The sequence below is a fragment of the Nocardia sp. GCM10030253 genome (assembly GCF_042675075.1).
In the GTDB taxonomy this organism is placed as follows: domain Bacteria; phylum Actinomycetota; class Actinomycetes; order Mycobacteriales; family Mycobacteriaceae; genus Nocardia.
Genome location: NZ_JBHTDL010000001.1, coordinates 1 through 55478 on the forward strand (window position 1 = coordinate 1; position 55478 = coordinate 55478).

The window sequence follows — 55478 nt, forward strand, 5'->3', positions numbered from 1 at the left end:
GCGCCGATGGTACTGCACTCGACAGGGTGTGGGAGAGTAGGACACCGCCGGAACATCATTCACGATAGGGGACCCAGATTCTGGGTCCCCTATCGGCGTTTGGGCACCTTGCCGTGCCCATCTCGCGCCTCCGCGTCCATGCCCCACCATCGACACGTGATTCAATTTGTGGGGCCCCGACCACTCTCGCGGAACCTAGAAAGGGATCACCGTGTCGGAACAGAACGACAACCGGAAGTCCTTCCGGCGTGACACCCCCGCCTCTGGTTCCGGCCAGCGTGGTGAAGGTGGCGATCGCCCGGCGCGTGGCGGCGGCGGGGACTCGTCCTCGAACCGCCCCGACCGTGATCGCACGGGCGGTGACCGCCAAGGGTCCGCGCGCGGCTCGGACCAGCGCGGTGGTTTCAAACGCGGCGGTGATTCCGGGCAGCGCGGGGAATCCGGCGATCGTGGCGGCTTCAACCGCCGCAACGACTCCGGCGATCGCGGTGGCTCCGGTCAGCGCGGCGACTCGACAGGCGGCTTCAAGCGTCGCGAGGATTCGAGTGAGCGCGGTGGCTACAGCCGTAGCGGTGATTCCGGCCAGCGCACCGGCTCCAACGATCGCAGCGGTTTCGACCGAAGAGCTGATTCTGGTCAGCGCGGGGAATCCGGCGATCGTGGCGGCTTCAACCGTGGTGGTGGCTCGGGCGATCGCGGTGGCTCCGGCCGTGGCAGCGATTCGGGCCAACGTGGCGGCTTCAATCGCGGTAGTGATTCCGGCCCGCGTGGTGGATTCAACCGCGGCAGTGGTGATTCCGGTGACCGTGGCAGCTCCAGCCGAGGCGGCGATTCGCGCCAGGGTGGCGGCTCCGACGACCGTGGTGGTTTCAAACGCGGCGGTGATTCCGGGCAGCGTGGTGGATTCAAACGTGATTCTGGTCAGCGCGCCGGCTTCGGTCAGTCCGGTGAACGTGGCGGCTCGGACCGTGGTTCGTTCCAGCGCGGTGATGGACCGTCGCCGGATCGTCGCCGCGGTGGCGAAGGCGCGCGCGCCGGAGGCGGCGGCCAATCGCCGGATCGACGCCCGCCGCGGCCCGAAGAGCCGGATCTGCCGGACGACGTCCAGGCCGCCGATCTCGAACCCGCGGTCCGCCGTGACCTGCTGAGCCTGGACAAGACGAATGCGGAATCCGTCGCGCGCCACTTGGTGATGGCCGCTCGACTGATCGACGACGACCCCGGCCTCGCGCTGGCGCACGCCCGTGCCGCACGGCAACGCGCAGGCCGCATTGCCGTGGTTCGCGAAACCGCGGGCGTCACCGCGTATCACGCGGGCGAATGGGCCGAGGCTCTCTCCGAACTGCGCACCGCCCGCCGGATGTCCGGCGGCTCCGGTCTGCTCGCGGTCATGGCGGACTGCGAACGTGGACTCGGCCGCCCCGAGCGCGCGATCGAACTCGGCCGCAGCGACGAGGCGCGCGCACTGAGCGGTGACGAGGCGAGCGAGTTGCGTATCGTGGTCGCGGGCGCCCGCATGGACCTGGGCCAGTACGACCAGGCTGTCGTCACCCTGCAGACCTCCGATCTGGACCCGTCCCGCACGGGCTCCGCCGCGGCTCGCCTGTTCTACGCCTATGCCGACGCACTGGTCGCCGCGGGCCGGACCGACGACGGTCTCACCTGGTTCCTCAATTCCGCCTCCGCCGACCTGGACGGCGAAACCGATGCCGAGGAGCGCGCGGCGGAGCTGACCGGCGACGCCGACCTCTGAGTGAGATCGGTGTGAGGGTGGCACAGGTGGAATCTTGGTCGGCTCACAGTGATCTAGCGGCCGCGAAGGCATTGGTATACGGGCCTGGTGAGTTCGAATGTTCCATGCCGGTACCCGAACCTGAGAGCGCCGAGTATGGGGCATACGCCTTTACAGTCGATGGGCGCTCGGTGCGGTTCCGGGTAGCCAAGACGACGCCGACGAAAGTCGGTCAGTTCGTCACTGTCTGGCAGCGCTGTGTGGACGGCCCGATCCGGCCGTTCGATGTCGCCGATCGCGTCGACCTCTTCGTCGTCAGCACCCGCACCGAAAACCACCTCGGCCAGTTTGTGTTTCCCGGCACCGTGTTGGGTGCGAAAGGCATTGTCTCGGTTGATGGTTCGGGTGGCAAGCGTGGATTTCGGATCTATCCGCCATGGGCGGACGCCACGAACCGTCAGGCCAGAGCCACGCAGGCGTGGCAGCTGGACTACTTCCTGCATGTGCCCGAAGAAGGGTTCGTGGACACCGTCCGTGCCCGGCTGCTCTACGGCCGGTCGTGACCCGAGTGGCGACGAGGGCCGTACTTTTCTGTCGGGCTGTGAGCGTAGTGTGCGGTGTGCCTCCTCCGGTGGCCGCGACCGCGTGTCGACCCGCGGAGTAGACCGCCGGGCAACCGGAATATGGCGAGGAGTTCGGCAACCGCTGCCGACGGTGACATGGAGTGAGAGTGGTGTGAAGCGGCTACGAGATCGCTACGAAGCCCTGCTGCTGGATCTGGACGGCACGCTGTATCGCGGACCCGAGGTGATCGAGGGTGCCCCCGAGGCGCTGGCGAATTCCGGCGAGTCGCAACGGCTCGTGTATGTCACGAACAATGCCAGCCGTGGCCCGAATGCGGTTGCTCAGCACCTGACCGAACTCGGTTTCCCCGCGACGACAGACGATGTCGTGACCAGCGCGCAAGCGGCGGCTCGGCTGCTCGCGGAACGACTCGACGCCAATGCGACCGTGTTGATCGTCGGCACCGATGACCTCGCCGCCGAGGTCGACGCGGTGGGTCTGCGTTCGGTCCGCCGCTTCAACGGCACCGCGCCCGATGCTGTTGTACAAGGACATTCGCCCCAAACCGCGTGGCCGGATCTGGCCGAGGCGGCCTATGCGCTGAGCGCGGACGCCTTATGGGTCGCCGCCAATACCGACAAGACGCTGCCGAACGAGCGCGGACTCGCGCCAGGCAACGGCGCCATGGTCGCCGCCCTACGTGCGGCCTCCGGTCGTTCGCCGTTGGTGGCGGGCAAGCCGTACGCGCCGCTTATGGAGGATGCCTTGGTGCGGGCCGGGACACGCAGCGCCCTGGTGGTTGGCGACCGCCTGGACACCGATATCGAGGGCGCCAACCGGGTCGGCCTCGAATCGTTGCTGGTCCTGACCGGCGTAAGCACGCTCGACGAGTTGCGCGATGCCCCTGCGGACCGGATTCCGACATACGTTTCGGAATCGCTGGACGCACTGAACTACCCGCCGGCGGACAGCGAACCGGATCCTGCCGCGACCGATTTGGCCGCCGACCTGACCGAACGCTTGCGCCGCAACCCGGGACGAGCCGTGATGGTGCGCGCGTCCGCTTCGGAAATCCGATAGCGTTGACGGCACGATGACTACTCCGATGCCCCGCCCATATGGACCCGGTATGAACGGCCCCGGCGCGAACGGACCCCGCCCCGGGGTCCCGATGCCCGGCCAGCATCTGCCGGGCGCGCAAGGGCGCCCGGAACCGGCCGATCCCGCTCGGATTCGCGCCGACGTCAACAGCCTGCTCGCCGAACTCGATTCACGCGCGGGCCTGCCCGAGGGCGCCGAATCCGGCACCGACATCACGCGGCGCGCTCGCATCCTGGAGCAGGCACACGAGGTGCTGGTCCAGGCCTTGGCCACGGTGGACAAGATCTGAGGTGGCCAGGCGCGCGCGAGTGGACGCCGAACTGGTTCGCCGCGGGTTGGCGAGATCGCGGGAGCACGCGGTCGAGCTGATCGGTGCGGGCCGCGTCCTGATAGCTGGAACGGTCGCGGTGAAGCCGGCGACCGCTGTCGAAACCGGTACACCGCTGATTGTGCGCGACGAACCCGACGAGGTGTCGTGGGCGTCACGTGGCGCGCACAAGCTGCTCGGCGCGCTCGAAGCGTTCGAGCCCGAGGGTTTGACGATTGCGGGCAAACGCTGCCTGGATGCGGGCGCGTCCACCGGTGGATTCACCGACGTGCTGCTTTCCAGGGAAGCGCGCGAGGTGGTCGCCGTCGATGTCGGCTATGGCCAGTTGATCTGGCGGCTGCAGAACGACGAGCGGGTGCGGGTTTTCGATCGCACCAACGTTCGCGGCTTGACTCCCGAAACGATCGGCGGCACCGTCGAGCTCGTGGTCGGCGATCTGTCGTTCATCTCCCTCGGCCTGGTGCTGCCCGCGCTCGCCGCCTGCTCGGCGCCGGGCGCGGATCTGCTGCCCATGGTGAAGCCTCAATTCGAGGTGGGTAAGGAGCGGGTGGGTTCCGGCGGTGTGGTGCGGGATCCGGCCTTGCGTGCCGAAGTGGTGCGCGATGTCGCCGCCGCGGCCGCGGGTTTGGGGCTGCGAACCAGAGCGGTCGTGGCCAGCCCGCTGCCAGGCCCGTCGGGCAATGTCGAATACTTTCTGTGGCTGTGTAAAGACGGGCAGTTCGAGTACGACGGCGAGCAGGTCGCGGCCCTCGTCGAGCGTGCGGTTGAGGAGGGTCCACAGTGAACGCGCAGGCGCCGGCCGAGTCCGGTGGCCGGGAAATTCTGTTGGTTTCGCATCCCGGCCGTGCGGAGATCATCGAAACCGCCCATCGGGTGGCCAAGATCTTCGCGGACGCCGGGATCGGGCTGCGAGTGCTCGCCGACGAGGCGGAGGGCACCCGGTTCGATGTCGATGTCGATTGCGAGGCTCCAGGGCCTGGCTCTTCGGCAGTGGCAGCACCCGGCGGTTATCCGGTCCGGGTGGTCGAGCATTGCCCGGATGCGGCGGTGGGTTGCGAGATGGTGCTGGTCCTCGGTGGTGACGGTACTTTCCTGCGCGCCGCCGAACTGGCCAGGCCTGCTGGTGTGCCGGTGCTGGGAATCAACCTGGGCCGCATCGGGTTTCTCACCGAGGCCGAGGCGGAGCATCTGGACGAGGCGTTGGCCCATGTGGTCGGCAAGGACTACCGCATCGAGCACCGGATGACCATCGACGTCACCGTCCGGGTGGACGACGAGATCGTCGAAACCGGTTGGGCGTTGAACGAAGCAAGTATCGAGAATGCTTCGCGGATGGGTGTGCTGGAGGTCGTGCTGGAGGTCGACGGACGTCCGGTATCGCAGTTCGGCTGCGACGGTATCCTGATCTCGACCCCCACCGGTTCGACCGCGTACGCGTTTTCCGCCGGCGGTCCGGTGGTGTGGCCGGAACTCGAAGCGCTGCTGGTGATTCCGAGCAACGCTCATGCCCTGTTCGCGCGTCCGCTGGTGACCAGCCCGGAGTCCCGTATCGCGGTGGAATCCGTTGCGACGGGTCATGATGCGATAGTTTTTCTGGATGGCAGGCGCACCCTCGCACTGCCGAAGGGCGGGCGGGTCGAAGCCGTCCGCGGTGCCGAACCGGTGCGCTGGGTGCGGTTGGATTCCGCGCCTTTCGCGGACCGGATGGTGCGCAAGTTCCAATTGCCCGTGACAGGCTGGCGTGGCCGACGGCGAACGGAGAGCACACGTGCTGACAGAGATCAGGATTGATGGCCTTGGCGTTATATCGACGGCCACTGCGCAATTCCACGAGGGTCTGACGGTTCTCACCGGCGAAACCGGTGCGGGCAAGACCATGGTGGTCACCAGCCTGCATCTGCTCAGCGGCGCGCGGGCCGATGCGGGCCGGGTGCGGCTCGGTGCTGCTCGTGCAGTGGTGGAGGGGCGGTTCACCGTCGACGACGTCAATGACGCCGCTCGTGCCGAGGTCGGTCAGGTGCTGGAATCCGCTGCGGCTGAGGCGGATGACGATGGCAGCATCATCGCGATCCGGACGGTCGGCAGCGACGGACGTTCCCGCGCCCATCTCGGCGGCCGCGGTGTGCCCGCCGCGGTGCTCGCCGATTTCACCGCCCCGCTGCTGACCGTGCACGGCCAGAACGACCAACTGCGACTGCAGCGTCCGGACCAGCAGTTGTCGGCGCTGGACCAATTCGCCGCCGACACGGTAGGGCCGCTGCTGCGCAAGTATCAGGTGCAGCGAAGGTCCTGGCTCGACGCCCGCACCGAACTGATCGAACGCACCGCGCGCAGTAGGGAACTCGCGCTGGAAGCCGATCGGCTGAAGCATTCGCTGACCGAGATCGACGCCATCGCACCGGAACCCGGTGAGGACGTGCGCATCGTGGACGAGGTGCGCAGGCTGAGCGACCTGGATTCGCTGCGCGGGGCCGCCGTAACAGCGCATGACGCGCTGGCCGGTTCCCCCGATTCGCCGGAAGACGGTTCGGGTGCACTGGAATTGCTCGGCGTGGCCCGCGCCCGCGTGGAGTCGGCCGACGACCCCGCCCTGACCGCGCTCGCGCCCCGGCTGGGGGAGGCCATCGCGTTGGTAGTCGATCTGACCACCGAACTCAGCGGCTACCTCTCGGACCTGCCGTCCGATCCCGGCGCACTGGACTCACTGCTGACCAGACAGGCCGAACTCAAGACGCTCACCCGCAAGTACGCGCCGGACATCGACGGGGTGATCGCGTGGGCGGACGAGTCGCGCACCCGGCTCGGCTCGCTCGATGTTTCTGAAGAGGCCTTGACTGCGTTGGCCGCCGAGGTGGACATCGCCGCCGAGCGTGTCCGTGAGGCGGCGCGCAAGCTGACCGCCGCGCGGACCAAGTCGGCGGGCAAGCTTGCTTCCGCGGTGAGCGCCGAACTGGGCGGGCTGGCAATGGGCAAGGCTCGGCTCGAGGTCGAGGTGCGCCCGGTGCCCGCGAGCCCGCAGGATTCCGCGCCGCTGACGGTCGATGGAAAAGAGCTGCACGCGGGATCATCTGGCGTGGATGAGGTGGAGTTCCGGCTTTCCGCACACTCCGGCGCGCAGTCGCTGCCATTGAGCAAGAGTGCGTCCGGCGGTGAACTCTCGCGTGTGATGCTGGCTCTCGAGGTGGTGCTCGCCAGTTCGGACCACGGCGCGACGATGGTGTTCGACGAGGTCGACGCCGGCGTCGGTGGTCGCGCGGCGGTGGAGATCGGCCGCAGGCTTGCCCGCCTCGCCCGCACCCATCAGGTGATTGTGGTGACCCACTTGCCGCAGGTCGCGGCATTCGCCGACACACATCTGGTGGTGGACAAGTCCGACGACGGCAAGGGCAAGGTCAACAGCGGCGTCCGCGCCCTCACCAAAGATGAGCGAGTGATCGAACTGGCCCGCATGCTGGCCGGCCTCGATGACACCGAAACCGGCCGAGCCCACGCCGAGGAACTCCTCGAAACCGCCCGTTCCGAGCGCACCCCGGCCTGACAGCCGCACCCTTGTGCGGATCCGTGCCCATTCCAGGATCCGCGGTTGCTGCGGATCCCGGAAAGAGCGCGGTTGCTCAGCGGACTGCTTTTTGGGCGCCGCGGATGAACTGGCCGATGAGGTTGCGGAGGCCGAATTCGAGGATCTTGGACGGCACAGGGAGGCTCGGCTCGGATTCCATCGTGTAGGAGACCAGGGTGCCGTTGTCGGCGTCGGTGAAGGTGACGATACCGACGTGCCGCTTCACCGGGGCACCCTTGACGATCTTGTACTCCATGCGCTCACCCGGCACCAGCTTGGTGATCTCCTCGGTGACCCCGAGCGGGCCGACGCCGATCAGGTGCTGCGCGCCGACGCCTTCGCGTTCGGTCAGGCCCGGCTTCGTCAGCTTGACCTGGACCGGCAGGTAGGGGCTTATGCTCTCGCGCTCGGCGAAAAGCCGGTACACGACCTCACGCGGGGCGGCGATGACAGCGTCGACGGTGGTGCTGGCCATGAATGTCTCCTCTTCGAGATATCTGTGACCCGCAGCATACGGGTACTGTCTGGGACCCCGGGACTCCTGTACCTGGGATCACAATCGCGTCCGATTCGATTGCACCGCGAACAGAGGCGAAAGTCCTTCTGCGCGTGTGGATTATGCTGGAACTGGGCAGCATGAGGACGCCGCACTTGGTAGGATATCCAGGGCTTCGCACGGTGGAGAACGGTGTCCAATCGTATAGCGTCGCCGCAGGTTGTAGGCCACGGCGATAGGACTTGCATTCTGTGTGAAAGCGGCATCGCTCGGTTGATGAAGCAGGTCGTCGATCGGGCTGAGGGCAATCTGTACTCCTCGCTTGGTTCGACTCCGATGGTCCGCGTTACCTCAGTCGCCATACCGATCGAGCAGCCGATCATCTCGACGCAACCAACTAGCAGCTTCGGACTCAGCTTGGCCGCATCCCTGGCGCGGCTAACGGCTGAGGATCACATGGCCAAGCGGACGCCGGCGATGGTGCTTCGAGAAGGAGCTGCCGGGATCAGGCCAAGAGTAGCGCTGTTTTGTTGATCCGATCCGACCTGCTGGCGCGGAAATTGGCCCTGCTTACCGAACGTCTGAGCGATGACATTACGAGGTGGGCAGTGCCTTTGGCGCATGGCCCCAGATCCATCGGTCACGGAGCCGAGGGTGCGGCCGGAACACTTGGGAGATCCGACGCGGGGATCCGCCACGATTCCGATGCCATCGACGGGCCGTCCTCGCCTCTGCTATTGGAAACCGGGTCCGCACCGCTGGATCGTTTCTATAACGGAGCACGCCTGTGGCAGTGTGAGCAAGTATTTCCCAAGGCTTTTCGGGGAAGGGAAGCCGCAGATTCAGAAGGCTATATCCGTACAGCTTCGCACAGTAGCGCCGGGGACGTCGTATACCTGACGGACGGTGACGATATCGCCGGCGTATACGGAACGATCACGAGCTGGACAGATGTCCGTGACGGCACGATGCGGTTCCATCCGGCGGGCATGGTGCTGGGTATCGACGCCAACAGTATTCGTGTGAATCCGATGGCTGCGGACGGGCATTCGGCAAAGACCTACATCGAAGGCGTCAGCGACCGAGTATTCACCACCCCAGGCCGTGTGGACACATCCAAAATAGTCAGTGTCGAATTTCAGACCTACGAAAACATCATCAACAACCCCGACGCGACATTGGTGGCCGACGGGTTCTCCGGCTTCGAGGGTCTGAGCCAGGAGTCTTTGCGCGATCCCACGGTAGTCGCCGATCGCCTCTCGAACATCGCCGCTGCCGTGAGCAGAAACTACCCGACGATCGACGTCACAGTCGGCGTCAATCGCCTCCACAGCGACGAAGCCATCAGAACATTCTTGGCAACATGAGCGAAGATCTTTCGATCGCACCTTTCTTGCGGACGTGGAACACGCCAACCGCATTCCCCCAGCGCTGAGCCCGCCGCAGAGCGTCCGTGGTGCCGATCGAGCTCATTCAGCACGTGCAGGCCGAAGTTGCTCTGTAACTTCAGCTTTGTGCGAGATGGAATCTGCCCCAAATGCTCATCGGCCACGGTTCGGGCGTCGCGAAACGGCTTGCAACTCGGACAGGCAGGTTATGCGACATTGATGCCTGCGATCGAGCCGGGCTTCCGTGGCATCAGGCAAGGCCACAACACGCACGGGATGTGGCAGTTCATCTGCACGACCTGCGGGTACCTGGAGATGTATGTGATCGATCCCGAGGCGCTCGGATTCGTCGCCCGCACCTGGTCCCCGGTCCCGGTGGTCGGCCCGCAGGGCAATCAGCCACAGCCCTGATCCGGCCTCGATACGCCACACGGGCCCGCGGCCTGGGCAAGCTCGCTTATCGCATGGTGCCAGAAGTATCACAGTGACGAATGTGGTAGATGAGTCGGCGCGCCTCCACCAATGGTTGAGGGTTGGCGGCCATTATCGGGCCCATGAAGATGTTGGCGTTGTTGTCGAGGAACACCGAAACGCTGCCCGGGCTATCCGGCATCGCCCGGGTCGACCGCAACACCCGGCGTCTGCTCGAGCGGGTCGGGCCCGGTGATGTGGTGGTGCTGGACGAGATGGATCTGGATCGGCTCACTGCCGATCGGCTCGTCGAAGCAGGTGTGGTCGCGGTGGTGAATACCTCGCCGTCGATCTCTGGACGTTATCCGAATCTGGGCCCGGAAGTGTTGGTGGCCAACGGAATACTACTGCTGGATACGGTGAGTTCGGACGCTTTCAGCAAAATCAAGGATGGCGTCAAAGTCCGCGTCGACGAGGGCATCATCTACGCGCACAAGTCGACCAAGAAGGAACCCGAGGTCCTGGTCGAGGGCATCGAGCTGACCGAATCCGCCATTGCCGACCGGATGATCGAGGCCCGCAACGGCCTTGCCGATCATCTGGAGGCGTTCGCGGGCAACACCATCGAGTTCTTCCGCACCGAGAGTGCGCTGCTGATCGACGGCATCGGCGTTCCGGAACTCGACCTGACGATGAAGCATCGGCACGTGGTCGTGGTGGCCGACGGCCCGGACCACGCGGACGAGCTGAAGGCGCTCAAGCCCTTTATCAAGGAGTACGCGCCGATCATGATCGGCGTCGGCCGCGGCGCGGACACCCTGATGAAGCAGCGTTATCGCCCCGACCTCATCGTCGGCGATCCGGACGAAATCACCACCAATACCTTGAAGTCCGGCGCCGAGGTGATCCTGCCCGCCGACACCGACGGCCATGCCAAAGGCCTGGAGCGCATTCAGGATCTCGGTATCGGGGCAACGACCTTCCCGTCTTCGGGCTCGCCTGCCGACCTGGCGCTGCTGCTTGCCCACCATCACGGCGCGTCGCTGATCGTGACCGCGGGTGCCGCCGCATCGCTGGACGACTTCTTCGATCGCGGGCGCCGCGACAGCAACCCGGCCACGTTCCTCACCCGGCTCAAGGTCGGAACGAAGCTGATGGACGCCAAAGCCGTCGCCACCCTCTACCGAAACCGCGTATCCGGCACCGCGATCGCGATGATCGTGCTCGCCGCGCTCATCGCCGTGATCGTCGCGATGCTCGCCTCCCATATAGGCAGCGAGGTGCTGGACTGGGCCGTCGACACTTGGAATCGGTTTGCACTATGGGCGCAGGGCCTGGTCGGCGAGGAGCGTCGATGATCTCCCTACGCCAGCACTCCGTTTCGATCGTCGCGGTCTTCCTGGCAATCGCCGTCGGCGTGGTGCTCGGCTCGCAGACGGTGGCGGCTGACTTGCTACACGGATTGCGTGCGGACAAGTCCGATCTTCGCAAGCAGGTCGACACGGTCTCCGAACAGAACCGCCGACTAACCGACGAGCTGAACGCCGCCGATCGTTTCATCGCAGGCTCGGCAGGTCGGATCCTCGGCGGCACTCTCACCGACCGTAGCGTCGTGGTGTTCACTACCCCCGATGCCGACCCCGTCGACATCGAGGCCGTCACGATGGGTCTAGATACCTCCGGCGCCACGGTGACGGGCAAGATCGCACTCACCGACGCCTTCCTCGACACCACCGAGGGCGACCGGCTGCGCACCACCATCACCAATGTCATCCCCGCGGGCGCTCAGTTGCGCAGCGGAGCGGTCGACCAGGGCAGCATGGCAGGCGACCTGCTCGGCCTGGTGCTGCTGCTCGATCCCACGAACTCGCAACCTCGCAGCACCCCGCAGGAACTCGGCCTTGCGTTGGAGACACTGCGCGGCGGAGGATTTCTCGCCTACGGCGACACTCCGGTCAACGCGGCGCAACTCGCCGTCGTCATCACCGGCAACGGCGCCCGCTCCAGCGAGAACGGTCAAGGCTCGAACATCGCCCGCTTCGCGGGCGCCCTCCGCGGTCGCGCCGCGGGCGTAGTCCTGGCAGGCCGCTCCGGCGCTGACGACAACCCTGGCCCCATCGCCACCATCCGCTCGGACGCCGCCCTGGCCACCACTGTGACCACCGTCGACAACCTCGACCGGGAAATCGCCCGCGTCACCACCGTCCTCGGCCTCAGCGAGCAACTGAACGGCGGCGCGGGCCGCTACGGCACCGGCGCCAAGGCGAATTCCCTCACCCTCGTCGCGCTGCCCGGCTGAACCTTTCGCGGCTCCCCGGCGGTTCTGGCGGCCCGCGATACGGTGGCAGTGCCGAGGCGACCTCCCTCACAGTCGTACTCACGGTGAATCGGTGTGGTGACACAACTCGGGGCAGGCGCACCGTAGCTACGCTGTGAACACGGCCCGCTGTCCGCGTGGTCCCACCGCAGCGATCCAGTGGCAAACGTGCGTGGCGTGTGATCGGAACTGCGGATTCGTGTTACCGTGAAGACCCGTGGGTCAAACACGGATTCAGGCGCGAACAGCGACGAAACACATATTCGTCAGCGGTGGTGTCGCCTCCTCATTGGGTAAAGGTCTTACCGCCTCCAGCCTCGGTCAGCTGTTGACGGCGCGCGGGCTGCGCGTCACGATGCAGAAACTCGACCCGTACTTGAACGTCGATCCCGGCACCATGAATCCGTTCCAACACGGAGAGGTGTTCGTGACGGAGGACGGCGCCGAGACCGACCTGGATGTCGGTCACTACGAGCGGTTCCTCGACAGGGACCTGTCCGGGGACGCGAATGTGACCACGGGGCAGGTGTATTCGTCGGTGATCGCCAAGGAGCGGCGCGGCGAGTACCTCGGTGACACAGTGCAGGTCATCCCGCACATCACCGACGAGATCAAGAGCCGCATCCTCGCGATGGCAGGCCCTGATCTGGAGGGACATGTCCCCGACGTGGTCATCACCGAGATCGGCGGCACGGTCGGCGACATCGAGTCGCAGCCGTTCCTCGAGGCCGCGCGGCAGGTGCGCCACGACGTCGGTCGGGAGAACGTTTTCTTCCTGCACGTGTCGCTGGTGCCTTACCTGGCGCCATCGGGCGAACTCAAGACCAAGCCGACGCAGCACTCGGTTGCGGCGCTGCGCAGCATCGGTATCCAGCCCGACGCGCTGATCCTGCGCTGCGATCGGGACGTGCCACAGGGTCTCAAGAGCAAGATCGCGCTGATGTGCGACGTCGATGTCGACGCCTGCATCTCCACCCCGGACGCGCCGTCGATCTACGACATTCCGAAGGTGCTGCACCGCGAGGGCCTCGACGCCTATGTGGTGCGCAAGCTCGGGCTGCCGTTCCGCGACGTGGACTGGACTGTCTGGGGTGATCTGCTCGATCGCGTGCACTCGCCCCGCGAGATCGTCGAGGTCGCGCTGGTCGGCAAGTACGTCGATCTGCCCGACGCGTACCTGTCGGTGACCGAGGCGCTGCGCGCGGGTGGGTTCGCGTCCCGGGCCAAGGTCAACATCCACTGGGTGCAGTCCGATGACTGTGAGACCCCGGCGGGTGCGCAGGCCGCGCTGCGCGATGTGGACGCCGTGCTGATCCCTGGTGGGTTCGGCATCCGCGGCATCGAGGGCAAGGTCGGCGCCATCCGGTACGCGCGGACCAGGGGCTTGCCGCTGCTCGGCCTGTGTCTCGGTTTGCAGTGCGTCGTGATCGAAGCGGCGCGTTCGGTCGGTCTCGCCGAGGCGAACTCGGCCGAATTCGAGCCGGACACACCGCATCCGGTGATCTCGACCATGGCCGACCAGCAGCAGGTCATCGCCGGTGAGGCCGATCTCGGTGGCACCATGCGCCTCGGCGCCTACCCGGCCACCCTGACCAAGGGGTCGGTGGTCGCTCAGGCCTACGGCACCGAGCAGGTTTCCGAGCGGCACCGGCATCGCTATGAGGTGAACAACGCCTACCGCGACAAGATCGCCACCAGCGGCCTCCAGTTCAGCGGCACGTCGCCGGACGGGCACCTGGTCGAATTCGTCGAGCTGCCCGCCGACAAGCATCCGTTCTTCGTCGCCACCCAGGCGCACCCGGAGCTGAAGAGCCGCCCGACCCGCCCGCACCCGCTGTTCGCGGCGCTCATCGCGGCGGCGCTGAAATACAAGCTGGCCGAGCGACTTCCGGTCGATCTTCCGGACGAAGAGCTCGCGGACGCGGATCAGGCGTGACCGAACACGGGGGTGGACCGGGCAGCCACGATTTCGAGACGGTGTCCAGCAAGACCGTCTACAGCGGCGCGATCCTCGCACTGCGGCTCGACCAGGTGGCGATGCCGGGTGGTCGGGTCGTCGAGCGTGAGGTGATCGAGCACCACGGTGCGGTCGCCGTCGCAGCGGTCGATGACAACGACAACGTGGTGCTGATCCGGCAGTACCGGCACCCGATCGGCACCCGGCTGCTCGAGTTGCCCGCGGGCCTGCTCGATCTGTCGGGCGAGGACCCGCTCGAAGCGGCCGAGCGTGAGCTGGCCGAGGAGACCGGTCTGGCCGCACGGGAATGGTCGGTGCTGGTGGATGTCGCGCTGTCGCCCGGCTTCACCGACGAGGCACTGCGGGTCTACTTCGCGCGAGGGCTGTACGAGACCCATCAACCCGAGCCGGAGAACGAGGAAGCGGATCTGGAGCTGGTCCGGATGCCGGTCGACGAGGCTGTGCGTGCCGCGCTGGCAGGCGAGATCGTCAACGCGACGGCGGTGGCCGGTGTGCTCGCGCTCGCGGCCGTACGGGCGGGTAGCGCCGAGCTACGACCCGCCGACGCGCCGTGGCCAGGACAGCCCGCGGCGTTCCTACGCCGCAAAGCGGCTCAGCAGTCCGAAGACTGACGGGGACCCGGCGGTGCTCGCGCGAGAGATCGACGCCTATCTCGACCATCTCGCGGTCGAGCGCGGCGCCGCGCGCAACACGCTCGGCGCATACCGCCGGGACCTCGACCGCTACCGGGACTTCCTCACCGGTCGTGGCGTCACCGGACTCGACACGGTCTCCGAATCGGATGTCGGCGAGTTCACCATGGCGTTGCGGGCGGGCGGCGCCGGCCACCCGTCGCTGGCGGCCAGCTCGGTTGCCCGCGCACTGATCGCCGTGCGCGGGCTGCACCGATTCGCGGCGGCCGAAGGCATCACCACGACCGATGTCGCGCATGCCGTCAAACCGCCCGCACCGGGCCGCCGGCTGCCCAAAGCGCTGCCCTACGACCAGGTTCTGCGGTTGCTGGAGGCGGCGGGTGGCGGCCCGATGGACGCCGAGGGCTCCGATGCTTCGGGCGGAGCGGACGGTGGGCCACGCGGCCTGCGCGATCGTGCATTGCTCGAGCTGCTCTATTCGACGGGTGCACGGATCTCGGAGATGGTCGGGCTGGACGTCGATGACCTCGACACCGAGGAACGGGCGGTCGTGCTGCACGGCAAGGGTGGTAAGCAGCGAATGGTGCCGATCGGCAGGCCCGCACTCGCCGCGGTGGACGCGTACCTGGTGCGGGGCAGGCCCGTGCTCGCCGCGAGCGGCAAAGGCAATGCGGGCGCACTGTTTCTGAACGCCCGCGGGGGCCGGCTGTCTCGGCAGACGGCCTGGCAGGTGTTGCAGACCACGGCCGAGCGCGCGGGCATCGGCGCGGCGGTATCACCGCATACGCTGCGGCATTCGTTCGCGACACATTTACTCGACGCTGGGGCGGATGTTCGCGTGGTGCAGGAGCTGCTCGGGCACGCTTCCGTCACGACCACGCAGATCTATACCTTGGTCACCGTCAACACGTTGCGCGAGGTGTGGGCCACCGCGCACCCTCGCGCGCGGTAGTTGCGGGCGCGATATCGGGCGGGCGCGAACCGAACACGGTCGCATCACCACACCAAGTCGACTGAATTCTGCGTCCTGGCCGGAACCATGGAATTCCTTGTCGACGGCGAACTTCGGTCGGTGTCGGAGGGGCCGTGGTCGTCGTCCCGCCGGGCACGGTGCATGCTTTCGGTGCGTCGGCAGATGGCCCGGCACAGTTCCTGGGGGTGCTCAGACCGGGTATCGTCCGGTTCGAATACTTCCGGCAACTCGGTCGCATCGCGCAAGGTGAGGCGGACTGGGACAGTATGGACGGGCTGCACAACCGGTTCGACGTCCATTTCGACGGCGGACCCGAGTGGCGGTGAGAGAGTGAGAGGTAACGTTTTCACTGCGAACACGCCGCGCTGAGGCGCGGCAGTTGGACACAGTCAAGCGGTAGCGTTCTTTCGAGAGCTGGACCGTACGAAAGCGAGGTCGGGCCCGATCGGCCTCGCTACGCTCGGCGAGGCAACGGGTAGGAACGTATAAGGAGCAGCGGATCGTGACGACAGCCAGTGCGGCAGAGCCGCCGATCAGTGCTGGGGCGCAGCCGCTTACGAGTACCCGGCAGGGTCCGTACTCGGAGGCTGCGGCAGAAACGCTGTGGGGCAACGGCGCTGAACCCGTCCCCGAAGACGCGGCGCTCGGCCCCACCGGGCGGCCGCTGCGTGCGGTTCCCGACCCGACCCCGATCGAGCGGCACGGTGACGCCCTGATCGTCGCCATGTGCAATCAGAAGGGCGGCGTCGGCAAGACGACCTCGACCATCAACCTCGGCGCCGCGCTCGCGGAATTCGGCAGGCGGGTGCTGCTCGTCGATCTTGACCCGCAGGGCGCGCTGTCGGCGGGACTGGGTGTGGCCCATCATGATCTCGATCTGACGGTGCACAACCTGCTCATCGGGTCCAAGGTGTCGATCGAAGACGTACTGATGGAGACCCGCGTCGAGAATCTGGACCTGCTGCCGAGCAACATCGACCTGTCGGCGGCGGAGATCCAGCTGGTCAACGAGGTGGGCAGGGAGCAGACGCTCGCCCGCGCGCTCGAGCCGGTGCGCGACCGTTACGACTACATCCTCATCGACTGCCAGCCGTCGCTCGGCCTGCTCACGGTGAACGCGCTGGCCTGCTCGGACGGCGTGATCATCCCGATGGAATGCGAGTACTTCTCGCTGCGCGGGCTGGCGCTGCTCAACGACACCGTGGAGAAGGTGCGCGACCGGCTCAACCCGAGACTGAGCCTCTACGGCATCGTGGTGACGATGTTCGACTCGCGGCTACTACATTCGCGCCAGGTGATGGCGCGAGTGGTCGAGGTGTTCGGCGACCTGGTCTACGACACGGCCATCTCGCGCACCGTACGGTTCCCAGACGCCAGTGTCGCGGGCGAACCCATTACCACGTGGGCGTCGAAATCTGCTGGGGCCGAAGCATATCGGGCGATGGCGCGGGAAGTCATCCACCGGTCGGGCCGGTGACGGAAGCGGCTGAGCCGGCGCCATCGACAACCACGGAAACGCTCGGCTCGGAGTCTGTCGTGGGCACGGGCGGTTCGGACGCGCACGTTCCCGGCGCCGAGCGCGATCCGGCCGCCGCGCAGGCTGATCCCGCCGGACCGCCGGAGGAGAAGACCGGATTTCATCTGCGGCTGAGTAATTTCCAGGGACCGTTCGATCTGCTGTTGACGCTGATCAGCTCGCGCAAGCTCGATGTCACCGAGGTGGCGTTGCACAAGGTCACCGACGAATTCATCGCCTACACGAAGGCATTGACGGCCGCCCTGTCAGCGAGTTCCGAGGGCGGCAGGCAGGAAGCGTTGCGCGCCGACAAGATCCTGGATCAGACCACCGAGTTTCTGGTCGTCGCAGCCACTTTGCTCGACCTCAAGGCGGCCAGGCTGCTGCCCTCGGGTGAGATGACCGACGCCGAGGATCTCGAGCTGCTCGAGGCACGCGACCTGCTGTTCGCCCGTTTGCTGCAGTACCGCGCGTTCAAACAGGTCGCCGAACTCCTCGGCGAGCTGGAGGCCGTCGCGCTGCGTCGCTACCCACGCGCGGTGGGGTTGGAGGAGCGCTTCGCTGAGCTGCTGCCCGAGGTTACGCTGGGAGTCGACGCACACGAATTCGCCGCGATCGCTGCCGCGGCCTTCCGGCCTCGCCCGGTACCCAAGGTCGGACTCGACCACCTGCACTCGCACGCCATCTCGGTCGTCGAGCAGGCCGCCATCGTGCTTGAAATGCTGAAACTGCGCGGGCCCGGCGGTTGGACGACCTTCGGTGAACTGGTCGTCGACTGCGATGTGCCGATCCAGATCGTCGCCCGCTTCCTGGCACTGCTCGAGCTGTACCGAGGCAAGACGATCGAGTTCGACCAGCCCGACCCGCTCGGCCCGCTCTCGGTCAGCTGGATCGGCGACGCGAAGGACGACACCGAGCAGACGGCCGACGCCGTGACTATCGAGGAGGACTACGGGTGAGCGAGCACGGCGAGCGACCCATGAACACGGCCGAGCGCGATGAGGCAACCACTGCGGCGGACGAGGCTGGCGAAGTGACTCCTGACGTGGCGAAGGGCGGTCAGCGGCCGGCGGGTGTGTTCGACGATGGCGACGGCACCGCCGATACCGCCCGGGACAGCGTCCGGAGCGAGGATGCGCAGCTCGCCGACAGCGATTCGCGGCCGGCCGCAGCAGCGAGTGAACAGGCCGAGGACGACTCCGAGAGCGACGCAGTGGCGGAGTTCACCCCCGAGGTGCTCGACGACGACGAATTCCGGTCGGCGCTGGAGGCCATGCTGCTCATTGTTGACGCTCCGGCCCCGGTAGAACTGCTGGCCGACGCGTTGGCGGATACCCAGGCGCGGGTGGATCGCACACTGCGGGAAATGTCGGCGGAACTGTCCGCACGGGGTAGTGGTATCGATCTGCGTTTCGTCGGGGACGGCTGGCGCTTCTATACTCGCAGCGAGTACGCGCCATATGTGGAACGGATGCTGCTCGACGGCGCCCGGTCGAAATTGACGCGGGCGGCATTGGAAACGCTGGCGGTGGTGGCATACCGTCAGCCGGTGACCCGAACCAGGGTCAGCGCGGTGCGCGGCGTGAACGTCGACGGGGTCATGCGAACCCTGCTGGCTCGGGGATTGATCGCCGAGGCCGGGGTCGACCCGGAGACGAACGGCACGCAGTACTGCACGACCGAACTGTTCTTGGAACGGATCGGACTCCCGTCGCTGACCGATCTGCCACCACTGGCGCCCCTACTTCCGGGCGTCGACCTGATCGATGAGATCAACGAGAGCCTGGACACGGATCCCCGTTACACCAGGCTGAGGAAACCCGCCGAGGCCGATTTGGACCTCGGCACAGAGGACTGACAGGACAACATGAATACGCCCGCTCGCCGAGATGGCACACCGGATCGTAGAAAACGCAGCGACCAGCCCACCAGAGGCGGCGCAGGCCGTGACGCAGGCTCCAGAGGAGCCCGCTCGGCGCAACGGGGAGAAACACAGCGCGGAGCTTCCTGGGGAGGAAGTGACCGCGGAGGTTCGCAGGGCGGGGGCTACCGCGGCGGTTCGCAAGGCAGCGGCCAGCGGGGGAGTTCGCAGGGTGAGGGCGGCTATCGCGGTTCGTCGCAGGACGGTGGTTACCGTGGCGGTTCGCAGGGCGATAGCGGTTACCGCGGATCCTCGCAGGGCGGTTCCGGCCAGCGTGGTTCGTCGCAGGGCGGTGGTTATCGCGGTGGTTCGCAGGGCGATGCCGGTTACCGTGGTTCGTCGCACCGCGGCGGTTCGCAGGGCGAGGGCGGCTATCGCGGTTCGTCGCAGGGCGGCGGTTACCGAGGTGGTTCGCAGGGCGATAGCGGTTACCGCGGATCCTCGCAGGGCGGTTCCGGTCAACGTGGTTCGTCGCAGAGCGGCGGCTACCGCGGTGGTTCGCAGGGAGACAGTGGTTTCCGCGGATCCTCGCAAGGTGGTGCCGCGCAACGTGGTTCGTCGCAAGGCGGCTATCGCGGTTCCTCGGAGGGCGGTGCCGCACGTCGGCCCGCGCAGTCTCCGGCAGCCGGAACGACTCCGCGCAAGACCAAGAACCCGAAGCCGGAGCGCAAGGTTGTCGCGCCGACACTGCTGAACAACGCCAAGCCCGCCAAGCGTCAGCACGTCGAGCCCGCCGCGGAAGGGCACGTCAAACTGCCGGCGGGGGAGGGTGAACGGTTGCAGAAGGTGCTCGCCAAGGCGGGCGTCGCCTCGCGTCGCGCCGCCGAGGAAATGATCGAGCAGGGGCGCGTCGAGGTCGACGGCGCCATCGTCACCGAGCAGGGCTTGCGGATCAATCCGCAGACCGCTGTCGTTCGTGTCGACGGAACGCGCGTCATGGTGCGCGAGGAACTCGTCCACATCGCACTGAACAAGCCGAAGGGCTGGCAGTCCACGATGTCCGACGATCTCGGCCGCCCCTGCGTCGGCGATATCGTCGCCGAGCGGATCGCGGCCGGGCAGCGGCTGTTCCACGTAGGTCGGCTCGACGCCGACACCGAGGGCCTGCTGCTGCTCACCAATGATGGTGATCTCGCCCACCGGCTCATGCACCCCTCGTTCGAGACGCCCAAGACCTACCTGGCGACGGTGAACGGCGAGGTCAACAAGTCGATCGGCAAGCGTCTCAAGGACGGCATCGAGCTGGAGGACGGCCCAGCGAAGGTCGACAAGTTCCAGGTGCTCGAACTGGGCGAGGGACGTTCTCTGGTGAAACTGGTGTTGCACGAAGGGCGCAAGCACATCGTGCGCCGACTGCTCGATGCCATCGGACACCCGGTGACCCGGCTGGTGCGCACCAATATCGGTCCGGTCGCGTTGGGCGATCAACGGCCCGGCACGCTGCGTGTGCTCGGTCGCGATGAAGTCGGCAAACTGTATGAGGCGGTGTCGTTGTGAACGGTGTGGAGATTCCGGTCGAGGCCCCAGGGCAGATATCGGGCACTTCGCCACTTGTCGTCGCGATGGACGGACCTTCGGGCACTGGCAAATCCAGCGTCTCGCGGCGCCTGGCGACCCGGTTGGACGCCCGCTACCTGGATACCGGTGCGATGTACCGTGTGGCGACGCTGCGTGTGCTGCGGGCCGGTATCGAGTTGACCGACACCGCGGCGATCGGTGTGGCCGTCAAGGAATTGCCGCTGACCATCGGCACCGACCCGAGCCGGGAAGTCATCCTGCTCGAGGGAGTTGATGTGTCGTCGGAGATTCGCGGCGACGCTGTCACCAAGGCCGTTTCCGCGGTCTCCGCCGTGCCGGAGGTGCGTGATCTGCTGGTTGCCCTGCAGCGCGACATCACTTCCACCGCACAGCGAATCGTGGTCGAGGGTCGTGATATCGGCACTGTCGTGCTGCCGAATGCGGATGCCAAGATCTACCTGACTGCCTCGGCGGAGGCGCGCGCCGAGCGGCGCAACCAGCAGAACATCCGCGAAGGTCGCGGCGACGACTACGAGGCCGTGCTCGCCGATGTACAGCGGCGCGACAACCTCGATTCCACCCGCAAGGTGTCGCCGCTGCGCCCTGCCGAGGATGCGGTGCTGGTCGACACCAGTGACATGAACATGGACGAAGTCATCGACGAACTGTTTCGCGTTGTGCGCCAGCAGGTTTCGGCGAGCCGGACGGGAGGTGCCCAGTGAGCGAAGATGTTCTCGCCGGTGACGGTGTATGGAGCGATGAATCCGATTGGGAGGTAGCCGATCTCGACGGTGAGTTCGATGTCGACGCGCATATCCCCATGCCGACCCTTGCCGTGGTCGGCCGCCCGAATGTCGGCAAGTCGACTCTGGTCAACCGGATCATCGGCCGTCGCGAGGCAGTCGTGGAAGACATTCCCGGCGTCACAAGGGACCGGGTGTCCTACGAGGCGAACTGGTCCGGTCGGAAATTCCTGGTGCAGGACACCGGCGGCTGGGAGCCCGACGCCAAGGGACTGCAGCAGTCGGTAGCGCGACAGGCCGAACTGGCCATGAGCACCGCAGACGCGATCCTGCTCGTGGTGGACGCGGTGGTCGGTGCGACCGCCACCGACGAGGCCGCGGTCAAGAAGCTGCGCCGTGCCAACATCCCGGTGATCTTGGTCGCCAACAAGGTCGATGACCAGAAGATCGAATCCGAGGCCGCCACGCTGTGGTCGCTCGGCCTCGGCGAGCCGCGCATGGTCTCCGCCGCGCATGGCCGCGGTACCGGCGACCTGCTCGACGACGTTCTTGCCGTCCTACCGGAAACCCCGCGCGAGGGTGGGGGCGGCACCGGCCCACGCCGTGTCTCGCTGGTCGGCAAGCCGAACGTCGGCAAGTCCAGCCTGCTCAACAAGCTGGCCGGCGACGAGCGCTCGGTGGTGCACGATGTTGCGGGCACCACCGTCGACCCGGTCGACTCGCTGGTCGACTTGGGCGGCAAGATCTGGAAATTCGTCGATACCGCTGGGCTGCGTCGCAAGGTCTCCCATGCCAGTGGCATGGAGTTCTACGCTTCGCTGCGCACCAAGTCGGCGCTGGAGGCCTCCGAGGTCGCGATCATGTTGGTCGACGCCTCGCAGCCCATCACGGAACAGGACTTGCGGGTGATCAGCATGGTCGCCGACTCCGGTCGCGCGCTCGTGCTTGCCTTCAACAAGTGGGACCTGGTCGACGAGGATCGCCGCCTGCAACTCGATCGCGAAATCGATCGAGACCTGGTCCGCGTCCCGTGGGCGCAGCGGGTGAATATCTCCGCCCACACCGGTCGCGCCGTCCAAAAGCTCGTCCCCGCGATGGAAACCGCTCTGGAATCCTGGGACAAGCGCATCCCCACCGGTCGCCTGAACAACTGGCTCAAGGAAGTGGTCGCGGCAACCCCGCCGCCCATGCGTGGCGGCCGGCTGCCGCGCGTCCTGTTCGCCACCCAGGCGACGACGCGGCCGCCGACCTTCGTGTTGTTCACCACCGGCTTCCTGGAGGCAGGTTACCGACGCTTCATCGAGCGCCGCCTGCGTGAGGAGTTCGGCTTCGACGGTTCGCCGGTGCGGGTTTCGGTCCGCGTGCGCGAAAAGCGGGAGCGCAAGAGGTAGGCCGCACGGCGACGGAAACGTTTGTCGCCATAGGTTTTTCAGAGGGGCGTGCGCCGTGTGGCGTGCGCCCCTCTGCTGCGCAGGCTACGTCCGGTTCGGCGGGACGGTCAGGACGCTCCGGGACAGCGCGGGTCGCACGGGCGCGACAAGCAGCGCGACGCCGGTGATGATTCGCCACCAGACGAAGGGATCTATGGCGACTCGTTCGGCGGCGCCGGGTCCGAGGCCGAGGTGTGAGCTGGTGAGTGCGGCGACGACGCCCACAATGCTCACGGCCAGCAGCGCGAGGGTGATGGCGGTGTAAGTGCGGTGCGACCGGTAGAGGTGGGCGACTATGGCCATGATCGCGATGCCCGACAGCAGCTCCAGATAGGCGCCCAGCGGGTGTAGGACGGCCCGAACGTGGCTGCCGCCGGTAATCTCGCCGGAGCTTCCCGGGAAGGTTCCGACGAGAACCATGCCGAGGCAGTTGATCGCGGCAAGGTACGGAAGTGCCTTTCCGAGTGGGATTTTCGGCAGCATCGGCGACAGCAGAATGGCGGCGGCGAATAACAGGATGCCGAGCAGTACGAACTCGGCGGACATCAGCGTGTGCCACGGGGAGCAGATGTAGCGGCTGCTCAATGTGCCGTCACCGTATCGGCCCGTTTCGCCGAGACATTCGGGGACGCCGAGGTCGCTGATCATGTTCTGCGACCAGCTATAGGTGTGGGGTTCAGGCCATCGGGCGGCGACGATCAGTTCGACGACGTAGTAGGAGATCGTCAAGATGAGAAGGGTCGCACCGGCTTTCCGGCGCGTGCTCGACAGCGTCATCGGCTGCACGTGGTCGCCGTTGTGGGTGTGCCCGCGAATCGGTCGTCGATCCACGCGGTCCATTGCTCGACACCGGCGGCAAATGCCTCGTGACCGCCCGGTAATACCGTGTCCTGCACCGGGATTCCGATCCGGCACATCTCGGCGACGGCCTGGTTTCCCCAAGCGGTGTCGACCAGAGTGTCGCTGTCGCCGCGCGCGATGTAGGTCGGGATATCGGTGGCCGTCTTGGGCAGATTGCCGCGAGCTTCGTACTCGGTGAATACCCGTCGCGCGTCGTCGTCGACGAATTGGGCGGCGTCCGCGGTGGCCGACAGGCCCACGGCGGCGTCCGCCGCGGTGAACTGGCCGGCGCAGGTGGATTCCAGGCGCGGCGCCGCCGCCAGCAGTCCGCCGTGCAGGACCTTGTCGTCGGAGTATCCGGAGTCGCCGTACCGAACGGCCTCCACCAGGTAGGGCAGGATCAGATACTGAGCGGCGCTGAGCGTCCTCGACTCGATGCTCTGGGCCAGATCGATGCGCAACGCCGGCGACAACAGCACATTGCCGAGGATCTTCAGCTCGGGGGCGTAGGACTTCGCCGTTTCGGCCGCGGATTCGGTGGCGCGTCCGCCCTGGGAGAGGCCGACGAGGACGGTGTCTTTCGACAAGGGCAGGCCAAGAGTCTGCGCCGCTCGCGCGGAGTTGAGCACGTCGTACCCCGACGAGGGCGTATCCAGATAGGGGGCCTTGCCGGGCCCGTCGAGGCCCTGGTAATTCGTCATGACCACGGCTTTGTGGTCATTGAGCAGGCCCGCGACCTCGTCGTCGTTGCCGAACAGGACGGGCGAGCTCGTCGGCGCGCAGTCGTTGGCGACGCCGGTCGTGCCGTGTGCGAATGCCACCACCGGCCAGCCGCCATCGGGTGCCACGCCTTCCGGCAAGAACACCGCGCCCGACACCTCGATCGCGGACTTATCCGGCGCGGTCGAGACATGACGCATGTAGGTCGCCGCAGCGGCTGACGACGCGAGGGCAGGACCGGCATTCGTGAGCGGCCGCTGCGAAACCAACGTCCCCGGCCGGTCGGCGGTGCGGGTACCGGGACTGTCCGCGGGGGAGCCGCAACCGGCAAACAGGATGGCCGCCATCGCCACCGTGGAGCTCGACAGGAGTGCCATTCTTGGTCGCAAGATCACTCGTTCCTTCGCCGCAGCCGGCTTCCGGTCTCATCAATCCGCTATGCGCCACCCGTAGCCGCAAGCGCGGTCAGCGCTCGATCGCCACGGTAGCGCGATCTTGCCGGCCCGGTGGTCGAGCAGGCCGCGGCCTGTCAGCCATCGGATAAACAAACCAGCTCCGACCAGTCGGACGGTTTTCAAGGGTTTCCGTCACTATTTGCCCCATGTTTTGATGCCGATCGCTCGATTGGCGACGTGAATATAAATGGAATGTCGCGCGATGAGCCGGAATACGGTTCACAATGATCTTCTACACCTCCAGGTGGTCCCAAGCTTGTGCCGACGAGATGGTCCCATCGTCCTGGCAGGCGATACACAGGGCGGCGGGCAAGGGTAGAGAGGTCAGAACTCCATGAGCAACAAGCGTTTTCTCAACTGGGCGGCCCGATCGGTAGTTTTCATCGGTGCCGCGGCAGCCGGACTCGCCGTCATGACTCCCGCCCAAGCCGAACCGTTGTGGCCGGGCGGGCCCGACATTCCGGGCTTGCCAGCACTGATTCCGCCGATACCTGTTCCGGTCGTGGCACCGTGCTACACAGAGTCGGCGCGGGTATGCATGCAGCTCTCGAGCAACCAAGCATGGTTGATGGACAACGGCAGAGTGACCTATGGGCCGACACCGATTTCGCACGGTAGACCGGGATACGAAACCCCTCCGGGCGTCTTCCGTGTCGCTTTCAAGCGTGAAGATCATTGGAGCACAATGCATCACGTGCCGATGAAGTGGGCAGTGTTCTTCAACGGCGACATTGCCACTCACATCGGACCGATCGAAGAACAGTCGCACGGTTGCATACGAATGACCCCCGAGGGCGCCGAGACGCTCTACCACTATGTGTCGCCCGGTGACATAGTCGAAGTCGTGAATTAACCCTGCGACGCACTCGACCACGGTCGAGAGTTGCTAGCAGACAAAGACATTCAACGCACGGAGCACTCGTTGTGCGTTCGCGAATGACGAGCGTTCTGCTGTTCATTGCCCTGCTCCACGCCGACGAAGTTGTCGAAGCCGTGTTGCTTCACGTTGCATCCATACGAGGCCGACGATCGCTACCGAGGGCTGGTCGTATCGCGCGATTGTGACGTTCCTCCCGGTCTGTGACCACGCTCGGGTGCGATCCTTGCGTAGACGCTGAGACATGGAGCTGAGTCTTTCGTCGATGGTCTGTTGATCTTCGTCCGGTTTGAATTGGGGCATGACAACAACGAAGAATCAGACGGCAGCTCGGACCATCCTCGTGACCGCGGGCACCGGCAAGGTGGGTCGCCGGGTGGCGGATCGCTTGGTGGCCAAGGGTTTCCCTGTTCGCATCGGATCCCGTTCGGCGGAGGTCGCGTTCGATTGGGAGGACCGTGGCACCTGGGCGCCGGTGCTGCAGGGTGTGGGTGCGGTGTTCCTCATGTACACCCCCGATATCGGGGATCCGCGCGCTGGGGACACGATCCGGGCATTCAGCGAACTGGCGGTGGCCAGCGGTGTGCAGCGGTTGGTGTTGCTGTCGGCTCGTGGTGAGGATCAGGCCGCTGCGGCTGAGGCGGCGGTGCGTGAGAGCGGCGCGGAATGGACTGTGTTGCAGGCGGCGTGGTTCAACCAGAACTTCGACGAGGGTGTGTTCACGGAGATGGTGTTCGCCGGTGGAGTTGCTTTCCCGGCTGGTCAGGTGTTGGAACCTTTCATCGATTCCGGTGATCTCGCGGACGTCGCGGTCGCTGCGCTCACGGAGGATGGGCACGCGGGTCAGGACTATGAGTTGACCGGTCCTCGGTTGCTGAGCTTCGGTGACGCGGTGGACACGATCGCGAAGGAGACCGGACGGGATGTGGCGTACATTCCGGTTACCGGTGAGCAGTTCGGTGCGGTCTTGGCCTCGGAGTTCGGTATGCCGGATGAGGAGGTGGCCGCGATGATCGATATCTTCGCTACTCTGCTGGATGGTCGCAACGCGAAGGTTACCGATACCGTGCGCCGGCTTCTGGGTCGCGAGCCGGTCGATTTCGCCGACTTCGTGCGTGACGCGGTTACGGCGGGCGCCTGGAAACAAGACTGACCGGATTTGGCCCAGGCGTAGACGGCGTGCCGCTGGAAGCCTGGGCCTTCCGGAGGAAGCTTCATCGAGCTCCATGATGTCGTTGTCGACGGTGGCCAGGATTCTCGTGTCCATGGCCGCGTTCGGAAACCGGACCGACGCGAATCAGCCCGATAGATCTCGGGCGGGTTCTGCCGTGCTGCAACACAATAGCGAGTCGCTGCCGCCGACATGGCCCGCACGTTGTCGAGCGCAATTACACAACAACTTGTAGAACCCCGCGATCTCGCAGCCGAATCGCGGAAGCGGGAGCAGGGTGGCGGGCCGGATGGCACAGTACTGCTCACTTCGCCGTCGGCGGCGCTTGGGCCGACACTGAATGGATGTGCCAGGGCGATGACATGGATCCACACCGGTGGACGGGCCCTGCTGTGCTGCGCCCCGGTTTGTTGGTGGTCACCGGTGCGGTAGGCACTGCGGATATGCATGCGCATCACACCGTGCAGGTGATTGCGACGCGAGCCGACATGATCCTCGGGGATGCGGCGGGGGAACGCCAGGTCTGTCGTGCTGCGGTTATTCCGCCGGACGTGCCGCATGCGGTGGTGCGTGGTGCGGCCGACGGGATTATGGTGCATTTCGATCCAGAGTCCACGGTGGGCTCGGAGCTGGTTCAGCTGCCGAATCCGCGTGCGGTGGTGGGTGGGTGGGTTCGCGCGGGTCAATCATTGTGTGCCCGACACCGATTGACGGCCCCGCCGCATCCGGCCGAAGCCCGAACCGAACCGGCCGCGCCGTGTGAGGCCGGGTGCACTGCGTCGGGACAGTCGACGGAGGAGCTTGATGCCGTGAGTGCGTGGCTGCACTCGACGGTGCGCCCTGGCTCGGCGACGGAGCGGCTGCCCGGCGGTGATTCGCGAGCCGAGGCGGGTGGTCCGGCGCGTCATCCGGCGGTCTCTGAGGTGCTTCGTCTACTTCCGGACCGGTTGAGCGGCGGTCCCATCCGACTCGCCGAACTCGCCAAAACGGTTCACCTATCGGAAAGCCGTCTGGCACATGTGTTCTCGGCCGAAATCGGTCTGCCTTTCCGGCCCTACCTCCGATGGTTGCGGCTACAGCGTGCCATCGAACTGATCGCGGCGGGCCACTCACTGACCGCTGTCGCGCACGGCGCGGGCTTCGCCGACAGTGCCCACCTGACGCGTGTGTGCCGCAGCATGTTCGGCGCTCCGCCATCGGAATTCAACGGCATCCGCTGGGTCACCGAGCTGCCGCTCGACTAGACAGCAGGTTTGTTCAAGCCACTTGGCACACCTGCGGGCGAGTCTGATGCAGAAGAACCGACCTGCCCTGGAGGAAATCGTGGCCCCAATGCCGCCGACTGTCCGCACCGCCTTCGATGCGGAGCTGGAATCTGCCTACGCAACGACGGATCTCGATGACATGTGGCGCGCCCTCGAACGCGCGCACATCCTGTCCCAACGCTGGGCCTGGCCGCACACCCGCGCCCACTGGCACATGCTGCGCCTGGCCCTGCGCTGCCACGATCGCCGCGAAGCGATCGGTCAGATAGTCCGACTGTCGGTGGCGGGCCTGGGTTCATCGGTCGGCCGCGTCCCCATCGGCAACACCGGCCGCGCCGCGGTCGGCATCACTACGCCCATGCCCATTCCTGACGACTTGGGTCGCATCCTCGAACAGGGCGACACCGAATTGGCCGCCTCCTGACCGTCTATGCCGGGCCGCTTCAAGGTGGTGGGTGAGTTTCAGCCGATCCGCTCTCCTGCGGGCGACACCATCGATGAACACCTACTGCGCTGATTGATATCGCCTGTGGCTTAGACCGCCCCTGGTGTGCCCGCCTGCTGCAGGTCGCCGCCACAGGAATGCGTCTCCGCAAGGGTTGGTCCGAAATGACCCCGTGCAGGCGACTCGGCCGGCCCGGAGTGCGCGTGAACCGCCGCGACCTGGCATTATTCGGTCATGGTCATTCCCAGCGCGCTGTCGGAACGCCCAACCACCGGATCCCCGTTCCAAACGGGTTGGCCGGTGCGCCTCGCCGACACCGACGGCGACCAACGCCTGCGCCTCGATGCCATCGCCCGCTACCTCCAAGACATCGGCTTCGACCACCTCCAAGCCGTCGAAGACGGCGACACCCACCGCGGCTGGGTCGTCCGCCGCACCGTCATCGACGTCCTCAAGCCCATCGAATTCGGCGAACACGTCACCCTCCGCCGCTGGTGCTCCGGCCTCTCCACCCGCTGGTGCAACATGCGCGTCCAAATCTGCGGCAGCAACGGCGGCCTCGTCGAAACCGAAGCCTTCCTCATCCATTTCGGCACCGAATCCGGCGTCCCCGCACGCATGAGCGACCGCTTCATGGCCCCCATGCTTGCCAGCACCACCGAACACCGCCTCCGCTGGAAAGCAGCCCTCACCGACCCGATCCCCGCGCCCGACGCGCCCGACGTCCAAGAACTGTTCTTCCCCCTCCGTGTCGCCGACATCGACTGGCTAGACCACGTCAACAACGCCGTCTACCTCAGCGCCCTCGAGGAAATCCTCGCTGCCCATACCGACCTGATGTCGGGTCCCCACCGCACCGTCATCGAATACGCGAAGCCCGTGAAGGCAGGCGAGCCCGTCCGCCTCATCGGCCGCCGCGACGGCACCGCCCTCGACGTCTGGTTCGCGGTAGCCGACGACCCCCGAGCCGTCTCCCGAGTTACACCGCTGTGACTCCACCACGCCACCAACCAGGCGATTCGGCGTCTCGCCCCTCCCTGAGGTAATCTTTTCGAGCGCCCGCACGCGGACGCAACCGGGATGTGGCGCAGCTTGGTAGCGCACTTGACTGGGGGTCAAGTGGTCGCAGGTTCAAATCCTGTCATCCCGACAAGAAAACCCCTTCTGACCTCGGTCGGAAGGGGTTTTCTTATGTCCGATTCGGGGTCGGATTTGAGCCGATCCCATCAAAATCTCAGATTTTCGAGCTCATCCGCCCCGAGCCCATCGCTCGAGAACGTCCCGATTGTCCGGCACCGTCTCGGGGATATCGATGTAGTGCCCTTTGGCCACAGCGGTGGTGTTGCCTAGCTGGCGGGCCGCGCGTTCAGGGTCGTTGTACGTGCGGTCCACCTCGGTAGCGGCGCCCTTGCGGAAGGTCCGTGGTGTGATCCACGCGAAGGTCTCACCGCGGGCGGCCCGCCAGGTCCTGCCGAAGTTGTTCGGATTACGCACAGTGCCGACCCGTGATGGGAACAGCAACCCCATCGGATTCGCGTGCCCTGAAATCTTCAGGTACTCGATGGCCTCGCGGATCGACTCGACTGTGTGCGGGGGTAGCAGGATCCGGCGCCACCCGTTGTCGGTCTTCGGAGCGGGCTTGCGGACCCACCCGCCAGTGCCCTTGCCCTTCTCCTCGACCAGCGTTCCGGTGACGTCCAGATACGGGTCGGGGGCATCGAGATCGATATCGTCGAGCAGCAGCGCGAACACCTCGTGCGGGCGCATGCCGGTTCCGGTGATCACGTCGATCACCCACACCACTGCCCAGTCCCGAGCGGGCCCGGTTGTGTAGGCGGGTGCTCCGGGAATCGCCTCCCCGCGGGCCCACGCTCGAACCTGAGCGCGGAAGGCCGGCAGCGCCTGCTGGTCCTTGACCTTGCCACGGGCTTGCTTCGCGCGACGCGTGAACGCTTCGACACCATCCATCGGGGTTGGTGGCGATAGCTCCGTGCCGGACAGCGATCGCCATCATCGCCCGCAGGACTATTTTGTGTTGCTTCGCCTTCCGTCGCAGCCCCAGGCTGACGAGACGTTTGAGGTGACGATCCAGTTCCCCGGCCGTGGCTTGCCAGACTTGTAGGTTGCCGACGGAGTTCTCGATTTTGATCGTCTTCGGATTCGCCCGTTTGTCGGTGGAGACATAGATCTCGCGGCGGTAGTCCTCGATGTTGCTTTCGGTGTTCGCGTCGTCGCCTTCGAGTTCGCAGAGCAGCTCGGCAGCGAGATCGATCAGCTTGGTATTGCGAGTGATGCGCTGGGATCCGAGTTGTTCCCGGTGATCGCGCATGGCTTCGGCGAGCCGGTTTCGCGCCTCGTCGGCGCTGACGCCCATCCGCTCCAGTTGCATCCGTCCTGCTGCTCCGTAGAAGTAAACGGTGGTGCGCCAGCGGCCGTTCTTCTGCTTCTTCGGCTTCATAGGTGTGCCGAAGGTTCCTACGGGCTTCGGGAGTCTGCCGCCCAATTATGTTTTCTCCCTTCGGTACTCGGCGTGTGGGTTCCGGGGGTGCCGCGCTCTGTCGAGTCGTGGACCTAGGCGGCCCAGGCGGGTGCTCAGGGGAGTGTGTGAGATGGCTTCGCCGGACTGACTGATCGGCCGAGCTGGGTAGTGTTGCCCGGCGCCGACGAGTCTCTAAGACCAGAAACTCGTTTTCAAGATCAGAAAGTATGCCAATTAATAGCTGTAAAACGGCAATGCACTGCCGGGTTGCTCGGATTCGGTGACGACTCCATCACCGACAGCGGATATTCGGACGAGGGCCGCCTTGGGCTGGCTGTGCAGCAACACCGCAGCCGATCACGTCTTGTCCAGTTGTTCTTGCTCCCAGACGAGCAAATCGCTCAGTCGATAGCGCCGGTACCGACCCATCCGCGCAAACCGAGGGCCGCGTCCCGCAGACGCCCACGCCGCCAACGTCTTCTTCGGCATTTTCAGCCGCTTGGCGACATCGTCTGTGCTGAGCCAGGAGTCGTCACTATCCATCGCAGACTCCGTCGAAATGCCGCGGCATCTGGACGCTCGGACCCAGGTCCGATGACGGAAGTGGCGTCGTGCGCCAACGCGGGGCCTCCTGTCGTCGTCCTCGTACATGTCATCGTTGGGGTCGGTTGCGGCCTCCATACGATCGGCGAAACCCGTAGCGGCCGTTGATCCTTCAGTCTCTCGTGCGGCGGCTGCAAAGATCCGGTCAGCCGACTCGTGATCCATCGGTGTCGATGTGCTCATGGGCTTTCCTTCCTGGTTGCAGTGGGCCTGATATGTGCAGGGGCTTGTATCCGACTGCGTGGGCTTCATCGGTCCGGCTCATCGGCACATGGTGTGTGCTTCGCGCGAGGCGCCATTGTGGCATCGGAGATGGACCCCGGTTCCCGTGTCGTGGTGGCGGTGTCGCGGCCCAGGACGGTCGCGGCTCGGAACGCGACGGTCGCGATGATGCGTTCGGTGTGGCCGCCGAAGGTGGTGGGGTATGCCGAGTAGAAGGTGAGCACACCGAGCGCGGTGTGGCCGCGTCCGACTAGGGGCTGGCAGTGCAGTGACCGCACCCCCAGCACTGTCAGCCAGGCGACGCAGTCCGGCCAGCGGTGCTCGACAGTGAGGTCGGCCGCGGTGAGCGGGCGCGCGGTGGCCAGCGCCTCCACCCCGGGGCCGTTCCCGCAGATCAGCTGGATGCGGTCCAACAGTTGCGCGCGGGGCGTCGAGGCAGCGACCACGGTGAGGTCGCCACGCCGGTAGGCGGTGATCCCGGCAGCGGGGCGTCCTGGCACTTGCGCCACGGCCAAGGCGATCAGTTGACCCACCAGCGCGCACCCGGAATCGAGACCAGGACGCTGGTCGGTGACCGGATCGGTGAGGAACTGCGCCATCGTGAACCCCTTAGCCTCGATCGGTGAATCGATAGCTGCGCAGGCGGGGCTACCGGTGCCCGGGGGCGCGGAGGTAACAGGCAGTGCCCAGCCAGTATCCCCCAGGAAGAGACCGTCGAGTTCGATTCGCCGGAAACGCATGGCCGCACACTCGGATCATGGCGGCGGAACCGGTCAGGACACGCCTGGCACAGATGGTGCACCCGAGTTCATAGTGACCCGCCTCCGGGGTCGGAGTCTGTCGTCGTCGACGAGGCGATGGTGACCGCCAGCCCGCGCAGCTCGCCCGGGATCAACACCGATTCGACCTGACCACGAAACAATTCCAGTACCACCCCTTCCGGCCAGGCCACCTCGTAGCAGTATCTGCGGCGACCGCTGTCGGTGCCGCCGCGGTTGTCGCGTTCGACGCGCACGGCCAACTCGGTCAGCGCGGCCGCGACCTGGCGGGGACTCCCGAGGTTGGAGACCTTCCACCACACGCCGCCCTCACTGGGCTCACCGATCTCGACCCGGTATGTCAGGGCCATGCCCACAGCATCGGAGGCGGTCATGTCATCCACCCTGCCCGAAGACCGCCTCGACGCCACGGTGAAACACCAGAGAAACCGGAGTTGGGCACCCGCCTCGAGCAAGACGGGAACAATGATCCCGGTGAACCCATCCGGGAAGACCACCGCGGGGCAGCTGGACTGCCTGGTGGAAATCACCTGGCCCGCGGGTCGCAGCCCCTGGTGGAGTGTTTCCCACACCGGCCACCCCAGCCAGATCGCCGCCGCGCTCGATGAACTGGCCCTGCGTATCGGCATCGACCACTGGACCCGCGTCCTGTCCGCGCTCGATCGACCCATCGTTGGCTGCAGCCTCACCGTGCAGTGGTCCGACACCGACCACGTCGCCCACGCCGCAGACGTCGTCACCATCGGCGCCATACCCGCGCTACTACGCGCCCACGCCACAGCCATCCGCTCTTACCCGCGCTAACAGGCCGCCCTCCACCGCGTCCGACGAGCATCGACACCGAAACCACCCAGATCTACACCCTGCGCGCCGACAAGATCGCCGACGACGAAATCCGCGCCGCCCGCCGACGCCGCGACACCGGCCGCCGATGACACCGGGCGACCTCGCGACCGGGCTGGAGTGGATCGCCGGTACGTTCCTGGAGTGGTCCGTGATCGGGTGGAAGCCCCGTCCGGACCCCCGACGACAAGGAAGCCCGGACGGGACTTCACCACTACGCCGTAGAGGTTGGCGCAAGGTTGGCGCGCGTGCCGGACCCGGTTCGCCGCCCCCGGCCGGTGCCCTCGGTTCATGATGGAGCCCATGAGCTCGCACACTCCTGCTGCGCGGCTACTGGCCCAGATCTTCGCCGCAGGCCACACCCTCGTCAGTCTCGTTGTCCGTGCATCTGGCAAGTCCCCGCCGCTGCAGTCTTCGCTCGGATGGGTAGCGGCACATCATGGGTGGGAAGGTGAGTTCCCGGTGGTGAATGGCGATTGGCCTCGACGCCGTACTGCATCGCGGACCGGTGCGAGCACGATTGCGGCGCCGGTCACGGCCATCCAGGTCGGTAGCGGGTAGAAGACGAGCCGTTCGGTGATGCCGACCTGCAGGCCGATTGTCAGCAGAACCGTGCCGGTGAGTCCGGTCGATGCGCAGAAGGCCGACCAGATCGCGACCAGGCGGCGTTGTTTCCACAACCAGATCGCCAGCAGGATCAGCACGATATGGCGGGATACGAACGCGGGCATCACGGCCAAACCGTGTACGACGATGCCGTCATTGGATGGGAACACTCCGGTTGCGGCGGTGCTCAGACCGATGATGACAGCGAGGGCGACGATCGACCACTGGCGCGGGCCGTGGGGAATGTAGTCGCGGAATCCGATGGCTCCCAAGATTGTCAGTAAGCCGAGTGCGACGAATGTCGCGTTCATGACCAGATGCAGCGGTGAGCACACATTGGGTGTGCAGGTGGTGATGCCGAGGTCGCTGATCGTGTCGTGGCGGAAGCTGTAGGGCGTTTTCCATGCGGTGGCGGTCACGAGCTCGGCGAGCAGATAGGCGAACACCAGGGTCCACGCGACTCCCGCCGCGATATGTCGAAGATTGCCGCCGACCGAGTCAGGTACCGGCGTGTCGATGGTGAGCACAGGATGCGGATTCGTTGGTGGAGTTGGGATTTCGGATCGTCAGCTGGTATGGGCCGACAATGCGCGCGTTTCGACGGCGAGGTCTCCGTCCTCGGTGAGGGACGCGCCGTAGGTGACGCGTCGTTCGTCCGGGTTGTTGCGCATGTCGCTGTTGTGCACGGTCAGGCTGGGCAGGGCGCCGAAATTCACCAGCAGATAACGATTTTCGACCGTGTGAGAGTCATCGGTGAGTGCGACGGTGAAGATCTGCCCGCGCGAGATCCAGTCGCGTGCGGCGGCGGCCACCGCGGGGGATTCGGTCGAGGGAAAGTGCAGGGTGAAGGGCAGGCTGGGAGAGTCCAAGTAGGTCCCCATGACGGTCCACATCCGATCGAGTCGATGTTTTGTCGTGCTTCGGTGAGCGGCCGACCGGCCCGTTCGTCGGACGAACCACTGTAGTTTTCCAGTGTAGACCTACAGCGTTGACAATGCGTTCCGGGCGGCGTCTACTGGAAAGAGCAAAAGATCCGAGCGAAGGCTTCGAGGATCGCCATGGTCATCACCATCGAGCTGGCCGAGCTGAGCATGCTGCTCGCAGGCTCGAGCAGCAGCGCCCGCCGCGGAGCGAAGGCGCGTCGCGATCTCAACCTCGCCCGCCAGGACCCCACCCAACTCGGCCCGGACCGCGGCTGGCGATGTGGCGGGCCACAGCCCTTCGACATCCAAGGCGCTCCCGCGCACTCCGGCCATACCGGCAAATGCCGCCGCGGTCGATGCATCCGGCGATGCCGTCGGGCCGGGATCCGAAAAGCCGCCCACGCCCCGCGGACGCGAGTCGAGCCAGCTGATCGGAGATAGGTCGGCCGGTCCCGGGCCGGTCGACACACCACGGGGCGACCAACGCCGCTACTCGCGCCTATCGACAAGTCTGCCTATGCCCCAAGACATCTCACATATTTCAGAAATCGGGTTTCGTTCATGATCATTCTCGGCGCCGTGCTCCTCATTGCCGGACTCTTACTGGGCATGACCCTGCTCATCACCGCTGGTGTCATCGTGCTGCTCATCGGTGTGGTGCTGATGATCTCCGGCATGGCCGGCCGTGCTGTCGGCGGCCGACGCCACTATTACTGACCGGGTCCCGGCGCGGCCGGGCGAAGGTCCGGTGGCGCCTCGATTCGCCGACGGGGCAACTGATTCAGAGGAAAACGCGATGTGGCGATCCACTATCGGCAATCGGATCGAAACACCCTCGATCCACGGGAAACGAATTCGACGCGGCATTCAGGGTATTCACGCCCCTGGCAGGCCGGAATCCAATGGAGGTGCGTGATGGCCCGATTATTTTCGTTGCTGGTGCTCGTATGGCTGATCATCGGCGTGGTCGCCGCCGGTCAACGAGGTTACTTCACCGACCGTGACCAGAACTGCGCAAGCTTGGGAACCATCGCGGTGACCGTGATCGCGGGACCGCTGAACTACGCAGGCGTCAACCCCAAGGTGAACAACTGCGAACTGCCCCAACCCAGCCCATAACTAGACGCCACGGTAGATGTCGAGGTCTGCTCGACGGCAGCAACCGAGACCGCGTTGGTCCGAGCAAGTTTCGGCCCGCGCATCGTGGTGACCCTCACTCAACTCGATCGACAACGGCCCCGAACCCCTACGGCACTGCGGTGTCCGGGTTTGCGGCGGTTGTCGATGTCATCTGGATCTGATCCGAGGCAGCACCGATGAGCTATCAGCCGACACTGACTTCCCCTGAACGGACACGACGCACGGGCCGCGGCGCCGACAGTTACGACAACGTCGAACCATTGCTCGTCCAGCTCGCGGAACTGGACACGGCCGACCCTCGTCGAATTGCTGTGCGGGAGGAGCTGATCCGACGCTGTCTACCATTGGCCGAGCACATCGCCCGCAAGTTCGCCGGACGCGGTGAGAACTTCGACGATCTGCTGCAGATCGCTCGAATGGGGATGGTCGCTGCGGTCGACCGTTTCGACCCCGATCACGGCGCGCCGTTCCTCGCTTTCGCAATACCGACCATCATGGGCGAGGTGCGCCGACATTTCCGCGACTACACCTGGTCGGTGCGAGTACCGCGGCGCCTCAAGGAAATCCAGCAGAAGCTCCCCTCCACGATCGACACGTTGTCCCAGCGGATGGGGCGTATGCCCAAAGCCGCGGAGATCGCCGAGGAACTCGATGTCGATCTGGTCGAGGTCACCCAGGCACTGATCGCCCGCAACGCCTACCGAACCTCCTCGATCGACGCCTACACCGGCGGCGACAACGACTACGCGCCGACGTCGCTGTTGGACACTCTCGGCGCCGAGCAATCGGAGTACCGCACCGTCGAGGACTGCCTTGTCGTGAAACCGTTGATCGCCGCGCTGCCCGAGCGGGATCGCCAAGTGCTGATCATGCGGTTCTATGAACACCAACCGCAGATCCAGATCGCCGAATCTCTCGGCGTCTCACAGATGCAGGTCTCGCGGATTCTGGCCAGACTGCTGAGTTCGTTGCGCGAACAGGCATTACGCGACTGAACAACCAGCCGGAGGGGTGGCGTTCAGGGGCCGAGGTGCAATCGGCTGACGTCTTCTCACTGTGTCTCGCGGTCTTTCGGCGGTGTCTCAGGTGTTCGCGAGTCCGGATCGATCTTGTCGGCGCGCTCGAACTCCTGGTTCAACTCGTCGCGGGAGGTGCCCGCTTCGCTGCGATGTGCGGCCGCTTGTTGTTGCAGGCCCGCCGCCTGGGCCGACTTGACGTCGGCTTCGGCCGCCGCGGCCCTGGCCTTGGCCGCGGTCTCGTCGGCCAGCAGCAGACCATCCCATGCTCTTCGCGGCGGGATGATCCCGATCGTCACCATCGAAGCCGATGATCCACCGGGCTCAACACTGTAGTTCCGAGGTGTAGACCTACGCTGTTGACACCACGTGGCCGGAGCTGTGTACTTGAAGAACCAACAGATCCGAGGCTCGACATGATCGTCATCATCGCCCTGATCGTCGGCATAGTCATCGGCGCCATCGGAATGGCCGTGCTCAGCTATCTATCGCCAGATGCCCAGCGCCCCGCCCTCGGCGGCGCCGCGCGCCGCCTTCTCGGCCGATCGCGTCCTGAAGACACCGCGCTCAGCCGCGACATCAACGAACACGCCGGCGGCTCGCGGCATATCCGCACCAACCCGAGTTGGCGGGACCGACTCGAGTAACCAGACGACCCCTCGGCTTCGCCTTCGAGCCCCGACGCCCGCCCACTGCCCACATCGGGATATCGCAGGGTCCGGAGTATGTGCCGAATGGCGCTCCGGATCCCGAAATCTGCACCAGCAGTAAGACATTCGACTAAATGGAGATAATAAAATGAGAGACACATACGCAAACGACACCAGGAGAATGCGCGGAGGTCGCCGTTCGAGAACGACCAGCGTCCTCATAGTGCTGGTGTTCGTGTGGTTGATCATCGGCGCGATCGCTGCTGGGCAACGGCACTACTTCGGGAACGCACCGGAGAACTGTGCGAGTACCGGAACTATCGCGGCAACTGTCGTCGCCGGGCCGCTCAACTACCTCGGCATGAACCCGAAAGTCGATAACTGCCACATCGATGTGCCGCAACCCAGTCCGTGATCGCCATACGGTCGGCGTATCAGTTGCTGGCCCGCAGTCCCGACGCAATGGACCACCACGATGAGTGCACCGCAAAGACTCGACGCGACCACCCATCAGCACCTGGTCTCTGCCGGACGACGTGATGAGCCTGCCGCAGGTTATTTCCCGTGGCGACTGGCTGATCCGGCGCCAGGAGGTGCTGGCCCAGGTCGACACACGCTCTGGCGACTATGTCTCCCGCGCTGGGTGAAGTCGAGTAGCGACCCGGGGAAATTGGTGGCCCCCTGCCGACCCTTCCAAGCTTCAAGAATACGGTTCTCAGCTCGTCGCTTTAATGGTTTCGATAGACCAGACACTCGAATGAAGAAGCGTACGAAGGGATGCCAATGCATGCATCAACGGGTGCCGACTCGTCACGCACGGCCGAACTGTCGGCGAGCGCGACCGGATCGTCGAGATCGTAGAAGTGCTCGGCCCGGATGGCACACCGCCATACCGGGCACGCGCCGAGAACGGCCACGAGTCCATCGTGACGCCCGGACCAGACTCGGTGGTGGACCATCGCAAGGGATCGGGAGACCGGTTACTGAGTCCGAGAAAGCCAGTACCGCAACGGTACCCAGCTGAGCGGGTGGCCGCCGCAGAGACGTACTGGAATCGGCATGATGTCGTGAGCCACAGCCCAGCTGTTCTACGCTCGACATCGCCCTCGGGGATCGGAGATTGCAGAGCGGATCAGGCGACGCCCAAGCCCCCGCTATCGCTGTCAGGTGGTGGGGATTCCCTCCAGACCCCACCACCGACATGCCCTTAGACGTGGCCTCCACTGAATTGCTCGGTGGTCTCGATGGTTTCTCCGGGAGCGCGACGCTGCACAACACCGCGAGCGCGAAGATGTCGTTCCTCTTCTGCGTCTTCACGTCGGTGTGGCGATGCCCCTCACAGGCCATCGCGGGCGTGCTGATCATGGCCCTGGCGGGCGGGGCAGGATCGTGCAACTCCGCCGCGGCTACCGACGCCTCCCGACCGCTGAGCGCAACGTCGCGGTCGGGACCGCGTCGGTGCTCGTTTCCGAGCCCCGGACAGCCGGAGAAACCCCAGGGTCAGTGTCAGGGGTTGCGCGACGGCTGTTCCGAATCTGTCCCCGGCTGCGTCTCACGTGACTTCGAGTCCGGATCGACCTTGTCCGCGCGCTCCCACTCCTTGTCCAGTTCGGTTCGCGAGTCCGCTGCCTCGCTGCGATGCACATGCGCCTGCTGGCCAAGCCGCTCGGCCTGCGCTGCCTTGGCCTCGCCCTCCGCCTTTGCCGCACGGCCCCTGGCGGCGGTCTCGTCCGCCTGCGCCTCTCGCTGACCCACCTCGAATTCCTGCTCCGCCGCGCGCTCACGGATACCCTCGGCTTCGACCCGACGGTGTTCGCGCCGTTTGCGGATCAACACCCAAACAAGCGCGGCCACAAGCAAAATGACCATAACCGCGGCTACGATGATCACAATGGTGGTGCTCATCTTTCGACTCCTCGCACCCTCCCCCCTCTACTCTAACGCTTCTCGACCGGCCCTGAGCTGGGACAATGAGCGATCAGCCGCCAGGGTCGACCCGGCCCGGATCTAGCGTCAGCGGGGAGAGCGGGGGCTACGCTGATGGTGCGACAGAGCCGCGCAACGGACACCCTTGGACAACCGGGACAGACCCTCACCTCTTTGGTCACCGAAGGGTGTTCCTGCGTTCGCGCGCAATCCGGTCCGCATCGTCGCCCGCGTCGGCCTCGGCGGCCCCGCATTGGTGGCCTTACAGGATTGTTGCCGTGCGTACAGGCGGAATCACCGGATCTTCCCCGGAACCGCCTTTCCCGACGGATCCTGGGATGGGGAGGACTCAGCGACAAGCAAACCCTGGCCGCGTGGAGCGCCGGTCTCACGGCCGCGCAATAACGATCAACCCGATGTCCAGTGGCGTCCCGAGACCAGCATGACCACCGCACCCGACGAACTCCCCACCCGTCAGTTTCAGAAGTCGACGGCACAGCAGGTCAACAGTGAGTAGCACGACGATGTTCGGTGCGATGTGCTCATCGCAGGGCTGTCGCTTCGCGATGAATGAGGGCTGATTGCTACAGATGTTCGTCGGCGAGGGGCTGGGGGAGACGCGGAAACTGCGTGGCAGTCGATGGTTACCGTCCACGTCGCGAATGAGATGCCGTTGCCGGCGATGCGCGTCAGCGCGCGTGATTGTCCGGATGTGGCGAGGGTGAGATGCGACTAAACTTCCGGTGATGGAGCGACGCAGCGAGGCCGCGCGAAGCCGTGGCGGAGGTGATCGCCGGTCACCGTTTGACCGGTTCGTCGAGCAGGCCGAGCTGCGAGTGAGTCAGGCTCCGTTCTTCTTCGTCTGTGCCGGGATCGTCGTGGCGTGGCTGATCAGCTTGCCATGGTGGACGGACCTCAAGACCTGGCAAGTTGCTATTCATACCGTTGCGAGCGTTTTCACGCTGCTGTTATTGGTGCTGCTCGAGAACGCCAGCCGCCGCGCAAGCGAGGCCTCGCAAGAGAAGCTCAATGTCATCGCCGACGCGCTGGCCGCGCTGCTGGCGTCATCCGCTTTCGACGATCCCGAGCTTCGAACGGCCGCGGGAAGCGGTTGGACTCGAAGAGCGCCACTGAGATGTGGTTGTACGGGGATTCATCGGCGGCCAAATCCCGCCGCCCAGTGACCGGGCCCCGATAGGCGGGGACCGGATTCGCTCGCACCGGCCACCTACATCTTCTGTCCGCCGGACTCGACGGTGGCTTCAAAACCATCGGGGCGCAACCCTACGGAGTAGCCCTCCTCATTGCGGCCGGCGCAGGAATCATCACCTACGGCCTCTACAGCTTCGCCATGGCCCGATACACCAAGATGTAGTCGGGCACAGCTCCGAGCAGCCGAGCGGAGCTTTTGCCAGGGTTTCGTGGCGCGGCCCGTTTCTCGTTCCGGACTAACGCTCACGAGAGCTGCGCGGCTTTGACGCTCAGCCGCCCAAACCGGTCAATGCTTCGGCGACCTGGGCTGCGAGCGGACCGCCGACATCCTCGTAGTAGCTCAATGCGGCTCGGTATTCGACGGCGGCTTGATCGGGTCGGCCGGTGGCGAGATACGCGCGGGCGAGCAATCGCCGCGTGTCGGCGGTACCCTTGCGGACGCCTTCGAGCTGGAACAGTTCCAGCGCCTCGCGGAGAACTGTTATCGCCCCGTCGGTTTCGTGCAGGGCGAGCCGTGCTCGGCCGAGGACGAGCCGGGGCTTAGCCTCGTTGTCTGTCTCGTTCTCGTACTGATCGAAGGAGGTCTGCGCGGCCTGTGCATCGTCGATTGCCGGTTCCCATTGCCCGAAGTCCGCGTAGGCGCGTGATCGTTGCACCGAAGGATCTCGAAGGCTCGCTGTCGTTGTCGTGGATCGATCCGCGCGTCATCGGCTGCGGCGACGACGTCCCATGAGCGCTGGTAGTACTGCAGCGCGACCAGCGGTTCTCCTTCGCGCGCAGCGATTTTCGCGATCCATTCCACCGCGCTCTGTTCGCCGATGGCGTCGCCGAGCAGCCTGGCCGCGTCCAGAGCATCGGTGAAGCAGCGCCGTGCGTCGTCGAACTGTCCGACACCGAGGTAGGCCGCGCCCAGTCGCGAGGACAACTGCATGATGGCGGCTTCGTTGCCAGTGCCCGAGCGGAGTCGAGTCCGTCGCGATGGGTATCGATCCAGGCATCGTAGAGACGGTTCACCCCCAAGTATCTGCTGTCCAACGACGCGCACGCATTGTTTCGCAGCGTACTTCGCGAGGCGACCGATGAACTCGCCCCGGCGACACGGGACGCCCTGGTGGCCGCGTGCGGCGGATTTCCGCTGCGGATCAAGGTGCTGGCTGCACAGATCCGGCGCCGAGTCCGCAGTGCGGAACAGCGTCATTCGCCGATCGTCGTACACCTTTGACACCTGGGGGAATGCGGCGTTGACTGGGAATGGCAACGTGGCCCTGGGAGGCCGTCATGATCATAATCTTGGGACTGATCGTCCTGCTCGCCGCCGTGATCGTCGGACTTGCTGGCGTGCTGAGCAACAGCGGGGACACGCACGAGCTGACCAATGGTTTTGCGGTGTTCGGATATCACGTTACCGGTTTCACTGGAACGCTGTTTCTCTACGGCATCATTGTCGGCGCGGTCGGCCTCGTCGGGCTCAGCCTGCTGCTGGCCGGCGCCCGGCGCGGCCGACGCGCCCTGAAAGAGTCCCGCCGCGAAACAGCGGACATGTACCAGGATCGCGACCATCTCGCCGAACGAGAGTGCCAGGCGGTCGCCGCGAACCGGGACACGGCCGACGTCTCATCGCACGGTGTCGATCGCGATCACCGGCCTTTTGGGGGACGTGACTGGCGGCACCCGTTCGGCCACCGGCCACGTGGAACTGCCACCAGCCACGGCGTCACCCCCTGACCGGCGTCCCGGCACTGAATCATCCCCACGACCGGCGCGGCCGCGTCGGCGAAAACATCAGAGGAAGAAGCCCCGTTATGAGTATGGGTAAGAAGATCGCACATTCGGCTGAGGCCGCCAAGGGCTCGATGAAGAAGCTGTTCGGTAGAGCCACCCGGAACCGCAGCCTCGAGGCCAAGGGCCGAGTCGGTCAAGCCAAGGGCAACCTCAAGCAGTCCGGCGCCAAGGTCAAGGACGCATTCAAACACTAAGTCGATGCGCTGTGCGCAACCCGCACGGCGCACCGGCCATCCGGGCAAGCCAACCCCGAAATGAGGTCGTCCTCATGATCATTCTGTCCAGAACGAGAGCGGGCGGAATGGTATCTCCGCCAGATGCTCGGCACGGCCAATTTCCGAGCTGGCAGGGTCATGGCTTTTCTGAGCGGCAACCTTCTGCAATCAAATCGACCACCTGCTTCCGATTTTCCTAGCAACCGCTATGCGGAGATCTCCACGGTGCGGGCATGGTGTGAGAAATACGGCCTGCCGCACACCATCAGTTCGGTCGCGGGGCAGCAGTGCCTTCTGCCGGTGCGCACTATCCACAAGCTGGCACTGCCAGACCGGTTCTGCTCGCGACCTCCGATGACCGCCGACGGAGCTTTTCCCACCACTAATACGAGGCGAGCACAGCACCATGCCTGACAACAATCGGTCCCCGACGTCCTCCAGAGCATCGTCGTCGGCGTCCTACGACAACTCATCCTCGGCCGCGGGCCGGGTTGCCCAGAATAGCGTGTTCGAGCGATTCGCCCGCGCAGGCTTCGTCGTCAGCGGCATCGTGCACGTGATCATCGGCTACATCGCCATCCGAATTGCCCTCGGCGGTGCAGGCGGCACCGCCGACCAATCCGGCGCCATGACCGAACTGGCCGCCAAACCGGGCGGCATCGTCGCCCTGTGGGTAGGTGTCGTCGCGTTCGGGCTGATGGCGCTGTGGCGGCTCGCCGAAGCGGCACTGGGCAGCTCCTCCAAACCTGACGCCGACAGCAAGAAGTCCGAAGCGATCAATCGCGTCAAGGCGTTCTCCCTGGCGGTGGTCTATTTCGCCTTCGCTGTCTCCGCGTTCGGATTCGCCCGCGGCCGCGGCAAGTCCAGCAGCGACGAAAGCGCCGGGCTCACCGGACGCTTGATGCACACCACCGCAGGCACGATCGTCCTTGTCGCGGGCGGGCTGATCATCATCGCGATCGGCGGCTATCACGTCTACAAAGGAGCCAGCCAGAACTTCCTCGACGACCTCGAGGGCACTACCAGCGACCTGGTGCGACGGCTGGGCACCATCGGATACATCGCGAAGGGACTGGCCATCGCCGCGGTCGGGTTGCTGGTGATCCTCGCCGCGACCCAATCGGAGCCGAGCAAGGCCGCCGGACTCGACGGCGCCTTCAAAACCCTTGGGGCGCAACCTTACGGCGTGGTCCTGCTTGTCGTGGCCGGTCTGGGCATCATCACCTATGGCCTCTACAGCTTCGCCATGGCCCGATACGCCAAGATGTAGTCCGGTCCGTGCGCCCCCCAGTACGACCTACTGGGACGCTACTCGAAACGCGGCCGTCTGAGCGATCACGCAGGGTCATCAGTGAGCCTGGCATCGCCTTGGATCAGAAGTGTCTCCTCGATCCCGCAGGGGCTCGGCGTCGGGATGCTGGCTCGTCGAGTGAGGCGCCGCTGCGAATGGACGTCGGCGATGATCGATGTCCGTTGCCATTTGATGTGACGCAGAAGATGGGTCGTGAGCGGCCGTGCGCCAAGTATTTGGCAGACGATCGTGTGGGAGTCTTGCCAGATTGTTGACGCAATCTGGTGTTGGCTTTGTGGGGAATCCTGGCGTGGGTGAAGATCGTCCCGGAGTGGAAGTCCGGACGAATTCCGGCGCGGTGTGAACAGGCGTGAGCGCTATCGGGCCTCGATGCCGGGCGGGACGACGAAGGGTTTCAATCTGCCGCAGCGCCTGACGGATCGAACCGAAAGTGCTCGAGAATCCGTGCATCCCCGGTGGGGGCGTTGGTAAGGCACCAGGTGTCGAAGTCCTCGCGACGGTAACGGGCATCGGCCGGAACGAGGCGTATTTGGGGCCGCTCGTCCATCCACCAGATGAGAAAGTCCGCGGTGGTGCCTTGGGTGGGCCATCGGCTGGCGCCGTCGGGAAGCAGCAGAACATCGACGAAACCGGCGACGGGCAGGCCCAGGTCGATGAAGATGCCGATCGTGCCCAGCCGTGGGATCTGCGCGACGGTTCCGGTCAGGCGTTGCCCGAGAACGAGATTTGAGCGCAGTTGATCCCAGATGTCCGGGTTGTCGCGCAGATGATCCCAGTTGTATGGATCGTGTGGTTGATCTTCGTTGTCCGGTTCGCGCATGTCGGTGAGCGTATCCGCCGCGGATCAGCTGGTGGAGTGGGTGGTCGTGGTGCGGGCGAGGGGGTAGGAGTCGGCGCCGGTCTCGAGAATGCGGCGTGGATGTTAGAGGCTCAATTCGAGGGTCAGTTCGGTTAGCTGGGTGCTGATCGGGTCGGTGGCGTTGCCGAGGCGAATGCGCGGTTCCGCCGTGGTTGTCTTTGTCGGGGTTTCGACTTCGCCGACGACCGGCAGCGGGGTCCGAGGTGCTGGGCCGCGCCGGTTCCGCAGATAGCTGCTGACAGATCCGTAAGTGACTGCGGCGTGGTGCTCGTCGAGCAGGCGTTCCCAGACTTCGCGAGCGCTGATGGTGGGTGCGCGGGTCAGGAGAGCGTCGATGTGTGGGATGAGCCCCTCCAGCGTGGGCCGTGCGCGCGCGGGATAATTCTTGCGGGCGGGAGGGTTTGGTGATTCGAGCGCGGCGTGGACCGTGCGCCAGCCGACGCCGTGTTTGCGTTCGATTGCCCTGACCGACATGCCGGTGACCGCGTCGCGGCGGATGGTCGCGAAGAGCAGACGCTTGGCGTTGTCGTTGTGTTGCTTGCGCTTTCGACGGTCCGCAGCGACGCCAGTCTGCCGGGGGTGGCTTCCCGCGCGCGGCGAGCTCGGGGAATAGGAGCAGAACGACCGGCGCGGTCCGGCCGGTGACGACGGCGAGTTTGTCCGGGTCGCTGTTCGCCGCGCTCGAAGTCGCCACCGGCAAGGTCACCGGTGTTTGCAAACCGCGCCACCGCCACCAGGAATTCCTTGCTTTCCTACGCCACGCCGCCCGCGCCTATCCGACCGGTGAACTACACCTGGTGATGGACAACTACGCCGCCCACAAGAAGGCCGAGGTCCGCGACTGGCCGGCCGAAAACCCCCGCATCCGAGTGCACTTCACACCTACTTCAGCCTCGTGGATGAACCTGGTGGAGGTGTGGTTCGGCATCATCGAACGCCAAGCCATCCACCGCGGCACCTTCCGCAGCGTCCGCGAGCTGACCACCAAGATCCGCGAGTTCATCAACGGCTGGAACCCGCGCGCGAAGCCCTTCGTCTGGACCAAGACCGCCGAACAGATCCTCGCCAAGGCTGACCGCCCAACAACTTCAAAAGCGGCCCACTAGATCAAGGCCGGGTGCAGGCGTGGTCGCCATTGAACGAGCCGGCGCTTCCGGTGCCGGTGGGGAGGTTGCGGGTGGCGTCTGCGTATGCCTCCCCTGGGGTCGCCCCTTTACCGAAGCCCACGATCGGGAACCCTGCGACGATCGCGAGCGGACTCGTCACGACTGCACCGCAGCCGTTCGCGAACGTCACCATCATCCGGCAGTCGATGATGCCTTGACCCTTGCACGCTCGGTCGGCGGCTCGAATGGCGTCGGCTTCCGTCGGGTGGTTGACCGAAAACGCGTAGACATTGCCCCACACGCTGAGGGAAACGGCGCCCCAGTTGACCGGGTCGGCGGCGGCGGGCGGTGCCGCGAGGACGGCAGCGGCGCTCACCGAGAGCGCGGCGGCCGCAAAGGACTTGTTGAACATGTGGTGTGTGCTTCCTCTGCGCGCCGACTAGGGTGCGGCGATCGCATGGAAGATACCGCAGCGCATGGACGCGAGGTCGCCCCAAAGTCATGGGGTCACGGCAAAGACCGTCACGAACTGCGGCGTTCGTGACGGATCTGCCGAAACCGATCTAGTCGCCCTTGGCTGCGCGAGCGGCCTCGTCGGCGGCATCGCCTCGCGCAGCGACTTCGGACGCATGTCTGTCCAGTTCTTCTCGACGTACTCGACGCGCGCGGCGCCGCTGTCTTCACCGAAGACGATCTTCCAGCCGGCGGGAACTCCGCCTTCGCGACCGCCTTGCGGGTTCGGTCCGAGTCCACACCGGCCACCACCGGCAGCGCCGCCCGCCACAATCGGGCCGAGTCCTCGTGCTGCCCGCCAGAACAACCGGAACGGCTGGGAGCCGATTCCGCTCACCTCCAGCGACGAATCGAATGCCATCAGCCAGTCGCGCTCCACCCAGGACTCGTAGCCGACGTGCGAACCCGTCGTCGCCGACCACCACGATCCCGAGAAGTTCTTCTGATTACGGAACGACGGAAACCTCCGCGCCGGGTCAACCCTGTCGAAACGCACTGCCGCGCAAGCCAGCAGAGGCAACCGGCAACGACCACCAGCATCCGGATCGACGAACTCCACCCAGCACTCATCGCCACCGGCAACGGCGACGACAACACCCACGACCTGGACCCCCGAGCAAACAGTCGGAACGAACGATCCGCGTCAGGTTAGTGGCAGAAGCCCTGTACTTGTGCCAGAACGATGGCAATGCGTCAGGTCAATTGGCAACGGACAATCGAGGCCAGTGCGGGCCGAAGTCTGCCGATGAGTGGTTCTGGTCGTGAACCTCGACAGCGTTTGGTCGCGAATCTCGACACCACCCGCCCGAGCGTGATGTTCGCGGTCGCGAATTTCGACACCAGAGCCGCAAAGGCTGATCGCGAGCGGCCGAGTCGGTGACCGACCCAGGCCGAGCGCTCGTCAACATCGTCGCCACGCCTCTCTCAGCCGACACGATTCACTTCAATGTTGTAGTGAATGTCACTAGTCGTGACTTCAAATTTGAAGTTAGTGTGGTGAGTATGGAAGAGGAAACGCAGCCGCGCTGGCTCGACCCCGAGGAGCAACGGATCTGGCATGCCTTCGCCTATGCGCTGGTCCGGCTTCCGGCGGCGCTGGATGCGCAGATGCAGCGCGACGCCGATATCAGTCACTTCGACTACCTCGTACTCTCGGCACTGTCCTCGATGCCCGAGCACACCTTGCGCATGAGCCAGCTGGCCCATTACACCGGCGGCACATTGTCGCGGCTGTCCAACGTCGTAGCCAAGCTCGAAAAACGTGGCTGGGTACGCCGGGAACCGGACCCGTCCGACGGCCGCTACACCCTGGCCATCCTTACCACCGAAGGCCAGGACAAGGTCGTCGCCAGCGCACCGGCCCACGTCGAGGAAGTCCGCCGCTTCGTATTCGACCCGTTGACCCGAGCCCAGCAGCGCCAGCTCGGCGCCACCTCCGAGCGCATCCTGCACGCCATCGACCCCGACCGCCCCTGACGGTCCACGGTCAGAACCTCACACCCCACCACAACGAAGGAGCTCCCATGCCCACCCTCGCCATCGTCGGAGCAGGCCCCGGACTCGGTCTGTCCATCGCGAAAGTCTTCGGCGGCAACGGTTTCGCCGTCGCACTGATCTCGCGCAACAAAGACAAACTCGACGGCCTCGTCCAGGAACTGACCGCCTCCGGCATCACCGCGGCGGCCTTTCCCGCCGACACCGCGAACCGCACCGAACTCGCTGCCGCACTACAGGCCGCTGCCGGGCGCTTCGGTCGTATCGATGTCCTCGAGTTCTCCCCGCACGCGGGCTTGGTCATCAGCGCGCCGCAGGAGGTCACCGTGGAGAATCTCCAACCGCAGATCGACCAACTCCTGCACGGCGCGGTCACCGCCACCCAGGCGGTGCTGCCCGCAATGCTGGAAGCAGGAGCCGGCACCCTGCTTTTCACCACCGGCGGGGGCGCGATCAACCCCTACCCCATGCTGGCCACCACCAATATCGCCCAAGCGGGCCTACGCAACTGGGCGCTCAATCTCCACAACACCCTCGCCGATAAAGGCATTTTCGCAACGAACGTGGCCATCAACGTCTTCATCGGGGCGACCGCCCCCGAAGGCATCCCGCACGCCGCCCCCGACGACATCGCCCGCGTCTACTGGGAACTCCACACCGACCGCGACCGTCCCGAGCACCTCGTTACCGCCTAACAGCGGACCCATCCGCAGACAAGGTTTCGGCAACCACGAACCGGCCGCTCACGAGATTCCACATTCCTCAGATTGATTGAGTCATCACCACGACGGGAGGCTCAGTCGCTATCGGTCTTGATGTTCATGGTGATAACGATGGCTCGAGGCCGCCGCATCTGTGCCGGGCGCGGAGCGTTCCACTGAATGAGTATGTAGCGCTGTCTGGTCGCACGAAGGCAGGAGGTGTCCGCCTCGCGCTTCCGCGGTCGTCGCAGCGTGGTCTGGGTGCTCGGGGGGCTTCTCAGCGCCTCTCGGGACCTGAAGGGTGGCCCGGTTTGTGGATCGCGTCCACACGCCTTCCGGGTGGTGCCGAGGGCGGTTTCAGCGCGCCCGGCGACCTGCCTTCTCGATGGAACCGACCGCCCCCGCGCCGCGTCCAAACACGCATGACCAAATGAATCCGAGTTTCCGCTGAATCCTGGCCCGCACACCAACGAGAGCCTCGCCGAGGAATTCGCGCGGTGGCGGGCCTGGGTGCAGCGGCGGTACTTCGCGGGTGATGGGCCGCCTAGTCGGCCCGCCACAGATTAGAGCTGCTCGACTCTCATGTCGTCGTAGGCGAGAGTGACAGTCTCACTCGCTGGCCCCGTATTGTCGGCCTCGAGCGAAGGTCCCGTCCAACTGCTGCACCAGGCGCGATGCAGGATAATCCGGTGGACAGGCTTCTTATTAGCGTCCATCGCGGTGATGGTGACGTTCTGCCTGGTGGAAGACGGGTCGTGGTCCCTCGACGTGAGATTGATCCAATCGGTGAACGCTTGGCTCCGGTCAAGCCCCCGGGTAATCCTCACCTCACCCGGCTTGCCCTCCGACGCCTCGCTGATACCCGACACATCCTGCACCGTTTCCACCCTGATGTTGCCCAGATCGATGGCGAAGGTGAGGGTGCCGATCTTGTCCTGGATTTGCATGACGACCTCCTGAATTCGTAACCGGTGGGTTTCTCTCTCATGAGGCAATGCCACTTGAGAATACGGCGTGGATGGGGCCGCCGGAGTGGGAAATCGCTTCATCCCGTCGAGATATCAATCGAACACAAGTTCGAACCGCGCGGCATTCTTGATGGATGACCGCCCGCTCGCTATACACCGTCGATGGCTGCGTCGTCCCGCCTAGAGAACTCGTGCGCACCGCGGCTGGGTGGGTCGAGCCTGCACCCGTCCGGTGTCCGACCGGCCACGTGCTCGGGCCCCGTCGAGTCCTTGTCGGGTAGATCCCATGCGTGGCCCCCGGCCGGACCGGGCACCGAACATGTCGATCCAGGGGAGGACCCCTGCGAGACCGCTGGTCGTGAGGCAGTCGAAGAACGGGGCATCCACGGCGTGTTCGATGTCGTTGGCCGGGCGCACCACTGTTCTTGTCGACCATGACCACGGTGGGCATCGACAGCGGACACCAAGACATCGCCCTGTGGTACGTGATCCGTGGCGACCGATCGCAGGCATACACCCTCGATCCCCGCGAATTCGGTGAAGGTCGATGGTGGGGCATCGACAACGACATGATCCCCATGACAGACCCCCATTTCGGGCGGTTTCTGGCCAAGCTCAAGTCGACACTGTTGCTGCGGGGGTCGAATCTTCAACGAGTCGAGTGACTCGCGGGGCACCAAGAGACGACCTCAATGTGGTTGCCTGATCAGGATGGGAACTCGCCGCGGATCGAGCTGCCTGATCGGTGGGTGTTGTTGGGCTTGCCGATTCACCAGCCCGTTGCGAACCAAGATCCGATGCACGGTCGCTCGTGCTGGCGCAGCTATGTAGCCGCGCCTGTCAGTTCATGGCTTATCCTGCGAGCACCCCAACGTGGATGCTCTTGCTGCAGTTGGCAAATCAGGGCCTCAACCTCGACGATGACGCGACTCGGGATGGTCCGCGCGGTCGCCGGGAGCGATCCTCCAGCCCCGCCACCTTCCTGCAGGAATCGCCTGCGCTACGTGTGTAGCGACGGTCTCGACGTCCTGTATCGGGCTGCGACGTCACCGATCGGCGAACCACCTAGCACTTCGCACACCGCCCGGTAGCGGTACTCCAGCATCGCCTGCTGATCTACAACCATCCCGCTCGCGCCGTCGACAAGACCGACCGAAAATGACGATCGATCAGCACGAAACGTCAAGCGTCACTCGATAACAAATGGTGAAGGAAGTCCTGAGCCCGCACACTGACACATGAACCCAGAGCATCGTCTGCCACTTAGTTTGACGCACCGCTGCGCACCACCCGTCCTCTGCGTCAGACCAACTCGCAACGGACACTGGCTGCGCTGACATGGAGCCCGGGTGACGAGCACCGGGACTGTCTGAAAATCAGACACTTCCCGAGCACCCGATCGAGGGGCGCCGGCGAGTTAGCAGTTCGCCGCGGGGTGGGCGGGTACTGCGACCGGTGACCTCGTGAGTCACCCGGAGCTTCTGCACCCCGCCCGACGCCGCGGCCGATGGCGACTTGATTCCCCCTTCGAATACCGCTGCCTATTTCAGGAGTACCGGCAGGTGGTCGTGCCCGTTGGCGATGAAACCGGGTACCGTGCCGAGTTCGTCGGGGGAGACGGCTAGTTTCATGTGCGGGAACCGCTGGAAGAGTGCCGGAAGGGCCACCTGTGCCTCCAGCCGTGCCAGCGGTGCGCCCGGGCAGCGGTGGGCGCCGTACCCGAATGCCATGTGGTCTTTGTTCTTCCGTGTGGGGTCGAACTTGTCCGCGCTGTCGCCGTAGATCTTGGGGTCCCGGTTGGCACCGGCGGGGCAGGCGAGTATCGGATCGCCTTCGGTGATCGCCACGTCGCCGAGGACGAAATCCTTCACCGCGTAGCGCAGCGGGGCGTGCGCGATCGATGGCTCCAACCGGAGCACTTCCTCGATCACATCTGCCCAGCTGAGACTGCCGTCGAGCGTGGCGGCCAGGTGGTCGGGGTTGGTGAGCAGCAGGTATATCGCCTGGTCGATCAGGTCCACCGTCGTCTCGTGCCCGGCGTTGACCGTCAGATAAAGCGTCCCGACAAGTTCCTCAACGCTGAAATTCTTTGCGGGGTCGTCGACATGGGAGATGAGTGTGCTGGTCATGTCCTCGGCGGGATTCTCCCGGCGATACGCGACGAGGTGCTGCAGGAGCCCGATCATCTCCTGGTAGTTGGTTACGGCTGCTTCTTCGCTCAAGGCGATGTCGAAGATGCCGTCCACGCATTTCCGCAGTGGCCCGATCAGGTGCTCGGGAACTCCCATCAGCTCGTTGATCACACGCAGAGGCAGCGGATAGGCGAAATTCTCGCGGATGTCCACGGGGTGGCTCTCCGGCGCGGCATCCAGCCCCGTGACCAGATCATCTGCGATCGCTTGGATGCGGGGCTGCAGCGCTGCGGTGCGCCTGTTGGTGAACGCCGGTGCCACGAAATTGCGGAGCCGACGGTGTTCGGATCCGTAGGCGGTGAACATCGAGCGCGTATTCACCCAGTTGAGGAGAGGAAAGTCCTTGCCGATCTCCCCATTCCGGAACGCCGGCCAGTGCTGGCGCGGGTCCTTGGAGACGTCGGAGCCGGAGAGGATCTCCTTGAGTATGGCCGCGTCGGTTACCGACCATGCTGGCACTCCACCCGGGAGCACGACCTTGGTGACTGGCCCCCGCTTCCGGATGCGGGCGATCTCACCCTGAATGTCAGGACCTTCGGGATCGAGGATGATGGGGTCGGTGTGGTTGTCCATGCGAACTCCAATCTGACCGTAAACCGGCGGGCGGGGGTTTGTGTTTTGCCCCCTCGGCCTCTGGGGCCCTTTCAAAGGTAGCCGTCGATTCCGTTGGGTCGCTAACATTTTCGGCAAAGATGGGATGTTTTCGGCAAGTGGCGGGTCGGGGGAGAAGAGGTGACGCTGCTTGGCGGAACTGGCCAGCGGGCGAGACCAGTTTGCGTATCCGCCGGTGATCGGGCCCGGTGGCGGTGAACATGTTCTTCACCGCCACCCACGTTCAGGCGAGGGTCCCGCGCAGAGTCAGGAAGCACGCAGACAGCAGCGGCTCCGACGTAGTGGCCGCCCAGTTGATGGGGCCGGTGAACGTTGCTTCCCTGAAGAAGAGTGTTCCGGTATTCGTTAGGTCGACAAACCAGGGTCGACGATCGCTCGCATCCTCAACGAGCACAAGTCCGACATCGACTACCTCCACGCCCGCGTCGCCCTACATCTGCATGCCGCCGCCGAGAACGCCGAAACCAACCCCACCATGCCCATGGCGCAGCTGGAGACCATCACTCGCACACGGCTTGAGGCCCAGGAGTACTCGCCCCCGCGAAGTCGACACGATCAGCACCAAACTCATCAAGGCTGCCACTCTTCGCTTGGTGCTGCTTGTACCCGATGGCGATCGTGTCGGGTTCGAGGTCCGCAGTCTGCAAGAGTTGATGGCCGCGATCGCCATGACCAGCGGGCCCGAAACTCGCGCCTTGCGACTGCTGAAACTGACCATGCATCATCCCCACTGGCGCAATGTTTGGCTTCTCGCGGCAGGACGGTTGTTCAAAGAACGAGAACACCTTCACGACGACCTCGTCGGGATCTTGGCCCATGGTGACGCTACCGGCAGCCCGATACTTCGTGTTTTTCCCTCGGCACCGGGCCTAGCCGCCGACATCCTCGACGACGGCTTCGCATCAGGCGCACCCAGGGCGCGTCGGCGCTATCTCCTGCAGGCACTCCAATGTGTGGAATTCCCACCAACTTTCGATGACACTGCCACTGCCGCAGCGCTGGCGCGAGCCTGCGGCAACGCCGAGGACCGAGAGTCCTCTTTCACGCCCTTACATCCGCTCTGGCCGCAGGCGGGATGCCACAACTCCGCGCGTACCTGCTTCTCGGCCTTCTTCGCACCGTCGATCCAGCGCTGGAGTCGAAGTCGGCGTTGATCATCCGGCAGAACCGGCACCTCATTCCTGGCGAGGTAATCGGATCAACTACCCGACTAGACAGGACGCCAGCACGAGGTCGCCGCAGACCCCTAAAGAATTCCTCTATGCCCCAATGGAACTTCGTGGTGGGCAGCAGAGTCGAATCTGCGATGGCGCTGGTGGTGATCCCCGACCCGCACCGGTCGGGTCGAGCGAGCGGGTGACCAGGTAGAGACACTTCAACGCGGCTTGCTCGGTCGGGAAATGCCCGCGGGCCTTGATCGCACGCCGGTAGCGGGCATTGAGCGACTCGATCGCGTTCGTCGAGCAGATCACCCGCCGGATCTCGATGTCATAGTCCAGGAACGGGATGAACTCCTCCCACGCGTTGTTCCAAAGCCGCACGATCGCAGCATATTCGTGCCCCACCGCTCGGTGAGATCATCGAGCGCAGCTCGGGCCGCATCGGCGTTGACCGCGGTGTAGATCGGTTTCACGTCCCGTTTCAAGGCGTCCCAGTGCTGGCGCCCGGCCAGCCGGAACGTGTTGCGGATCGAGTGGATGATGCAGGTCTGGACCGTGTCAGCGGCCACATGTTCCCGACCACCTCCGGCAAACCCTTGAGCCCGTCACGGACTACGAAGAACACATCCTTGATCAGCCAGTTGTTCAAGCTGCTTCAACGATGGTGCGACACCGAGCTCGACCAGTTTGCCCACCTGATCATCCCCACCCGACGGGGTGATGTGTATGCCGACTTCGGCCGTAAACGCCCAGTCCAGGCCCAGGCCCCAAAGTGGCCACGCGGGTCGGCCGATCGCACCGTTGATGGTTCAGGTCATCAACGCCCTGCTCGTCGCAGCATCCAGCCGCGCCCGGCTCACAGCGCATTGAGGAACGATGGAGTTCGACAGCGACCCGAACCCGCCGCGGCGCTCGCACAGCTCCAGAAGTAGTGGCAGCCAGCCGAGCTGATCTCGGCATCGCCCCTGACCTGTCAGTGCTGTGGTTCAAGGGTCTCAGGCTCCAGCGCGCGCGACATCTCGATCTCGAACTGTTCAGGCCAGTCGATGCACTGCTTCCGATTGCCGATTCTGGTGAATCCGTTTCTGCGATAGAGGGACTCGGCACTGCGATTGCTTTGGAGCACCCACAGTTGCAACTCCTGATGCCCGCTTGCGTGCGCCCAGTCGATCACTGCGTGCAGCAGTTGGTCGGATAGTCCGGTTCCTCGATGGTTTGGCGCCACCCACATCGAGACGACGACCGGAAGGCTGTTCTCGAGCATGGCACCGACCGCCGCGACTGCAGTACCGTCCTCGATGTCGGCGGTGAACAGCGTCCTCCCCGCCGTCCATTGGCGCCACTGCTGTTCACTCCATCCCGACGCCACCTCGAAGGTGGACCCGAATGTTCCTGGTGGCGACTCGATGAGCGCGGCGAGCCGGACGGCTCGGACGACCGTCCACTCGTTCTGGTCGAGTTGGTGCACGATCATGCACTGATCCTGCGCGGTTGGGGCCATGACTGCAAACGTTTTTCCGATAGACCCGGTCAGTGATGATCGTCCACCTAATCAGGTGGATGATCGCTGTTGAATCAGCCGGGGGTCGTTGTCCTCGTCGGTCGCTGCCAGGTCCGGACTGGATGGAACCGGGGCCCTGTCATGCGTCTTATAGTGCATAGGCGAACTGCACTGCGAGGGGAGTGGGGTTGTCCGGAGAACTCCGGGTCGAGGTTGACCGACTGCGTGAGGCATCAAGGTTTGCCGCCGGCAAAGCCCAGACCATCCGAGACGAGTTGAAGACT

59 protein-coding genes, 1 tRNA gene and 5 pseudogenes are annotated in these 55478 nt (G+C 65.1%); 44 read left to right on the forward strand and 21 right to left on the reverse strand.

Annotated elements, in window-relative coordinates; genetic code table 11:
• Positions 1–751 precede the first annotated feature (751 nt).
• From ACFQZZ_RS00005 to recN, 7 genes and pseudogenes are all read left to right on the forward strand, one after another.
• Positions 752–1753: pseudogene (locus ACFQZZ_RS00005) on the forward strand (hypothetical protein); the annotation flags it as partial.
• A gap of 104 nt (positions 1754–1857) precedes the next feature.
• Positions 1858–2295, forward strand: a complete 438-nt coding sequence (locus ACFQZZ_RS00010) for a MepB family protein (protein ID WP_378671911.1) — start codon at positions 1858–1860, stop codon at positions 2293–2295.
• A 172-nt stretch (positions 2296–2467) separates the two neighbouring features.
• A complete protein-coding gene (locus tag ACFQZZ_RS00015) occupies positions 2468–3376 on the forward strand; it encodes an HAD-IIA family hydrolase (RefSeq protein WP_378671914.1) in 909 nt (302 codons plus the stop codon).
• Positions 3377–3389: 13 nt separating this feature from the next.
• A complete protein-coding gene (locus ACFQZZ_RS00020; RefSeq protein ID WP_378671917.1) occupies positions 3390–3686 on the forward strand; it encodes a hypothetical protein in 297 nt (98 codons plus the stop codon).
• A 1-nt stretch (position 3687) separates the two neighbouring features.
• Positions 3688–4509: a TlyA family RNA methyltransferase gene (locus tag ACFQZZ_RS00025; protein WP_378671920.1), complete on the forward strand. Its 822-nt coding sequence runs from the start codon at positions 3688–3690 to the stop codon at positions 4507–4509.
• The gene (locus ACFQZZ_RS00030; protein WP_378671923.1) at positions 4506–5516 is read left to right on the forward strand and encodes an NAD kinase; all 1011 of its coding nucleotides are present in this window, start codon (positions 4506–4508) and stop codon (positions 5514–5516) included. Before ACFQZZ_RS00025 ends, ACFQZZ_RS00030 begins: the two co-directional genes overlap by 4 nt.
• Positions 5494–7263, forward strand: coding sequence for a DNA repair protein RecN (recN, locus tag ACFQZZ_RS00035; RefSeq protein ID WP_378671926.1), 1770 nt, complete (start codon positions 5494–5496; stop codon positions 7261–7263). The genes ACFQZZ_RS00030 and recN overlap by 23 nt, the downstream gene beginning before the upstream one ends.
• Before the next feature lie 76 nt (positions 7264–7339).
• Here the strand turns inward: recN and ACFQZZ_RS00040 are convergent, their stop codons facing one another.
• Complete coding sequence (locus tag ACFQZZ_RS00040) at positions 7340–7759, reverse strand: SRPBCC family protein (protein ID WP_378671928.1); 420 nt, start codon at positions 7757–7759, stop codon at positions 7340–7342.
• A 551-nt stretch (positions 7760–8310) separates the two neighbouring features.
• Here ACFQZZ_RS00040 and ACFQZZ_RS00045 point away from each other — a divergent pair.
• The 14 genes from ACFQZZ_RS00045 (at position 8311) to der (ending at position 22568) form a co-directional block, all read left to right on the forward strand.
• A complete protein-coding gene (locus tag ACFQZZ_RS00045; RefSeq protein WP_378671931.1) occupies positions 8311–9147 on the forward strand; it encodes a hypothetical protein in 837 nt (278 codons plus the stop codon).
• A 240-nt stretch (positions 9148–9387) separates the two neighbouring features.
• Positions 9388–9579: a hypothetical protein gene (locus ACFQZZ_RS00050; RefSeq protein WP_378671934.1), complete on the forward strand. Its 192-nt coding sequence runs from the start codon at positions 9388–9390 to the stop codon at positions 9577–9579.
• Between the two features lie 143 nt (positions 9580–9722).
• Positions 9723–10937 (forward strand): putative cytokinetic ring protein SteA, encoded by a 1215-nt coding sequence (gene steA, locus ACFQZZ_RS00055; protein WP_378671937.1) that lies wholly within the window; start codon positions 9723–9725, stop codon positions 10935–10937.
• Positions 10934–11878 carry a copper transporter gene (locus tag ACFQZZ_RS00060; protein WP_378671939.1) on the forward strand — a complete coding sequence of 315 codons (945 nt, stop codon included), beginning with the start codon at positions 10934–10936 and terminating at the stop codon, positions 11876–11878. Before steA ends, ACFQZZ_RS00060 begins: the two co-directional genes overlap by 4 nt.
• 235 nt (positions 11879–12113) lie before the next feature.
• Complete coding sequence (locus tag ACFQZZ_RS00065) at positions 12114–13832, forward strand: CTP synthase (RefSeq protein ID WP_378671942.1); 1719 nt, start codon at positions 12114–12116, stop codon at positions 13830–13832.
• On the forward strand, positions 13829–14485 hold the full coding sequence (locus tag ACFQZZ_RS00070; RefSeq protein WP_378671944.1) for an NUDIX domain-containing protein: 657 nt from the start codon (positions 13829–13831) through the stop codon (positions 14483–14485). The genes ACFQZZ_RS00065 and ACFQZZ_RS00070 overlap by 4 nt, the downstream gene beginning before the upstream one ends.
• Positions 14486–14498: 13 nt before the next feature.
• Positions 14499–15458, forward strand: a complete 960-nt coding sequence (xerD, locus tag ACFQZZ_RS00075) for a site-specific tyrosine recombinase XerD (RefSeq protein ID WP_378671947.1) — start codon at positions 14499–14501, stop codon at positions 15456–15458.
• 134 nt (positions 15459–15592) lie between these two features.
• Entirely contained in the window at positions 15593–15805 is a 213-nt protein-coding gene (locus ACFQZZ_RS00080; RefSeq protein WP_378671950.1) for a hypothetical protein, read from the forward strand.
• Positions 15806–15981: 176 nt separating this feature from the next.
• Complete coding sequence (locus tag ACFQZZ_RS00085; RefSeq protein ID WP_378671953.1) at positions 15982–16956, forward strand: ParA family protein; 975 nt, start codon at positions 15982–15984, stop codon at positions 16954–16956.
• Positions 16957–17015: 59 nt separating this feature from the next.
• Positions 17016–17954 (forward strand): segregation and condensation protein A, encoded by a 939-nt coding sequence (locus ACFQZZ_RS00090; protein WP_378671956.1) that lies wholly within the window; start codon positions 17016–17018, stop codon positions 17952–17954.
• A gap of 254 nt (positions 17955–18208) precedes the next feature.
• On the forward strand, positions 18209–18853 hold the full coding sequence (locus ACFQZZ_RS00095; protein WP_378672099.1) for an SMC-Scp complex subunit ScpB: 645 nt from the start codon (positions 18209–18211) through the stop codon (positions 18851–18853).
• Between the two features lie 9 nt (positions 18854–18862).
• A complete protein-coding gene (locus ACFQZZ_RS00100) occupies positions 18863–20413 on the forward strand; it encodes a pseudouridine synthase (RefSeq protein WP_378671959.1) in 1551 nt (516 codons plus the stop codon).
• A gap of 65 nt (positions 20414–20478) precedes the next feature.
• Positions 20479–21156, forward strand: a complete 678-nt coding sequence (cmk, locus tag ACFQZZ_RS00105; RefSeq protein ID WP_378672102.1) for a (d)CMP kinase — start codon at positions 20479–20481, stop codon at positions 21154–21156.
• Positions 21153–22568 (forward strand): ribosome biogenesis GTPase Der, encoded by a 1416-nt coding sequence (der, locus tag ACFQZZ_RS00110; RefSeq protein ID WP_378671962.1) that lies wholly within the window; start codon positions 21153–21155, stop codon positions 22566–22568. Before cmk ends, der begins: the two co-directional genes overlap by 4 nt.
• An 84-nt stretch (positions 22569–22652) precedes the next feature.
• Here der and ACFQZZ_RS00115 read toward each other — a convergent pair whose 3' ends face one another.
• Together ACFQZZ_RS00115 and ACFQZZ_RS00120 are read right to left on the reverse strand one after the other, a co-directional pair.
• Positions 22653–23336: a DUF998 domain-containing protein gene (locus tag ACFQZZ_RS00115; RefSeq protein WP_378671966.1), complete on the reverse strand. Its 684-nt coding sequence runs from the start codon at positions 23334–23336 to the stop codon at positions 22653–22655.
• Between the two features lie 44 nt (positions 23337–23380).
• Positions 23381–24544: a lipase family protein gene (locus ACFQZZ_RS00120; protein WP_378671969.1), complete on the reverse strand. Its 1164-nt coding sequence runs from the start codon at positions 24542–24544 to the stop codon at positions 23381–23383.
• Positions 24545–24956: 412 nt separating this feature from the next.
• Between ACFQZZ_RS00120 and ACFQZZ_RS00125 the strand changes: the two genes are divergently transcribed.
• From ACFQZZ_RS00125 to ACFQZZ_RS00150, 6 genes are all read left to right on the forward strand, one after another.
• Entirely contained in the window at positions 24957–25475 is a 519-nt protein-coding gene (locus ACFQZZ_RS00125; protein WP_378671972.1) for a L,D-transpeptidase, read from the forward strand.
• A gap of 325 nt (positions 25476–25800) precedes the next feature.
• A complete protein-coding gene (locus ACFQZZ_RS00130) occupies positions 25801–26652 on the forward strand; it encodes an NAD(P)H-binding protein (protein WP_378671974.1) in 852 nt (283 codons plus the stop codon).
• An 827-nt stretch (positions 26653–27479) separates the two neighbouring features.
• Complete coding sequence (locus ACFQZZ_RS00135) at positions 27480–27914, forward strand: helix-turn-helix transcriptional regulator (RefSeq protein ID WP_378671977.1); 435 nt, start codon at positions 27480–27482, stop codon at positions 27912–27914.
• Between the two features lie 88 nt (positions 27915–28002).
• Entirely contained in the window at positions 28003–28359 is a 357-nt protein-coding gene (locus ACFQZZ_RS00140) for a DUF3703 domain-containing protein (protein WP_378671980.1), read from the forward strand.
• Positions 28360–28614: 255 nt separating this feature from the next.
• A complete protein-coding gene (locus ACFQZZ_RS00145; RefSeq protein WP_378671982.1) occupies positions 28615–29373 on the forward strand; it encodes an acyl-[acyl-carrier-protein] thioesterase in 759 nt (252 codons plus the stop codon).
• Between the two features lie 83 nt (positions 29374–29456).
• Positions 29457–29530: transfer RNA gene (locus ACFQZZ_RS00150), tRNA-Pro, on the forward strand.
• Between the two features lie 98 nt (positions 29531–29628).
• Here the strand turns inward: ACFQZZ_RS00150 and ACFQZZ_RS00155 are convergent.
• The 4 genes from ACFQZZ_RS00155 to ACFQZZ_RS00170 form a co-directional block, all read right to left on the reverse strand.
• Positions 29629–30348, reverse strand: coding sequence for a hypothetical protein (locus ACFQZZ_RS00155; protein ID WP_378671985.1), 720 nt, complete (start codon positions 30346–30348; stop codon positions 29629–29631).
• An 868-nt stretch (positions 30349–31216) separates the two neighbouring features.
• Complete coding sequence (locus tag ACFQZZ_RS00160; RefSeq protein WP_378671988.1) at positions 31217–31402, reverse strand: helix-turn-helix domain-containing protein; 186 nt, start codon at positions 31400–31402, stop codon at positions 31217–31219.
• Between the two features lie 308 nt (positions 31403–31710).
• On the reverse strand, positions 31711–32283 hold the full coding sequence (locus tag ACFQZZ_RS00165; protein ID WP_378671991.1) for a GAF domain-containing protein: 573 nt from the start codon (positions 32281–32283) through the stop codon (positions 31711–31713).
• 209 nt (positions 32284–32492) lie between these two features.
• Entirely contained in the window at positions 32493–32837 is a 345-nt protein-coding gene (locus tag ACFQZZ_RS00170; protein ID WP_378671994.1) for a hypothetical protein, read from the reverse strand.
• A gap of 100 nt (positions 32838–32937) precedes the next feature.
• On the opposite strand from ACFQZZ_RS00170, the gene ACFQZZ_RS00175 reads away from it, so the two are divergent.
• The gene (locus ACFQZZ_RS00175) at positions 32938–33267 is read left to right on the forward strand and encodes a hypothetical protein (protein ID WP_378671997.1); all 330 of its coding nucleotides are present in this window, start codon (positions 32938–32940) and stop codon (positions 33265–33267) included.
• Between the two features lie 476 nt (positions 33268–33743).
• Here ACFQZZ_RS00175 and ACFQZZ_RS00180 read toward each other — a convergent pair whose 3' ends face one another.
• Together ACFQZZ_RS00180 and ACFQZZ_RS00185 are read right to left on the reverse strand one after the other, a co-directional pair.
• Complete coding sequence (locus ACFQZZ_RS00180) at positions 33744–34439, reverse strand: DUF998 domain-containing protein (RefSeq protein ID WP_378671999.1); 696 nt, start codon at positions 34437–34439, stop codon at positions 33744–33746.
• A 39-nt stretch (positions 34440–34478) separates the two neighbouring features.
• A complete protein-coding gene (locus ACFQZZ_RS00185; RefSeq protein WP_378672002.1) occupies positions 34479–34793 on the reverse strand; it encodes a hypothetical protein in 315 nt (104 codons plus the stop codon).
• 603 nt (positions 34794–35396) lie between these two features.
• Between ACFQZZ_RS00185 and ACFQZZ_RS00190 the strand changes: the two genes are divergently transcribed.
• From ACFQZZ_RS00190 to ACFQZZ_RS00200, 3 genes are all read left to right on the forward strand, one after another.
• Positions 35397–35552 carry a DUF6131 family protein gene (locus tag ACFQZZ_RS00190; protein WP_378672005.1) on the forward strand — a complete coding sequence of 52 codons (156 nt, stop codon included), beginning with the start codon at positions 35397–35399 and terminating at the stop codon, positions 35550–35552.
• A 198-nt stretch (positions 35553–35750) separates the two neighbouring features.
• Positions 35751–35954, forward strand: a complete 204-nt coding sequence (locus ACFQZZ_RS00195; RefSeq protein ID WP_378672008.1) for a hypothetical protein — start codon at positions 35751–35753, stop codon at positions 35952–35954.
• A 197-nt stretch (positions 35955–36151) separates the two neighbouring features.
• Positions 36152–36970, forward strand: coding sequence for an RNA polymerase sigma factor SigF (locus ACFQZZ_RS00200; RefSeq protein ID WP_378672010.1), 819 nt, complete (start codon positions 36152–36154; stop codon positions 36968–36970).
• Positions 36971–37026: 56 nt separating this feature from the next.
• Here the strand turns inward: ACFQZZ_RS00200 and ACFQZZ_RS00205 are convergent, their stop codons facing one another.
• Complete coding sequence (locus ACFQZZ_RS00205) at positions 37027–37293, reverse strand: hypothetical protein (protein WP_378672013.1); 267 nt, start codon at positions 37291–37293, stop codon at positions 37027–37029.
• A gap of 114 nt (positions 37294–37407) precedes the next feature.
• On the opposite strand from ACFQZZ_RS00205, the gene ACFQZZ_RS00210 reads away from it, so the two are divergent.
• The 3 genes from ACFQZZ_RS00210 (at position 37408) to ACFQZZ_RS00220 (ending at position 38852) form a co-directional block, all read left to right on the forward strand.
• On the forward strand, positions 37408–37638 hold the full coding sequence (locus ACFQZZ_RS00210) for a hypothetical protein (RefSeq protein WP_378672016.1): 231 nt from the start codon (positions 37408–37410) through the stop codon (positions 37636–37638).
• Between the two features lie 184 nt (positions 37639–37822).
• Positions 37823–38056: a hypothetical protein gene (locus ACFQZZ_RS00215; protein ID WP_378672104.1), complete on the forward strand. Its 234-nt coding sequence runs from the start codon at positions 37823–37825 to the stop codon at positions 38054–38056.
• A gap of 376 nt (positions 38057–38432) precedes the next feature.
• Positions 38433–38852: a DUF1918 domain-containing protein gene (locus ACFQZZ_RS00220; protein WP_378672106.1), complete on the forward strand. Its 420-nt coding sequence runs from the start codon at positions 38433–38435 to the stop codon at positions 38850–38852.
• Positions 38853–39147: 295 nt separating this feature from the next.
• On the opposite strand, the gene ACFQZZ_RS00225 is transcribed toward ACFQZZ_RS00220, so the two are convergent.
• Positions 39148–39546 carry a hypothetical protein gene (locus tag ACFQZZ_RS00225; RefSeq protein ID WP_378672019.1) on the reverse strand — a complete coding sequence of 133 codons (399 nt, stop codon included), beginning with the start codon at positions 39544–39546 and terminating at the stop codon, positions 39148–39150.
• Between the two features lie 767 nt (positions 39547–40313).
• Between ACFQZZ_RS00225 and ACFQZZ_RS00230 the strand changes: the two genes are divergently transcribed.
• Together ACFQZZ_RS00230 and ACFQZZ_RS00235 are read left to right on the forward strand one after the other, a co-directional pair.
• Positions 40314–40751: a low affinity iron permease family protein gene (locus tag ACFQZZ_RS00230; RefSeq protein ID WP_378672022.1), complete on the forward strand. Its 438-nt coding sequence runs from the start codon at positions 40314–40316 to the stop codon at positions 40749–40751.
• Between the two features lie 56 nt (positions 40752–40807).
• Positions 40808–40942, forward strand: a pseudogene (locus ACFQZZ_RS00235) (DUF1206 domain-containing protein); the annotation flags it as partial.
• Positions 40943–41048: 106 nt separating this feature from the next.
• Here ACFQZZ_RS00235 and ACFQZZ_RS00240 read toward each other — a convergent pair.
• On the reverse strand, positions 41049–41435 hold the full coding sequence (locus tag ACFQZZ_RS00240; RefSeq protein ID WP_378672025.1) for a tetratricopeptide repeat protein: 387 nt from the start codon (positions 41433–41435) through the stop codon (positions 41049–41051).
• A 622-nt stretch (positions 41436–42057) separates the two neighbouring features.
• Here ACFQZZ_RS00240 and ACFQZZ_RS00245 point away from each other — a divergent pair.
• The 4 genes and pseudogenes from ACFQZZ_RS00245 (at position 42058) to ACFQZZ_RS00260 (ending at position 44046) form a co-directional block, all read left to right on the forward strand.
• Positions 42058–42504 carry a hypothetical protein gene (locus ACFQZZ_RS00245; RefSeq protein WP_378672028.1) on the forward strand — a complete coding sequence of 149 codons (447 nt, stop codon included), beginning with the start codon at positions 42058–42060 and terminating at the stop codon, positions 42502–42504.
• Between the two features lie 77 nt (positions 42505–42581).
• A complete protein-coding gene (locus ACFQZZ_RS00250; protein ID WP_378672031.1) occupies positions 42582–42755 on the forward strand; it encodes a CsbD family protein in 174 nt (57 codons plus the stop codon).
• 99 nt (positions 42756–42854) lie between these two features.
• Positions 42855–43163 (forward strand): annotated as a pseudogene (locus tag ACFQZZ_RS00255) (acyl-CoA desaturase); the annotation flags it as partial.
• 19 nt (positions 43164–43182) lie between these two features.
• The gene (locus ACFQZZ_RS00260) at positions 43183–44046 is read left to right on the forward strand and encodes a DUF1206 domain-containing protein (protein ID WP_378672033.1); all 864 of its coding nucleotides are present in this window, start codon (positions 43183–43185) and stop codon (positions 44044–44046) included.
• Positions 44047–44482: 436 nt separating this feature from the next.
• Here the strand turns inward: ACFQZZ_RS00260 and ACFQZZ_RS00265 are convergent, their stop codons facing one another.
• Positions 44483–44908: a hypothetical protein gene (locus tag ACFQZZ_RS00265; RefSeq protein WP_378672035.1), complete on the reverse strand. Its 426-nt coding sequence runs from the start codon at positions 44906–44908 to the stop codon at positions 44483–44485.
• 102 nt (positions 44909–45010) lie between these two features.
• Complete coding sequence (locus ACFQZZ_RS00270; RefSeq protein WP_378672038.1) at positions 45011–45421, reverse strand: hypothetical protein; 411 nt, start codon at positions 45419–45421, stop codon at positions 45011–45013.
• Between the two features lie 167 nt (positions 45422–45588).
• Between ACFQZZ_RS00270 and ACFQZZ_RS00275 the strand changes: the two genes are divergently transcribed.
• Positions 45589–46053 (forward strand): IS630 family transposase, encoded by a 465-nt coding sequence (locus ACFQZZ_RS00275; protein ID WP_378672041.1) that lies wholly within the window; start codon positions 45589–45591, stop codon positions 46051–46053.
• A gap of 1 nt (position 46054) precedes the next feature.
• On the opposite strand, the gene ACFQZZ_RS00280 is transcribed toward ACFQZZ_RS00275, so the two are convergent.
• Positions 46055–46465: a DUF4189 domain-containing protein gene (locus ACFQZZ_RS00280; RefSeq protein ID WP_378672044.1), complete on the reverse strand. Its 411-nt coding sequence runs from the start codon at positions 46463–46465 to the stop codon at positions 46055–46057.
• Between the two features lie 151 nt (positions 46466–46616).
• Positions 46617–46765: pseudogene (locus ACFQZZ_RS00285) on the reverse strand (MbtH family protein); the annotation flags it as partial.
• An 803-nt stretch (positions 46766–47568) separates the two neighbouring features.
• On the opposite strand from ACFQZZ_RS00285, the gene ACFQZZ_RS00290 reads away from it, so the two are divergent.
• A complete protein-coding gene (locus ACFQZZ_RS00290) occupies positions 47569–48042 on the forward strand; it encodes a MarR family winged helix-turn-helix transcriptional regulator (protein ID WP_378672047.1) in 474 nt (157 codons plus the stop codon).
• A gap of 47 nt (positions 48043–48089) precedes the next feature.
• The gene (locus ACFQZZ_RS00295; RefSeq protein ID WP_378672049.1) at positions 48090–48755 is read left to right on the forward strand and encodes an SDR family NAD(P)-dependent oxidoreductase; all 666 of its coding nucleotides are present in this window, start codon (positions 48090–48092) and stop codon (positions 48753–48755) included.
• Positions 48756–49324: 569 nt separating this feature from the next.
• Here the strand turns inward: ACFQZZ_RS00295 and ACFQZZ_RS00300 are convergent.
• Complete coding sequence (locus ACFQZZ_RS00300) at positions 49325–49708, reverse strand: phage tail protein (RefSeq protein ID WP_378672052.1); 384 nt, start codon at positions 49706–49708, stop codon at positions 49325–49327.
• A 455-nt stretch (positions 49709–50163) separates the two neighbouring features.
• On the opposite strand from ACFQZZ_RS00300, the gene ACFQZZ_RS00305 reads away from it, so the two are divergent.
• Positions 50164–50394, forward strand: coding sequence for a hypothetical protein (locus ACFQZZ_RS00305; RefSeq protein ID WP_378672055.1), 231 nt, complete (start codon positions 50164–50166; stop codon positions 50392–50394).
• Positions 50395–51270: 876 nt separating this feature from the next.
• Here the strand turns inward: ACFQZZ_RS00305 and ACFQZZ_RS00310 are convergent.
• The 4 genes and pseudogenes from ACFQZZ_RS00310 to ACFQZZ_RS00325 form a co-directional block, all read right to left on the reverse strand.
• Positions 51271–52494: a cytochrome P450 gene (locus ACFQZZ_RS00310; RefSeq protein WP_378672058.1), complete on the reverse strand. Its 1224-nt coding sequence runs from the start codon at positions 52492–52494 to the stop codon at positions 51271–51273.
• A gap of 539 nt (positions 52495–53033) precedes the next feature.
• Positions 53034–53351: a hypothetical protein gene (locus ACFQZZ_RS00315; RefSeq protein WP_378672060.1), complete on the reverse strand. Its 318-nt coding sequence runs from the start codon at positions 53349–53351 to the stop codon at positions 53034–53036.
• A gap of 507 nt (positions 53352–53858) precedes the next feature.
• Positions 53859–54330 (reverse strand): annotated as a pseudogene (locus ACFQZZ_RS00320) (transposase); the annotation flags it as partial.
• A 336-nt stretch (positions 54331–54666) separates the two neighbouring features.
• Positions 54667–55167, reverse strand: a complete 501-nt coding sequence (locus ACFQZZ_RS00325; protein WP_378672062.1) for a GNAT family N-acetyltransferase — start codon at positions 55165–55167, stop codon at positions 54667–54669.
• Between the last annotated feature and the right edge of the window lie 311 nt (positions 55168–55478).

Excerpts from the sequence above, each read along its gene's own strand:
- ACFQZZ_RS00205 (WP_378672013.1), bottom strand. The coding sequence starts at position 37,293 with ATGGTGACGATCGGGATCATCCCGCCGCGAAGAGCATGGGATGGTCTG.
- ACFQZZ_RS00040 (WP_378671928.1), bottom strand. The coding sequence starts at position 7,759 with ATGGCCAGCACCACCGTCGACGCTGTCATCGCCGCCCCGCGTGAGGTC.
- ACFQZZ_RS00290 (WP_378672047.1), top strand. The coding sequence starts at position 47,569 with ATGGAAGAGGAAACGCAGCCGCGCTGGCTCGACCCCGAGGAGCAACGG.
- ACFQZZ_RS00230 (WP_378672022.1), top strand. The coding sequence starts at position 40,314 with ATGGAGCGACGCAGCGAGGCCGCGCGAAGCCGTGGCGGAGGTGATCGC.
- ACFQZZ_RS00120 (WP_378671969.1), bottom strand. The coding sequence starts at position 24,544 with ATGGCACTCCTGTCGAGCTCCACGGTGGCGATGGCGGCCATCCTGTTT.
- ACFQZZ_RS00265 (WP_378672035.1), bottom strand. The coding sequence starts at position 44,908 with ATGCGCGAACCGGACAACGAAGATCAACCACACGATCCATACAACTGG.
- ACFQZZ_RS00215 (WP_378672104.1), top strand. The coding sequence starts at position 37,823 with ATGCGCGGAGGTCGCCGTTCGAGAACGACCAGCGTCCTCATAGTGCTG.
- ACFQZZ_RS00300 (WP_378672052.1), bottom strand. The coding sequence starts at position 49,708 with ATGCAAATCCAGGACAAGATCGGCACCCTCACCTTCGCCATCGATCTG.
- ACFQZZ_RS00245 (WP_378672028.1), top strand. The coding sequence starts at position 42,058 with ATGATCATAATCTTGGGACTGATCGTCCTGCTCGCCGCCGTGATCGTC.
- ACFQZZ_RS00305 (WP_378672055.1), top strand. The coding sequence starts at position 50,164 with ATGACCACGGTGGGCATCGACAGCGGACACCAAGACATCGCCCTGTGG.
- ACFQZZ_RS00100 (WP_378671959.1), top strand. The coding sequence starts at position 18,863 with ATGAATACGCCCGCTCGCCGAGATGGCACACCGGATCGTAGAAAACGC.
- ACFQZZ_RS00325 (WP_378672062.1), bottom strand. The coding sequence starts at position 55,167 with ATGATCGTGCACCAACTCGACCAGAACGAGTGGACGGTCGTCCGAGCC.
- ACFQZZ_RS00010 (WP_378671911.1), top strand. The coding sequence starts at position 1,858 with ATGCCGGTACCCGAACCTGAGAGCGCCGAGTATGGGGCATACGCCTTT.
- ACFQZZ_RS00130 (WP_378671974.1), top strand. The coding sequence starts at position 25,801 with ATGACAACAACGAAGAATCAGACGGCAGCTCGGACCATCCTCGTGACC.
- ACFQZZ_RS00210 (WP_378672016.1), top strand. The coding sequence starts at position 37,408 with ATGATCGTCATCATCGCCCTGATCGTCGGCATAGTCATCGGCGCCATC.
- ACFQZZ_RS00270 (WP_378672038.1), bottom strand. The coding sequence starts at position 45,421 with ATGTCGGTCAGGGCAATCGAACGCAAACACGGCGTCGGCTGGCGCACG.
- ACFQZZ_RS00280 (WP_378672044.1), bottom strand. The coding sequence starts at position 46,465 with ATGTTCAACAAGTCCTTTGCGGCCGCCGCGCTCTCGGTGAGCGCCGCT.
- ACFQZZ_RS00050 (WP_378671934.1), top strand. The coding sequence starts at position 9,388 with ATGCCTGCGATCGAGCCGGGCTTCCGTGGCATCAGGCAAGGCCACAAC.
- ACFQZZ_RS00310 (WP_378672058.1), bottom strand. The coding sequence starts at position 52,494 with ATGGACAACCACACCGACCCCATCATCCTCGATCCCGAAGGTCCTGAC.
- ACFQZZ_RS00225 (WP_378672019.1), bottom strand. The coding sequence starts at position 39,546 with ATGAGCACCACCATTGTGATCATCGTAGCCGCGGTTATGGTCATTTTG.
- ACFQZZ_RS00160 (WP_378671988.1), bottom strand. The coding sequence starts at position 31,402 with ATGGATAGTGACGACTCCTGGCTCAGCACAGACGATGTCGCCAAGCGG.
- ACFQZZ_RS00020 (WP_378671917.1), top strand. The coding sequence starts at position 3,390 with ATGACTACTCCGATGCCCCGCCCATATGGACCCGGTATGAACGGCCCC.
- ACFQZZ_RS00185 (WP_378672002.1), bottom strand. The coding sequence starts at position 34,793 with ATGGGGACCTACTTGGACTCTCCCAGCCTGCCCTTCACCCTGCACTTT.
- ACFQZZ_RS00250 (WP_378672031.1), top strand. The coding sequence starts at position 42,582 with ATGAGTATGGGTAAGAAGATCGCACATTCGGCTGAGGCCGCCAAGGGC.
- ACFQZZ_RS00155 (WP_378671985.1), bottom strand. The coding sequence starts at position 30,348 with ATGGATGGTGTCGAAGCGTTCACGCGTCGCGCGAAGCAAGCCCGTGGC.
- ACFQZZ_RS00145 (WP_378671982.1), top strand. The coding sequence starts at position 28,615 with ATGGTCATTCCCAGCGCGCTGTCGGAACGCCCAACCACCGGATCCCCG.
- ACFQZZ_RS00190 (WP_378672005.1), top strand. The coding sequence starts at position 35,397 with ATGATCATTCTCGGCGCCGTGCTCCTCATTGCCGGACTCTTACTGGGC.
- ACFQZZ_RS00165 (WP_378671991.1), bottom strand. The coding sequence starts at position 32,283 with ATGGCGCAGTTCCTCACCGATCCGGTCACCGACCAGCGTCCTGGTCTC.
- ACFQZZ_RS00060 (WP_378671939.1), top strand. The coding sequence starts at position 10,934 with ATGATCTCCCTACGCCAGCACTCCGTTTCGATCGTCGCGGTCTTCCTG.
- steA (WP_378671937.1), top strand. The coding sequence starts at position 9,723 with ATGAAGATGTTGGCGTTGTTGTCGAGGAACACCGAAACGCTGCCCGGG.
- ACFQZZ_RS00140 (WP_378671980.1), top strand. The coding sequence starts at position 28,003 with ATGCCGCCGACTGTCCGCACCGCCTTCGATGCGGAGCTGGAATCTGCC.
- ACFQZZ_RS00260 (WP_378672033.1), top strand. The coding sequence starts at position 43,183 with ATGCCTGACAACAATCGGTCCCCGACGTCCTCCAGAGCATCGTCGTCG.
- ACFQZZ_RS00125 (WP_378671972.1), top strand. The coding sequence starts at position 24,957 with ATGAGCAACAAGCGTTTTCTCAACTGGGCGGCCCGATCGGTAGTTTTC.
- cmk (WP_378672102.1), top strand. The coding sequence starts at position 20,479 with ATGGACGGACCTTCGGGCACTGGCAAATCCAGCGTCTCGCGGCGCCTG.
- ACFQZZ_RS00295 (WP_378672049.1), top strand. The coding sequence starts at position 48,090 with ATGCCCACCCTCGCCATCGTCGGAGCAGGCCCCGGACTCGGTCTGTCC.
- ACFQZZ_RS00170 (WP_378671994.1), bottom strand. The coding sequence starts at position 32,837 with ATGACCGCCTCCGATGCTGTGGGCATGGCCCTGACATACCGGGTCGAG.
- ACFQZZ_RS00200 (WP_378672010.1), top strand. The coding sequence starts at position 36,152 with ATGAGCTATCAGCCGACACTGACTTCCCCTGAACGGACACGACGCACG.
- ACFQZZ_RS00315 (WP_378672060.1), bottom strand. The coding sequence starts at position 53,351 with ATGGGCCAAGATCCCGACGAGGTCGTCGTGAAGGTGTTCTCGTTCTTT.
- ACFQZZ_RS00195 (WP_378672008.1), top strand. The coding sequence starts at position 35,751 with ATGGCCCGATTATTTTCGTTGCTGGTGCTCGTATGGCTGATCATCGGC.